The 57,671-nt window shown below is 50.4% G+C and carries 53 protein-coding genes, 1 pseudogene and 1 riboswitch (1 of these 55 running past the window's edge); of the genes and pseudogenes, 16 read left to right on the top strand and 38 right to left on the bottom strand.

Annotation, left to right across the window (positions count from 1 at the left end; translation table 11 throughout):
• On the top strand, positions 1-1,175 hold the 3' portion of the coding sequence (locus tag H7A02_00270) for a hypothetical protein (GenBank protein ID MCP5170688.1). It extends 4 nt beyond the left edge of the window; 1,175 of the gene's 1,179 nt are visible here — the last part of the coding sequence; its start codon lies beyond the left edge, outside the window; the stop codon is at positions 1,173-1,175.
• On the top strand, positions 1,168-2,079 hold the full coding sequence (locus tag H7A02_00265) for a hypothetical protein (protein ID MCP5170687.1): 912 nt from the start codon (positions 1,168-1,170) through the stop codon (positions 2,077-2,079). The genes H7A02_00270 and H7A02_00265 overlap by 8 nt, the downstream gene beginning before the upstream one ends.
• Positions 2,080-2,102: 23 nt before the next feature.
• On the opposite strand, the gene H7A02_00260 is transcribed toward H7A02_00265, so the two are convergent.
• Genes H7A02_00260 through H7A02_00245 form a run of 4 tightly spaced genes read right to left on the bottom strand, consistent with a single transcriptional unit; the run spans position 2,103 to position 5,657 of the window.
• The gene (locus H7A02_00260) at positions 2,103-3,116 is read right to left on the bottom strand and encodes a BtrH N-terminal domain-containing protein (protein ID MCP5170686.1); all 1,014 of its coding nucleotides are present in this window, start codon (positions 3,114-3,116) and stop codon (positions 2,103-2,105) included.
• Complete coding sequence (locus H7A02_00255; GenBank protein MCP5170685.1) at positions 3,109-3,525, bottom strand: hypothetical protein; 417 nt, start codon at positions 3,523-3,525, stop codon at positions 3,109-3,111. Before H7A02_00255 ends, H7A02_00260 begins: the two co-directional genes overlap by 8 nt.
• An 11-nt stretch (positions 3,526-3,536) precedes the next feature.
• Positions 3,537-4,694: a beta-ketoacyl-ACP synthase III gene (locus H7A02_00250; GenBank protein ID MCP5170684.1), complete on the bottom strand. Its 1,158-nt coding sequence runs from the start codon at positions 4,692-4,694 to the stop codon at positions 3,537-3,539.
• Between the two features lie 42 nt (positions 4,695-4,736).
• Positions 4,737-5,657 (bottom strand): dialkylresorcinol condensing enzyme, encoded by a 921-nt coding sequence (locus H7A02_00245; protein ID MCP5170683.1) that lies wholly within the window; start codon positions 5,655-5,657, stop codon positions 4,737-4,739.
• Positions 5,658-5,748: 91 nt separating this feature from the next.
• On the opposite strand from H7A02_00245, the gene H7A02_00240 reads away from it, so the two are divergent.
• Positions 5,749-6,501 carry a hypothetical protein gene (locus H7A02_00240; GenBank protein ID MCP5170682.1) on the top strand — a complete coding sequence of 251 codons (753 nt, stop codon included), beginning with the start codon at positions 5,749-5,751 and terminating at the stop codon, positions 6,499-6,501.
• Between the two features lie 11 nt (positions 6,502-6,512).
• On the opposite strand, the gene lhgO is transcribed toward H7A02_00240, so the two are convergent.
• Positions 6,513-7,706: an L-2-hydroxyglutarate oxidase gene (gene lhgO, locus H7A02_00235; protein ID MCP5170681.1), complete on the bottom strand. Its 1,194-nt coding sequence runs from the start codon at positions 7,704-7,706 to the stop codon at positions 6,513-6,515.
• A gap of 128 nt (positions 7,707-7,834) precedes the next feature.
• Here lhgO and ettA point away from each other — a divergent pair, with 128 nt between their 5' ends.
• From ettA to H7A02_00210, 5 genes are all read left to right on the top strand, one after another.
• Positions 7,835-9,499, top strand: coding sequence for an energy-dependent translational throttle protein EttA (ettA, locus tag H7A02_00230; protein ID MCP5170680.1), 1,665 nt, complete (start codon positions 7,835-7,837; stop codon positions 9,497-9,499).
• 36 nt (positions 9,500-9,535) lie between these two features.
• Positions 9,536-10,495, top strand: coding sequence for a sensor domain-containing diguanylate cyclase (locus tag H7A02_00225; protein MCP5170679.1), 960 nt, complete (start codon positions 9,536-9,538; stop codon positions 10,493-10,495).
• Between the two features lies 1 nt (position 10,496).
• Complete coding sequence (locus H7A02_00220) at positions 10,497-11,063, top strand: lipocalin family protein (protein MCP5170678.1); 567 nt, start codon at positions 10,497-10,499, stop codon at positions 11,061-11,063.
• A gap of 93 nt (positions 11,064-11,156) precedes the next feature.
• Positions 11,157-11,732: a LemA family protein gene (locus tag H7A02_00215; GenBank protein ID MCP5170677.1), complete on the top strand. Its 576-nt coding sequence runs from the start codon at positions 11,157-11,159 to the stop codon at positions 11,730-11,732.
• 15 nt (positions 11,733-11,747) lie between these two features.
• On the top strand, positions 11,748-12,713 hold the full coding sequence (locus tag H7A02_00210; protein MCP5170676.1) for a hypothetical protein: 966 nt from the start codon (positions 11,748-11,750) through the stop codon (positions 12,711-12,713).
• Here the strand turns inward: H7A02_00210 and H7A02_00205 are convergent.
• The 5 genes from H7A02_00205 to H7A02_00185 form a co-directional block, all read right to left on the bottom strand.
• A complete protein-coding gene (locus H7A02_00205) occupies positions 12,687-13,814 on the bottom strand; it encodes a hypothetical protein (GenBank protein ID MCP5170675.1) in 1,128 nt (375 codons plus the stop codon). The two genes, H7A02_00210 and H7A02_00205, sit on opposite strands and share 27 nt — an antisense overlap.
• Positions 13,815-13,851: 37 nt before the next feature.
• Complete coding sequence (locus H7A02_00200) at positions 13,852-15,054, bottom strand: hypothetical protein (protein MCP5170674.1); 1,203 nt, start codon at positions 15,052-15,054, stop codon at positions 13,852-13,854.
• Positions 15,055-15,058: 4 nt separating this feature from the next.
• Positions 15,059-16,456, bottom strand: a complete 1,398-nt coding sequence (locus H7A02_00195; GenBank protein ID MCP5170673.1) for a hypothetical protein — start codon at positions 16,454-16,456, stop codon at positions 15,059-15,061.
• A 91-nt stretch (positions 16,457-16,547) separates the two neighbouring features.
• The gene (locus H7A02_00190; protein ID MCP5170672.1) at positions 16,548-16,817 is read right to left on the bottom strand and encodes a DUF4404 family protein; all 270 of its coding nucleotides are present in this window, start codon (positions 16,815-16,817) and stop codon (positions 16,548-16,550) included.
• A gap of 62 nt (positions 16,818-16,879) precedes the next feature.
• Positions 16,880-17,155, bottom strand: coding sequence for a TMEM165/GDT1 family protein (locus tag H7A02_00185; protein ID MCP5170671.1), 276 nt, complete (start codon positions 17,153-17,155; stop codon positions 16,880-16,882).
• A gap of 178 nt (positions 17,156-17,333) precedes the next feature.
• Between H7A02_00185 and H7A02_00180 the strand changes: the two genes are divergently transcribed.
• Positions 17,334-18,644, top strand: coding sequence for an ammonium transporter (locus H7A02_00180; protein ID MCP5170670.1), 1,311 nt, complete (start codon positions 17,334-17,336; stop codon positions 18,642-18,644).
• Positions 18,645-18,830: 186 nt separating this feature from the next.
• On the opposite strand, the gene bluB is transcribed toward H7A02_00180, so the two are convergent.
• The 17 genes from bluB to H7A02_00095 all read right to left on the bottom strand — a co-directional run bounded on the left by bluB (position 18,831) and on the right by H7A02_00095 (position 37,659).
• Positions 18,831-19,484, bottom strand: coding sequence for a 5,6-dimethylbenzimidazole synthase (bluB, locus tag H7A02_00175; GenBank protein MCP5170669.1), 654 nt, complete (start codon positions 19,482-19,484; stop codon positions 18,831-18,833).
• Positions 19,477-20,385: a cobalamin-binding protein gene (locus H7A02_00170; protein ID MCP5170668.1), complete on the bottom strand. Its 909-nt coding sequence runs from the start codon at positions 20,383-20,385 to the stop codon at positions 19,477-19,479. Before H7A02_00170 ends, bluB begins: the two co-directional genes overlap by 8 nt.
• Positions 20,386-20,431: 46 nt before the next feature.
• Positions 20,432-21,538: an aminotransferase class I/II-fold pyridoxal phosphate-dependent enzyme gene (locus tag H7A02_00165; GenBank protein MCP5170667.1), complete on the bottom strand. Its 1,107-nt coding sequence runs from the start codon at positions 21,536-21,538 to the stop codon at positions 20,432-20,434.
• A 28-nt stretch (positions 21,539-21,566) separates the two neighbouring features.
• Positions 21,567-22,502 (bottom strand): cobalamin biosynthesis protein CobD, encoded by a 936-nt coding sequence (gene cobD / locus H7A02_00160; protein MCP5170666.1) that lies wholly within the window; start codon positions 22,500-22,502, stop codon positions 21,567-21,569.
• 2 nt (positions 22,503-22,504) lie between these two features.
• Positions 22,505-23,281 carry an adenosylcobinamide-GDP ribazoletransferase gene (locus H7A02_00155; protein ID MCP5170665.1) on the bottom strand — a complete coding sequence of 259 codons (777 nt, stop codon included), beginning with the start codon at positions 23,279-23,281 and terminating at the stop codon, positions 22,505-22,507.
• A 35-nt stretch (positions 23,282-23,316) separates the two neighbouring features.
• The gene (locus tag H7A02_00150; protein MCP5170664.1) at positions 23,317-23,943 is read right to left on the bottom strand and encodes a histidine phosphatase family protein; all 627 of its coding nucleotides are present in this window, start codon (positions 23,941-23,943) and stop codon (positions 23,317-23,319) included.
• 4 nt (positions 23,944-23,947) lie between these two features.
• The gene (cobT, locus tag H7A02_00145; protein MCP5170663.1) at positions 23,948-24,988 is read right to left on the bottom strand and encodes a nicotinate-nucleotide--dimethylbenzimidazole phosphoribosyltransferase; all 1,041 of its coding nucleotides are present in this window, start codon (positions 24,986-24,988) and stop codon (positions 23,948-23,950) included.
• Between the two features lie 2 nt (positions 24,989-24,990).
• Complete coding sequence (gene cobU, locus H7A02_00140; protein MCP5170662.1) at positions 24,991-25,533, bottom strand: bifunctional adenosylcobinamide kinase/adenosylcobinamide-phosphate guanylyltransferase; 543 nt, start codon at positions 25,531-25,533, stop codon at positions 24,991-24,993.
• Position 25,534: 1 nt separating this feature from the next.
• Positions 25,535-26,317 carry a heme ABC transporter ATP-binding protein gene (locus H7A02_00135; protein MCP5170661.1) on the bottom strand — a complete coding sequence of 261 codons (783 nt, stop codon included), beginning with the start codon at positions 26,315-26,317 and terminating at the stop codon, positions 25,535-25,537.
• Positions 26,318-26,319: 2 nt separating this feature from the next.
• Entirely contained in the window at positions 26,320-27,330 is a 1,011-nt protein-coding gene (locus tag H7A02_00130) for an iron ABC transporter permease (protein ID MCP5170660.1), read from the bottom strand.
• Complete coding sequence (locus H7A02_00125) at positions 27,330-28,076, bottom strand: adenosylcobinamide amidohydrolase (protein ID MCP5170659.1); 747 nt, start codon at positions 28,074-28,076, stop codon at positions 27,330-27,332. Before H7A02_00125 ends, H7A02_00130 begins: the two co-directional genes overlap by 1 nt.
• Positions 28,077-28,079: 3 nt before the next feature.
• Complete coding sequence (locus H7A02_00120; protein ID MCP5170658.1) at positions 28,080-29,402, bottom strand: cobyrinate a,c-diamide synthase; 1,323 nt, start codon at positions 29,400-29,402, stop codon at positions 28,080-28,082.
• A gap of 71 nt (positions 29,403-29,473) precedes the next feature.
• Positions 29,474-30,982 (bottom strand): cobyric acid synthase, encoded by a 1,509-nt coding sequence (locus H7A02_00115; protein ID MCP5170657.1) that lies wholly within the window; start codon positions 30,980-30,982, stop codon positions 29,474-29,476.
• 198 nt (positions 30,983-31,180) lie between these two features.
• Positions 31,181-31,831, bottom strand: a complete 651-nt coding sequence (gene cobO, locus H7A02_00110; protein ID MCP5170656.1) for a cob(I)yrinic acid a,c-diamide adenosyltransferase — start codon at positions 31,829-31,831, stop codon at positions 31,181-31,183.
• Between the two features lie 55 nt (positions 31,832-31,886).
• Positions 31,887-33,734 (bottom strand): TonB-dependent receptor, encoded by a 1,848-nt coding sequence (locus H7A02_00105; protein ID MCP5170655.1) that lies wholly within the window; start codon positions 33,732-33,734, stop codon positions 31,887-31,889.
• Positions 33,735-33,856: 122 nt separating this feature from the next.
• Positions 33,857-34,064: riboswitch (cobalamin riboswitch) on the bottom strand.
• Between the two features lie 86 nt (positions 34,065-34,150).
• Positions 34,151-35,515, bottom strand: a complete 1,365-nt coding sequence (gene radA, locus H7A02_00100) for a DNA repair protein RadA (GenBank protein MCP5170654.1) — start codon at positions 35,513-35,515, stop codon at positions 34,151-34,153.
• A gap of 41 nt (positions 35,516-35,556) precedes the next feature.
• Entirely contained in the window at positions 35,557-37,659 is a 2,103-nt protein-coding gene (locus H7A02_00095; protein ID MCP5170653.1) for a TonB-dependent receptor, read from the bottom strand.
• Positions 37,660-37,807: 148 nt separating this feature from the next.
• Between H7A02_00095 and H7A02_00090 the strand changes: the two genes are divergently transcribed.
• The 3 genes from H7A02_00090 to aceK all read left to right on the top strand — a co-directional run bounded on the left by H7A02_00090 (position 37,808) and on the right by aceK (position 41,303).
• Positions 37,808-38,908: a hypothetical protein gene (locus H7A02_00090; GenBank protein MCP5170652.1), complete on the top strand. Its 1,101-nt coding sequence runs from the start codon at positions 37,808-37,810 to the stop codon at positions 38,906-38,908.
• Positions 38,820-39,494, top strand: coding sequence for a hypothetical protein (locus tag H7A02_00085; GenBank protein ID MCP5170651.1), 675 nt, complete (start codon positions 38,820-38,822; stop codon positions 39,492-39,494). The genes H7A02_00090 and H7A02_00085 overlap by 89 nt, the downstream gene beginning before the upstream one ends.
• A gap of 69 nt (positions 39,495-39,563) precedes the next feature.
• A complete protein-coding gene (gene aceK / locus H7A02_00080) occupies positions 39,564-41,303 on the top strand; it encodes a bifunctional isocitrate dehydrogenase kinase/phosphatase (protein ID MCP5170650.1) in 1,740 nt (579 codons plus the stop codon).
• 85 nt (positions 41,304-41,388) lie between these two features.
• Here aceK and H7A02_00075 read toward each other — a convergent pair whose 3' ends face one another.
• The 9 genes and pseudogenes from H7A02_00075 to H7A02_00035 form a co-directional block, all read right to left on the bottom strand.
• Positions 41,389-41,637, bottom strand: a complete 249-nt coding sequence (locus H7A02_00075) for a GlsB/YeaQ/YmgE family stress response membrane protein (protein MCP5170649.1) — start codon at positions 41,635-41,637, stop codon at positions 41,389-41,391.
• Between the two features lie 100 nt (positions 41,638-41,737).
• Positions 41,738-42,571, bottom strand: coding sequence for a mechanosensitive ion channel (locus tag H7A02_00070; GenBank protein ID MCP5170648.1), 834 nt, complete (start codon positions 42,569-42,571; stop codon positions 41,738-41,740).
• 83 nt (positions 42,572-42,654) lie between these two features.
• A pseudogene (locus tag H7A02_00065) lies at positions 42,655-42,840 on the bottom strand (YqaE/Pmp3 family membrane protein).
• A 315-nt stretch (positions 42,841-43,155) separates the two neighbouring features.
• A complete protein-coding gene (gene parC / locus H7A02_00060) occupies positions 43,156-45,405 on the bottom strand; it encodes a DNA topoisomerase IV subunit A (GenBank protein ID MCP5170647.1) in 2,250 nt (749 codons plus the stop codon).
• A gap of 163 nt (positions 45,406-45,568) precedes the next feature.
• Positions 45,569-47,452 (bottom strand): DNA topoisomerase IV subunit B, encoded by a 1,884-nt coding sequence (gene parE, locus H7A02_00055; GenBank protein ID MCP5170646.1) that lies wholly within the window; start codon positions 47,450-47,452, stop codon positions 45,569-45,571.
• A 30-nt stretch (positions 47,453-47,482) separates the two neighbouring features.
• Complete coding sequence (locus H7A02_00050) at positions 47,483-48,055, bottom strand: esterase YqiA (protein MCP5170645.1); 573 nt, start codon at positions 48,053-48,055, stop codon at positions 47,483-47,485.
• Positions 48,056-48,164: 109 nt separating this feature from the next.
• Positions 48,165-48,959: a phosphodiesterase gene (locus H7A02_00045; GenBank protein MCP5170644.1), complete on the bottom strand. Its 795-nt coding sequence runs from the start codon at positions 48,957-48,959 to the stop codon at positions 48,165-48,167.
• 59 nt (positions 48,960-49,018) lie between these two features.
• A complete protein-coding gene (locus H7A02_00040; protein ID MCP5170643.1) occupies positions 49,019-49,438 on the bottom strand; it encodes a DUF1249 domain-containing protein in 420 nt (139 codons plus the stop codon).
• A gap of 101 nt (positions 49,439-49,539) precedes the next feature.
• On the bottom strand, positions 49,540-50,148 hold the full coding sequence (locus tag H7A02_00035) for an NUDIX domain-containing protein (protein ID MCP5170642.1): 609 nt from the start codon (positions 50,146-50,148) through the stop codon (positions 49,540-49,542).
• 112 nt (positions 50,149-50,260) lie between these two features.
• On the opposite strand from H7A02_00035, the gene H7A02_00030 reads away from it, so the two are divergent.
• Entirely contained in the window at positions 50,261-51,685 is a 1,425-nt protein-coding gene (locus tag H7A02_00030; GenBank protein MCP5170641.1) for a TolC family outer membrane protein, read from the top strand.
• Here H7A02_00030 and waaA read toward each other — a convergent pair.
• Positions 51,666-52,937, bottom strand: coding sequence for a lipid IV(A) 3-deoxy-D-manno-octulosonic acid transferase (waaA, locus tag H7A02_00025; protein ID MCP5170640.1), 1,272 nt, complete (start codon positions 52,935-52,937; stop codon positions 51,666-51,668). The two genes, H7A02_00030 and waaA, sit on opposite strands and share 20 nt — an antisense overlap.
• A gap of 152 nt (positions 52,938-53,089) precedes the next feature.
• Between waaA and H7A02_00020 the strand changes: the two genes are divergently transcribed.
• The gene (locus H7A02_00020) at positions 53,090-54,334 is read left to right on the top strand and encodes an FAD-dependent oxidoreductase (protein MCP5170639.1); all 1,245 of its coding nucleotides are present in this window, start codon (positions 53,090-53,092) and stop codon (positions 54,332-54,334) included.
• Positions 54,324-55,109, top strand: a complete 786-nt coding sequence (locus H7A02_00015) for an aldo/keto reductase (protein MCP5170638.1) — start codon at positions 54,324-54,326, stop codon at positions 55,107-55,109. Before H7A02_00020 ends, H7A02_00015 begins: the two co-directional genes overlap by 11 nt.
• 7 nt (positions 55,110-55,116) lie before the next feature.
• Here the strand turns inward: H7A02_00015 and hldE are convergent, their stop codons facing one another.
• Positions 55,117-56,541, bottom strand: a complete 1,425-nt coding sequence (gene hldE, locus H7A02_00010) for a bifunctional D-glycero-beta-D-manno-heptose-7-phosphate kinase/D-glycero-beta-D-manno-heptose 1-phosphate adenylyltransferase HldE (GenBank protein ID MCP5170637.1) — start codon at positions 56,539-56,541, stop codon at positions 55,117-55,119.
• A 96-nt stretch (positions 56,542-56,637) separates the two neighbouring features.
• On the opposite strand from hldE, the gene H7A02_00005 reads away from it, so the two are divergent.
• The coding region (locus H7A02_00005; GenBank protein ID MCP5170636.1) for a hypothetical protein at positions 56,638-57,671 on the top strand (1,034 nt) is incomplete at its 3' end.

Raw genomic sequence — 57,671 nt, 5'->3', positions numbered from 1 at the left:
CGAATTTAGTCGTTTTGGAAGGCTCTGGTGTTATTAGTGCGCTTGGCTGTGGGGTTAAACCCAACCTTCAAGGCCTGAGAAAAGGCTTGGGCTTATACCATAGAGTTGATCTATCCGGTTTCAATGAAGTTGTCAGTGTCCCCTATTTGCCTGTAGGCATAGGACAAAATTCCGGCGCTGAAGAACGGACACATCAACTCATTGACAGTGTCTTGGAAGAGGTCTTTAGCAACACCAACATTAGCGCTGAACACAAACTCAGCATGCCCATATTTATTGGCTCGTCATCATATGGCATCGGCCTGGGCGAGGAGCTATACCGCAACGCCCTCATCAGCGACATATCAGCCATACCACTACCTCTCGATGGTTTCACTCAGGTAAGCAAACATCTACGCCGCCGACATCAAATGCTGGGAGCAGACTATGCATTTAATACTGCCTGTACAGCCAGCGCCAACGCACTTCTGAGCGCTATCAAAAGCATTCAACAAGGCCATCACCCCTATGCACTGGTACTCGGTATTGAAGCTTACAACGCAACCACTTTGTCCGGCTTTTATGGGCTGCAGCTGTTGAGTGGTGAGCAAATGAGGCCTTTTGATAAACAACGGAACGGGCTGGTTCTGGGAGAAGGATGTGCTGCGCTGTTACTGAAAGCCAGCGTTAAAAGTAATCAAAAACTTATCTTCTGTGGTGGAGCAAGCGGCTGTGACACCTTCAGTGTTTCCAGCTCTAACCCCAATGGATCTTCTATTGCTGAAGTGATGCACAAGGCACTGGCCGACAGCAACGTAAGCACCAAAGACATTCTTGCGATTAAAGCGCACGGCACAGCTACTCTGCTCAACGATGAAGGAGAAGCTGCCGCGATGCGACAGGTATTTGATTCTGTACCCGATTTTTTTTCATTAAAATCCTATATCGGACATACTCTGGGCGGATGCGGTGCTATAGAGACGGCATTGATGGCCGCCTGCCTGGAGAGCCAGTTACTTCCTATTAGTGCAGGCTTCCGGGAAGCTGACAAACATCTGGCCATCACACCAACAACAACTCCAGGCATCGCTACGTCAGGACATTACATGCTTAACTTTTTCGGATTCGGCGGCAACAATTGCAGCCTGATTATAAAGTTACCTCCACATTCAAAACAGAGCTGCCTCCATGCTTGATGTTGTTGCAACCAGCGCCTTCCATATACCACTGAAAGACGATGAAGACCTCTACGATCTGAGTGGTGATCTTCAAAAATATTGCCGTGATCGTCCACGCCGTATCGACCGTTTCACACAACTCTGCCTGACAGGCTCGGGACGCTGCATACAACAATTACAGAATACCAACTACAATATTGATACTGATACCGGCCTCTATATTGGTTCTCGTTTTGCAGCATTGTCAAACACCATAAATGTACATAAGCAAATGATGCAAGGCGGCCAGATACCTAAACCAGCACATTTCATCAACACTTTGAGCAATTCCGCTGGTTACTATGTTGCACGTAATCTGGGGTTAACGGGAAAAAATCTGTTTGTTTCGCGGGCAGGTTTTTCTACAGAAGCCGTTTTACAGACCGCAATACTCGATATCCAAAGCCAACAAACAGCACAGGCTTTAATCGGTATTGTCGACGAAGGCGTAGTGCCTTTGTCACATCATCGACAACGTCTGGGGTTAGCGCCAGACACCCCCATCTCAGAAGGGAGTTACTGGCTTCTAGCAAAGAAGAGTTCTTCGGGGAATCAGCGGGCAGAAGGTGTGTTAGCAACTATTACTGACACACTAACTTTCTGCGATTCAAACAACCTGCAAAACTGGTTAAAAGAACCTACAGACAACAACTCGCAAGCACAATATTACAGTAAAACCCTCACTCAAAGTGAGTTAAACCAGCGTTTTTCAATCATGAGTGACTCGATGCAGTTCTGGGAAAACCTCGCGGCAGATGGAACATCATCAACAGCATCCGTATTATTAAACTTTATTACTTCAAAGACATGGCCAACACTCATAACCATCAACGGCGACGAAGATGGTAGGTATCACGTCTCTCGAACAGTCGTTTATACATAGCTGAGGGCTATCCCTTTCAGATATTAGACCGTTTCCTTTAAAAAGCGATAGGCCTGCTCTTCCATATCGGCAATACAAACCAACTGCTCGGAAAGCTTTTGAAAATCCAACGCCATTCGCCCTTTCAGCATCTTTGCAACCATCAGCGCAAAACGACGCCACTCATCCCCCGCATCGGTAAACATCGAAGAAGCCTTGGCCAGACCATGTGCTTCCAGTACGCCCTCGCACTCCTGTAAAAATGACGCATACAAGAAACGGAAACCAGCGCCTCCGGTTCCGATTTCTTCCTGCATACGTACCATGTGGCCGATAAATAATTTGCCAAACGCTTCGTTCTGTTTGCTATCGCCTAACTGCCGCAACCTTCTGGCAACATAGCGTATGCCTCTCACACCAACAAACGGGAGTGGTGTATTTAGCATCATCCGGGCATTCCCTCTTATTGACTTTCTGACAACCCCCACCATATCAATAGCATCAGGAATTGCCTCCGGATAATACAACATGCCTTTTGGGGCTAGCATGCCTTTTACAAATCGCGCTCGTTGCAACGAAGACGCCTCGACGACCACCGGATCCAAAAAAGTAGGGTCGCTGACAAGGTAGCTTGTTTCACCCGAAATACTCTTTTCATAGCCGTAAACAACCATATTGTGCGCGTTGAAGTGGAATCGCATATCTTCCGGAAAATAGGGTAACCAGAACACAGATGCCTGCAAACCCACAGGCCTCCCTGCGTTCAGGTAGTGATCCAGCGCCTGCATACCCGCCGTTGCCCCTTTGAAGCGCTCAACCCGCATGGAGATACCAAGCCTGGACGCCACACCCTTGATCACCCGGCCTGGTGGCATTCGATAAGCCAACATTGGCATACCACCGACCTTCACCAAAGGAATACAGGCAAAGGTCAGCGCGCCAGACAGACCAAATACCATCGGCTCAGATAAGTCCAATCCGCTGTGACGCAATAACGCCGTAACGGCACCACTCTCGCAATGAGCGGTTTGCCGGTGCTCAAACCTGATTTCAGTCATTCTGTTCTGAGGGCAAAGGCAATTGTTTCAGCGTTTCAATGCTAACATCGAGTGCATCCGCGTAGCGAGCCAGTTTATGCTCAGGCAAACGACTAAACCGGGCAGGTTTAAAGTGGCGCCGGATCTGCCATTTAAAAAAGCCGGTACTTTGAGACAGGACCGAAATATCCATACGGCGTTGATACATATGGCACTCAAGGGGAGCCGTCAGCCCTTCTTTTGCCCTTTGCATCGCCTCTTGCTCACACGATAAAAACTGCTCAAGAGCCTGCTTGAGCACAACCTCTTCAACATCCCATCCGCTGGAAAGCTCGGTAACATATTCTCCTTCGGCGCCCAGCACATAGAGTGGCTTCTTTTGCCCACCAAGTGTTTTTGAGTTATTTTGGGGAACATCTTTTTGTTTCATCTGTTCAGCTTTTACCCACCGCTATCGCAAACTGTAAACAACATAAAGGAAGTTGAAAATCGTCCGCTCTCTGGCACATAACATAAAATCCTGTCACCCTTTCGCAGTTTTCCAGAATGCATTAACTCCTCCAACATAATGTAAATCGAAGCAGAGCCAGTGTTCCCCTTTGTTGTAAGATTACTCATCCAGCGCTCAGGAGGAATATGAAAGCCAACGCCATTCAATCCCTCTGCCAATTTCTCTCGAAAGAAATCGGAAGAATAGTGTGGCAAGAAATAATCAATTTCTTCCGCCTTTAACTGCTTATTCTTTATCAACTCTGCAAGCGGCTTTTCAACGGTGTAATGAACAATATTTTCATTTAACTGCTTCACATCCTGCTTGATAGCGAAAATCGAGGTAGACAGCCATTGATGCGGTGGTGTGGTTTTCCAACTGGTTAAGCTGCCATCTTCACTCTTCTCCGCCCCGCTATACATGCACGCTGCCTGTTCATCGGCGTAGGAGCGTATCATTATCCACTCAATGCGAAGCGATAATGCATGATGGGCCGGGCGTGACTGAAGAAGAACGGCACCAGCACCATCGGACAGCATCCAGCGAAGGAAATCTTTCTCGAATGCAATTTCCGGATGATTGCTCAAAGCATCAACTTTCGCATCAACCTCTTTGTCGAAAAAAGATGCTCGCAATAACGGCGAGACAAACTCTGATCCGGTCGCTACTGCACACTCGTGTTCACCACTAGCAACTCCAAGCCAAGCGTATTTCATGGCACTTACACCAGCAAGACAAACGCCAGCCGTTGCAATAACCTCGCACCCAGGCTGCCCCAGCTCTCCATGTACCATAACGGCATGATTAGGCAGTATCTGATCAGGAAAACTGGTACCACATGCTAAACAATCTATATTTTCAACACGAAAAAAATCCGACCGCAGATTACGAATGGCCTCCGCTGTCAGGCTGGCATTGGTATGGGTTGTTAAGCCCGAGACAGGATCAATAGCGTAGTGTCGACTGCGAATGCCATTACGCCGCAAAACCAACCTGCGCGCTCGTGAAGGCTGATTACCCACCTTACCGAGGACGGTTTCAATATCTGAGTTAGCGACAGGCGCATTTGGCATGGCCGCTGCGACGCCTGTAATATAGACAGGTTTCATTCAATATCAATTTATAAGATTTATTTTGGCTTCCCAAAAAGGCTAGTAGCCGGACGGCTTTCCATAATAGGCTTTCTGCCTTGCCGTGCGTTCTCGCATTAGCGGAGAAAACAGCTTCCTTACCACAATCCCTAGTGGCACTACAGTAACAATCAACGCCAGCAAAAACAATGTATATATCACCACCAAAACCTTGCGTTGAAGTGACCCGGCAGCCCCCAACACCCGAAACAAACGGCCCCACACCAGGAACGATCTACGACCAGCTTGCTCACTGAATATCAAGGTTTCATCTACATGAACAGCATTTATGCCCTGTAGCAGGCTTTCATCAACCACCGAGCTCTTTCGCAAACTATCCAGAATACGAGAACCAAAACGACTGCTCGCTTTAATATCTCGTTCCGAAACACCAGCCTGCGGTATCAAGCCCCACAACCTGGGACCTTTGTTACCGGATAGCACCCACGCTGGCGTAGCTATAAAACTGCCAATACTGCCCGCCTCATCGACCAATGCAACATTACCAACCAATCGGCCATCCATCTCCGCAATCATTTTTTTCATCTCTTCCTGAGCCATCAACCACATATTCCGACATGCAATTAACGTAACGACCGGCTTACCTTTAAACAGCTTTTTTGCAGTGGCACTTTTCATAAACCCGGTAATAGGCAACGATGGTGAAAGAAACCAGACCTGGTACGCCACAATTATCAGGTCAAACTCTTCATCTCCGGTCAGCAAGCTGGCCTGCATTGGGGGAGGATCCAGATAAACTGATTCAGGAAAGGTGTCAATAAATCGAAAGAAAGGCCACGGGAAAGGGTAGTCTTCCTGAGGTTTGGCATTTTCAAAAACCAGTTCTATATCTTCTGCGTCAGCAAGTGGTCGGGTGAAATGTTCAAGGACATTGTCAAGCTGACCACTTTGCGAGTAATGAACAACCAAAATCCTTTTCATACCTCGCCGCAACTCCGCTGAGTTTAATAACCAGAACTTATTGTATTTGAAACAATGTACTGGCGCACTAGAATAATGATAGTGTGCCCTGATGAGAGCGCACTTTTGCATTAACAATCTTCACCCGGCATTAGCGGGGCACTTCCCTGACAATCCTATTGTGCCTGCCGCTTTAATTCTTGAAGAAATCACAGAAGCGTTTTTCAAGCTGTTCGGTATTCAGGCAACAACCCTCCAACAGGTTCGATTTTTATTGCCACTAAAGCCCGAAAAAAAAGTCACTATAGCTTTTCACCCTTGCAAAAATCACGAATACCGGTTCTCGTGCATTTCTGGTGATAACATCATCACCAAAGGAATTATAAACAGCTCTCCCGTCATCCCTGAAAAAGCTCACTTGGAGCAGTGGCCTGATCATTGTCTGACAAGTACGGAAGGAATTTACCAGCGGCTGCCTCATGCCGGTGAGATGTGCTTGCTCAGTGCAGTAACACACCCGAAACCAGATACATTCATTGCAATAGCACGATCGGCGCATTCACCGCTCAACAACAATGATGCCCTTCTGGGGTGGTCATCCTTTGAGTATGCTGCCCAAGCCTTCGCCTGCAAAGGGGTAATTCATCATCTGCATGAAGCACCGTACAACCACAGCTTTCAAGGAACCATGATAACCCGTTTGAAGGCAATGAGATGCTATAAAACTCGATCAAACTATATCAATGCCCCCCTTGTGACCACTATCAAGCTAGCAGAGGCTTTAAATCATGTCGCCCGCTGTGAGTTCAGAGTATTTTATGGGGACAATATCATTTCATCAGGACAATTTGACGCTGTCTTTTAGGAACTCACCCCTTACAGAGCTCTGCTGACAACCAGTTCACAAATATAATTCCCAATGGGAATCGCAGAAGTCGCCGCAGGCGAAGGCGCATTGCAAACATGCAGAGATCGAGGGCTGGACTCAAAAAGGAAATCCTGCACCAGAGAGCCATCACGCAAAACGGCCTGAGCACGAATCCCTGCTGGCCACGGCAGCAAGTCATCAACTGTTAGCTCAGGACAATACTTTTGCACTCGCCTGAGGTAACCCGCTTTCCACCAGGAGTCTTTCAGCTCGCCAAGGCCAGAGTGCCAATTTTTTGCGGCAACCTTCCAAAATCCGCCAAACCCTAGCATTTCAATACTGTCAGCCAGATCAACGTTAAATTTGCCGTAGCCCTCTCTCTTCCAACCCAGCAATGCATTAGGGCCTACGGTAATAGCGCCACCAATCATTGGCGTCAAATGCACCCCAAGAAAAGGCATTTTCGGATCAGGGATTGGGTAAATAAGGTGCTTTACACAATCCGTTTTTTCTTTGGGTAGCTGATAATACTCACCGCGAAAAGGAATAATTTGAAAGTTTTTGCCTACCCCCATCATGCGAGCAATACGATCTGCAGCAAGCCCGGCGCAAGCTATCAGAAACTTCCCCGAATATTCATGTTGAGCCGTCGACACTGTGACCTGGTCAACCTGCTCATCTATATTTACAACTCGGCTGTCGAGTACCAGCTCACCGCCAAACGCCTGAAATTGCTCGGCTATTTTTACGGCCACTTGCCGATAATCGACAATTCCGGTGTCCGCAATATAAAGCGCTCCAACTCCAGTAATCGCAGGCTCTTTCTCTCGCAGCTCTTCTGAGCTCAACAAATCTACCATCAAGCGGTTTTCTTCACAGCGGCTTTTCAGTGCCAGCATGCGCTGGTATTCGAGTTCATCCGTGGCCACCAGAAGCTTACCCGGCTGCCTGAAATCAATGTTATTGGCGCGGCAGAAATCAATCGTGGCCTTCAACCCCCTTTTACAGAACTCCGCTTTCAGGCTATCAGGTGCGTAGTAAACCCCCGCGTGAATCACACCGCTGTTATGCCCGGTTTGGTGGCAGGCAATCTTTGCTTCTTTTTCCAGTAACAAAATTCGTTTTTTCGGGTATCGCTGCTGCAACTGCAAAGCCGTAGAAACACCAACAATACCGCCGCCTATCACTATAAAATCGTACATATTCGTCCAGTAATTATCATTGCCGACAGTATACCTTTTCGTTTTCCCTACTTACGACAGTATCTTATTTGCCAAGCCAACCCTTTCGGCTACAATTCGCCCTCTTCGTTATCAATGCAGACATTTCCATGGCTCAATACGTATATACCATGAACCGGGTTGGCAAAATTGTTCCCCCGAAACGCCAAATACTCAAAGATATTTCGCTGTCATTTTTCCCTGGCGCCAAAATCGGCGTGCTTGGCCTGAACGGCGCAGGGAAGTCCACCCTGCTGAAAATTATGGCGGGTATCGATACCGATATTCAGGGCGAAGCCCGCCCTATGCCCGATTTAAAAGTAGGGTACCTGTCACAAGAACCCCAGCTTGATTCGGACAAAGATGTACGCGGTAACGTCGAAGACGGTGTGCGCGAAGCCGTTGACGCACTGGCCGAGCTGGATCAGGTATTTACAGCCTATGCTGAACCGGATGCCGATTTTGACAAGCTGGCCAAACGCCAAGGCGAACTGGAAGCTATCATTGAAACATGGGACGCCCACAACCTTAACAATACGCTAGAGATAGCGGCGGACGCACTTCGCCTGCCGCCCTGGGATGCCGATGTCAGCAAACTGTCTGGCGGTGAACGGCGCAGAGTCGCACTTTGCCGTCTACTGCTTTCCAAGCCAGATATGTTGCTGCTCGACGAGCCGACCAACCACCTGGACGCCGAATCTGTTTTCTGGCTGGAAAAATTCCTTGAAGAATATCCTGGCACGGTGGTTGCTGTTACACACGATCGTTACTTCCTTGATAACGTCGCAGGCTGGATTCTGGAACTCGATCGCGGCCACGGTATTCCTTATGAAGGCAACTACACCACTTGGCTTGAAACCAAAGAGCAGCGATTAGCGCACGAAGAAAAAACTGAAGCAGCACGCCAAAAAACCATTCAGCATGAACTGGAATGGGTGCGACAAAATCCGAAGGGACGCCGGTCAAAAAACAAGGCACGTCTGGCACGTTTTGAAGAACTGAGCTCTCAGGAAGTACAAAGCCGCAATGAGACGAACGAAATCTATATCCCGCCCGGCCCGCGCCTCGGCGATAAAGTCATCGAGTTCAACGGCGTCAGCAAAGGTTTTGGCGACGAGTTATTAATCGACAAGCTGTCTTTTAGCATTCCCAAAGGAGCCATTGTCGGCATCGTTGGCGGCAACGGTGCCGGCAAGTCCACCCTGTTCAGAATGATTGCCGGAACCGAGCAGCCTGACTCCGGCTCCATTACCATTGGCGAAACTGTTCAGCTGGCATTTGTCGAGCAGAGCCGTGAAAACCTCAAAGACAGTGATACCGTTTGGGAAGCGCTTTCTGACGGCCAGGACATTCTCCGCATCGGCAACTATGAAGTGCCTTCAAGGGCGTATTGCGGTCGCTTTAACTTTAAAGGCAGCGACCAGCAAAAACGTGTTGGCGACCTCTCCGGTGGAGAGCGTGGCCGACTACACCTGGCTAACACGCTAAAGCAAGGCGCCAATGTGTTATTGCTCGATGAGCCATCTAATGATCTCGATGTAGAAACACTGCGCGCACTTGAAGAAGCCACTTTGGCCTTCCCGGGCTGCGTACTGGTTATCTCACATGATCGCTGGTTCCTTGACAGAATTGCGACACATATCCTAGCCTATGAAGGTGATAGCGAAGTTGTCTTCTTTGAAGGCAGCTACACGGAGTACCACGAAGATTTTGTTGCCCGTAAGGGAAAAGATTCACAACCCAGGAGAATGAAATACAAACGCCTGAAAAGCTAACAACCATCACTCCGGGCAATACGAAAAGGGTTGACTGTGAAAGCACCTACAACACCGGATAATGAAACACAACGCCTTGAGGCATTGAGAAGGTTAAATATTCTCGACACGCCGCCTGAAGAACGCTTTGACCGACTCACCCGTCTTGCCCGGCGGATGTTCGATGTTCCCATCGCATTGGTGAGCCTGGTTGACGAAGATCGTCAGTGGTTTAAATCCAGAGCCGGGCTTGACGCTACCGAGACTTCCCGGGAGATATCTTTTTGTGGCCACTCCATTCTGAGTGGCGATATTTTTATGGTTCCCGATACACTATCCGATGATCGATTCTCAGATAACCCGCTTGTCTCCGGCCCACCCGATATCCGGTTCTACGCTGGCTGCCCGCTGCGCTGTTATCCCGACGGTCAAAGGCTTGGCACTCTTTGCCTTATTGATACCAAACCCAGAAGCCTGGATCAGGAAGATTTGGCAGCATTAAAAGACCTTGCAGAGCTGGCGGAAAGGGAGTTGGTAGCCTTTCAATTGGCAACACTGGATGATCTTACTAAAGTTTCCAACCGCCGCGGTTTTATTTCTCTTGCACAAAAAAGCCTAAATATCTGCGCGCGTCATCAATTTCCTTCCGCTTTAATATTCTTTGATCTCGATAACTTCAAACCGATTAATGATCAGTTTGGTCACGCAGAGGGCGACACTGCACTAAAAGTATTCTCCGAATTAATGACTCAATTTTTTCGCGATTCTGACGTCTACGGCCGTCTCGGTGGTGATGAATTCGCACTGCTGCAAACAAACACCAGTTACTTGGCTGCAGAGCAGTCTGTCGCCCGTTTTCAAAAATTGCTGGATGACTATAACCTGAAAGCCAATAAGCCCTACGACATAGCATTTAGTCACGGCATCACTTTAACCGACCAATCACAATCAAATTTCGTAGAAGAACTACTGACAAAAGCCGACGCAGCAATGTACGAAAAAAAGAGAAACAAATAGCATGCTAGCTTTCTCTAATTCCAGGCTGCGTGTGCTCACCTCAGGCCTGATGGTTATTTGTTACCTCGTATTGGCTGGTTGCACTGGAATACCAGAAGGTTTAAAACCGGTAAGCGAATTTGAACCCAATCGTTATCTCGGAAAATGGTACGAAATCGCTCGCCTGGACCATTCTTTTGAGCGTGGCCTAAGCCACGTTTCTGCTGAATATTCTTTGCGAGAAGATGGCGGCCTCCGAGTGATAAACCGGGGTTACGATGTCAACTCAAGTGAGTGGAGCACCGCTGAAGGCAAAGCCTATTTTGTCAGGGACAAAAACCAAGGGTATTTGAAAGTCTCATTTTTTGGCCCTTTTTACGGTAGCTATGTTGTTTTCGAGCTGGATACAGACAACTACCAATACGCCTTTGTCACCAGTAATACCAAAAACTTCCTCTGGCTACTGGCTAGAACACCAGAAGTTTCATCTGAACTCAAAACCAGATTCATTAGCCACGTAAACAATCTTGGTTTTGATACAGACGCCATAATTTTTGTCGACCAAAACCACAACCGTAACAGCCGCTGACAAACACCGCGCATTGATCGATCAACCGACTTGTTCAACACCTGTAAACCCCCTAAGCTGGCAACCTGGCAAAACAATTTGCAGGAGAGAGACATGGCCGTTTCCACATTTATCATAATCGGCATACTGGTGTTGATCGCCGGTTATGGGTTGGCAATTTACAACAACCTGGTAGCGCTCAAACACCGGGTCGCACAGAGCTGGGCCAATATTGATGTATTACTCAAACAGCGCCACGATGAACTCCCCAAGCTGGTGGAAACCTGCAAGCAGTACATGAAATTTGAGCAGGAGACACTCGAGCGTGTTATTCAGGCCCGAAGCCAGGTAGCTTCTGCAGCGGAGCAAGAAGACATCGGCGCGCTGGGCTCTGCCGAGACAGCATTGCGCTCCGGACTGGGGCGGTTGTTCGCACTGGCAGAGAACTACCCGGACCTGAAGGCCAACGACTCCTTCCAGCACCTGCAGGCCAGAATTTCTTCGCTGGAAACCGGCATTGCGGATCGCCGTGAACTCTATAACGATGTGGTGAACCAGAACAACATCCGCATCGAACAGGTGCCCGATGTATTCATTGCCAATTTCTTTAAATTCAGGGCTCACCCGCTACTTGAATTCAGCGAAACCGAAACCGCCGATGTAGATATCAAGCAACTGTTTAACCACTAAAAGGGTATAACCGGTATGAACCTTGCCGCACTGTTTTGCAGCGAGTGTATCGCCGCCATGGACAGCGGCGAATTTTCCATCTACGTCGGGTTGTCGATCATCGCCACGCTGTTCTTTCTCCGCCGCACCCATCGGCAATTCCATCGATCCCGACTGATAGCCGATATGCCAACTTCGCGCATTCGTTCAGCCAGCCAGGGTTTCACCGAACTGGTGGGTATTGCCCGCAAAGACGAACACCCCAACCTGTCGCCACTGAGTGGAGAACTATGCCTATGGTGGCGCTACACCATTGAAGAGTACAAAAGCAGCGGCAAAAACAGTCATTGGGTCACTATTGAAAAAAAGCAAAGCAGCTCAGGTTTTCTGCTGGAAGACATGACCGGCACCTGTTACGTGGAACCTGACGGGGCCGAAATCAGCTGTTATCACACCCGCACCTGGTACGGCAATACCCGCCGACCCATCGGCGCCACGCATCATGCGAAAACACAGAAACACCCATTAATGGCACAAATTGGCAGCTTTGGGCGTCGCTACCGCTACACCGAACACCTGATCAAGGAAGGCGACCCACTCTATGCGCTGGGGCATTTCAGCAGTCACAGCAATCCATTACAACACCTGAGCCTAGAGCAAATGACCGGCGACATTCTGCGCAGCTGGAAACAGGATTTTTCAGCATTGGTTAAACGGTTCGATATCAATAAAGACGGACAACTGAACACTGACGAATGGCAGCTAGCCCGGCATGCTGCACGATGGCAAGCCAAGGAAGAAAAACAGCTGTCTACCCGGCAACCCACCACTCACAGCATCAGCGAACCCGCTCATAGAGGACTGCCATTTATTATCAGCTCTCACGAGCAATCCCGCCTTGGCACTCGATTTCGTAATGGCGCTATTTTAGCCGCCATCAGTTTTCTGCTGGCAGGCACTGCTGCAACATGGCTGCTAAGTAGCCGATTTCTCAGCAGTTAGAGCGCTTTCCGCTGAACGCCTTGAAACCATGTCACCCAACAAGCAAGTTAAATCGCCTTTTAGCCCCCGATCCATGGCCACCTGAAGTAAATCACAATCATAACGGCTATTGGCCTCAATCAAGCATGCCCCTTGTTCGGTCAGGGCAGCATCCCACCCGATAGTTTTCAATTCATGGAAGGCCGATGATCCAGCCTTAACGGCGGCCACCAATTCTCCCCAGTGTGGGAACTGATAACCTGGCAGCTCAATTCCCGAATCAGGGTGCTGGAAACGTTCACAAATTACCCCAGGGTATTGCATATCTGGCCCAAACGCACGCGACACTCGACCTGTCTCAAGATCAATTTCTGCCAGCAAATTACCGGATTTCCCTGCCAGAAAATTATCGGCGATATTATTACCAACAGGTATTTTCAAGCACCCGAACACAATATCTATCTGCCCCCTCACCTGAATCGTGACCAGTCTGACAGTACCCAGACATGCTCCGGGCATAATGCCTTGCAATTCAGCGTGTGGCCTTAATGCACGTTGAAGCAGGAAAACCTCGCCAGAATCGAAGATCTCAACAAACCCGCTCTGCCCGGACAACAACTCGCCATTATCTGCAAGTAGCAACCCTGCCTCCAGCTTGAATCGGATAATGCCAAACCCGTGAGAACCATCAACAGGTTTCAGGAGATAAGCACCACTTCCCTGCTGCCGGACAACATCCAGCAGGTCAGACTCATTTCGAATACGTGCCACTTGCTCGGCTAAAGTCTCATCAGGTAGCTCGCCGACAACACCATAAATTTCTGGCGTGGACAACATCTTGTCTTTGCAACGCTGGTAAAACCTGAATTTGTTCAAAGCCAACTGGCGCGCCTCAACAGGATTAAGCTGATTCTGAAGGGCTTCAAGAGGATCTTTTTTCAAATAGCCTACATGATGGGAAAAAGGCTTTCTGTGAAAACTGAACAACAGGTAATCCTTAGGCCCAAAACCATTGATCAATCGACACAAAACCATGCGAACCAGCACCCACACAGCTCTAACTCGAGAACCCTCTGCAACACTCACCGCCGATTGCCAATACTCAACTACTTTCCCGAACATTTACACTCCCTGCGTACAACCTAGTTGATTCAAATAGCTAGAACGGTATGACTGCCCGCTCCTGCTCAATCTTGTAAACCTGTTGCTGGCAACTGATAATTTTTGGCACTGCCCGACTACAATGTCGGGACCACAGCCCATAGGTATTGGCACCCACATCAGCGATTTCAATCCAATAGCCCTCATCAATAACAGGCAGTAGCACATTCTCTGCCAACACATCACCAGCAAAACACAACGGTCCGACAAGATCGATCGCAAAGCATTCACCTCGATCTTTTGGCAAACCGTGGCGGTCATACACATTAAACTGCAACTTGCGAGGCTGGCTATAAATATGCCGCATTAAAAAATCCGCACCCAGATGAAGGTAAGCCTGCGGCCGAAACTTGCCAACACCATCGACAGACTCGACCACAGAATACGCACTACCAATAGGTGTATGTACCCACTGACCAAATTCCGTGATGATCCGATACTTTTCAAGATAGGGGATAGCGCTGACAGCTGCCCCATAAATACGCATCTCCTCTTGGTCGACAGATGCGGAAAGGCCTCCACCGATATCCAGAAAGTCAATCCTGCGTTCAATGCTTGCCGCTGCCAGCACCCGATTAATCTCTTCGGCCAGAGCTACGATTTTTTCAACTGCAGGAACATTATCAAGAGCGCCCGTTACCCCCGAACCGCTGTGCATATGCAGCCCTGTTATCGGAAACTCGACACAAGCCCGGATAATTTCCTCTCTTTGCTGTATCGGCACACCAAATTTTGACGAGACATGACTCACGTTGTAGTGTTCATGTGCCGTTGTTTCAACCAGCGCATTGATACGCAATCCGATCGATAATTCAGACAACGCTGCAAGTCGAGGTAGCTCAGTAAGGTTGTTGGCGTTTACGACCATACCAGGCCAACGCCGTGCACACGCCTCAAGCTCCCAGACACGCTTAACGGGTGAGTCAAACACCAGCTGATTGGCTTTTGCACCAGACTCTTCAGCCAACACTAGCTCTTCGAAACTGGCTGCCTCCAACATGAGGCCCGATTGCACAATATGCGAAAGCACGCTTTTCATCGGGTTTGTTTTGATAGCGATCGCATGACGTGCCTTTGATGAAAAAGCTGATAAAAGCTGCGCCAGACGGTTATCCAGCCTATCAAAATCCATCAGCAGAAAAGCCGAATCAAATTGATCCAGTAACCCTGCCTTCTGAATAGCTGACAGCGGTGTACTCATTCTTTTATCTCCCACGCTCAAAGGCGTCAACCTCACACGCCAGAGCGTCAACCATTTCGTACTCCGCACGCCAGTCCTGTGCCGCAGTGTTGGCCAATTGCCGAACCGCCCAGGAACCTAATGCGAACCGAATAAAAGACCGATCACCATACCGCACTGGCTGACCAATAAAGACCCTACTAAAACTATAATGATTGGCAAACTCACGCTGAACAAAGCTGGCAAACAGCGCCTGCAACTCTTCATGACTGAAATACTCACCGCCGCTGATAACACGAAATGAAATGATTGAGGCGTTGGTTGCTTCCTGATCCGGCATCAATTCAAAAAATTCAGCCTCTCCTAGCGCGTTCAGAACAGCTTGATTCCAGCTTTGGATAACCTGATTCGCTTTCTCTTTATCCAGCCGGTCATACGCCTCCATTTCTGCCAGCGCACAATCCCAGCGCAATCGAAGACCAGAATTATTGCCATAACAAAACTGTTGACGCACATGTTCCAAGTGACCCGGGATATCATTGCGAGCAAAAATTTTGGACAGCATGGCAAATGCCGAAACATCGACACCACGCAAACGATCCGTCCATGTGCAAGGCACCAGCAATGCCCCGCAAAAAGGAGGCGCGTTATAGAATTTGGAGCCGGTAATCAGCACCATGGCACCTTTGGCAAGTAATTCCTGAATCAGCAGAGGGTCTGCACGGAACTGGCATAAATCTACTGTCCAAAGCACATTCCGTTCGGGGTCAATAATGTTGAGGTCATCCTCTATTCCCGATTTACTGCCATAGACCAAATTCACAATTGCACTATGACCCGGGTAAGACGACAACACCTGGTGGACCTCTTCATGCCGAGACCGGATTCTGCCATCTGTTGATCTGGCCCCTAAACGGACAACACGTGGATTTAAATCCGAAGACAGCTGCTCGCCTTTTTCGAAAAAATCATCAAAAGGACCATTTTCCGAATGATAACGACCCTCCGCAGCAAGATTAGAACCAGATCCCAATTCTTCAGGACATGACACGATATTGAGCAGGGGTTGCCGACTAAGAACTTTTTGAAACAACAGCGGCAGATAAAGAAGATCCGAGCCAGATGGGCCAAAAAACACATCAAACGCAACGTTATCCCCAATCAGTTGCTGCAACCGATCACACTGCTCCTGTGCCCACTGGTCGAGCTCGGACTGACCGGAACACTGAATGCGCTGTAAAGCACTCACGGCAATGGGTTGGGTAAACGGTGTCAGACTACCGCAGGTACAAGAACCTCGATAATGAACATCATGAAAGTCAAGCGGGTTCAGATAGTACTTATTACGCCCCGTTTTCGGATTGAGAAACAATCTTTCATCGCAACCGGAACTCACTACGTCCTGTAAACCATTACAATCCATCGTAAAAAATCAGCCTCCAGCCAGATCATTACCTCTAAAAAAAGCACATCATACAGGCTCTCATCATAAGTGCTAGAGCATAGAGTACTATTTAAATACCCATTTTACCCAACGCCTCTATAATTTGCCGCAGCACACCGGCAAGCCTGGGGTGACGGTTTTCAAACTCATTGACCTGTTCTTCGAGCTGGTCCATCAAACTGTCAGGTTGCTGCGAAGCTAGCTCCCCCTCATTCGCAATTTCTACCATCTCTGTCATCAGGCTACCCAGCACATCCCGCTCTTCAGTTGACAGCTTGCTCGCCCGCTCCAGCTCTTCATGTAAATCCTGCAACCGGTTACGCAATTCATTATCGCTCATACATCTGCTCCAAATTTAATTCAACGATGACTTCCAGCATAAGACGCACGTAAAAAACCTCTTCATACCCGATTAAACAGCGTCCATATTCCAATCAGTATAAATCCGCAACCCGCGACAAGATGAAGTATTTTTTCGCTGACCACTTGCGAGAGCGCCGACCCGACTAAAACACCAATACCCGATGCAACAACTAACGCTAACGACGCGGCTGCAAAAATAAGCCACTTACTCACTTGCTGATCCGACGCAAATAACATCGTTGCCAGCTGGGTTTTATCCCCCAGCTCGGCCAGAAATACAACACCAAAAACCGTTAAAAACACTTTCCAATCCATCATTTCAAACTCTCACAAACAAAATACACCCCTCTGCAACTTTACCGCACTCTCGAAAGAGTTGTGTGTTTAGTGCTTCAAGGCTCGAAAAAACATTCAATATTGCACATAATTAGTGCCTACAAAATCATCTTCGATAAAACAATAACCAATATGGTGCAAAAAGAGAGGATTTACCATGTCTCCACGACGATCTAATCGTGTCAATGTCGCAGCAGCGCTGCTGGCTTTGGCATTACCAGCAGTCAGCCATGCAGATTCACTGGATGGCGCAAATACCGCCTGGATTCTAACATCCACGGCGCTGGTTTTGTTTATGACCATTCCGGGCTTATCCCTTTTTTATGGTGGGCTGGTGCGTTCCAAGAATGCATTGTCAGTACTCATGCAATGCTTCACCATCACTTGCATCGCTTCCATTATCTGGTTTATTTGCGGATACAGCCTGGCATTCACTGACGGTGGAGACAATAACGGCTGGATCGGTGGCATGAGTAACTTTCTGTTACAAAATGTTCAGGAAGATACCCTTGCTGGCGATATTCCCGAATCGGTCTTTGCCATGTTTCAAATGACCTTCGCCATCATCACCCCGGCTTTGATTGTCGGTGCCTTTGCCGAGCGCATGAGATTCGCCACCATGGTGATATTCAGCGCTGCATGGCTATTGCTGGTCTATGTGCCAGTCACTCACTGGGTATGGGGTGGCGGCTGGCTGGGTGAAATGGGGCTGCTGGATTTTGCCGGCGGTACTGTTGTTCACATCACCGCAGGTGTCGCAGCACTGGTTGCCGCCATGGTTATGGGAAACAGAAAGGGCTTTCCAACCACTGCTATGCCTCCACACAATATGACGATGACCGTCACTGGCGCGGGTATGTTGTGGGTCGGCTGGTTTGGTTTTAACGCGGGTTCCGCGCTTGCAGCCAATGGCGATGCGGGTATGGCGATGCTGGTTACGCACATTTCTGCAGCGGCCGGATCACTGGCGTGGATGACTATCGAATGGATCAAATACGGCAAACCTTCGGTACTGGGTATCGTTACCGGTATGGTTGCCGGACTGGGCACCATCACCCCTGCTTCTGGTTACGTTGGCCCGGGTGGCGCACTGATTATCGGTTTGTCCGCAGGTACAATCTGCTTTTTCGCTACTCAAGCTATCAAGCAAAAATTCAAAATAGATGATTCTCTCGATGTATTTCCGGTGCACGGCGTCGGCGGTATTCTCGGCACCCTTCTAGCTGGCATTTTCGCCTCAGACCAACTGGGTGCCTTCAGCGGGCAAGGCTACAATGAGGGTATGGCCATGGCCTCTCAGTTCACGGTGCAGATGATTGGTGTTGCCAGCACCTTCGCCTACACCGCAGTGGTCAGTTATGTATTACTGAAGCTGCTCGACGTCACCATGGGATTACGAATCTCTGAAGAAAACGAAACCCTGGGGCTGGATATCTCCGAGCACAATGAGCGGGGATATGACCTCTAGGACGGCCAAAGACTGGTAAGTTTTGTATTAGGCCAAACAGCAAAGCCGCAGATAGTTTCTGCGGCTTTTTCTTTATTAACGAAAAAGCCGCGCCGACTCAAACCCGATTGCGAGAAGATATCGCGCTAAAAGGTTGTAACACTTTTTTCGGACTGTAATGCCGGTGCAACCATCGGCCTGTTCACACTAACTACCCGGCCAACCGTCCTCAAATACCATCTCATCCAGGCTGAGCTGTTTTTCCCAGCCACAGGTAGCCAACTCTGGCTTATCGGCAAACTTTTCTACATAACCCACACACAGATAAGCGATGGGTTTGACATGATCTGGCAGATTGAAGATATCAGCCAGCGCCTGGGGTTGCACAATGGATACCCAGCCCACACCCACGTTTTCAGCACGGGCAGCGAGCCAGAGGTTCTGTACAGCACATACTGTGCTGTACATATCCATTTCTGGTTGATGGGTTTTTCCCAGCACTACGTTACCACCGCGGGTGCGATCGCAGGTCACCAGAATATTCAACGGCGTTTCCAGGATACCTTCCAGTTTGAGACTGGAATACTGTTCACGCCGATCCCCCTCAAACATTTGCCGAGCTTCTTCGTTGGCAAGCGTAAAAGCCTCAAATACCCGCTGGCGAATGTGAGGTTGTTTCACAAGAATAAAATTCCAGGGCTGGGAAAGCCCGACAGAAGGCGCATGGTGAGCTGCATTGAGGATTCTTGCCAGCACATCATCTGGAATCACTTTATTCAGGAAATGGCGCCGTACATCGCGGCGGCTATACAGCACTTCATAGAAGGCTTCTCTTTCCTGGTCAGAAAATATTTTATTCACTCAGCTTCTCTCTAACACCGTGGCGCTCAGTCTTGTTGTATCTGACTTGTTGTAAATACTCACACATCATCTCTGCACCATCCAGAATCCGCGTGGTATGCCGCTGCAAAATGTCTGGCGGAATAAAGAAGAGCTGCTTTTTCTGCACCGCTTCTATCACTGTCCATTGCTGCCATTCATCCAGCCATTCGGGGCGTGCATCGCCATGACCGCTGGCGACAATAGCTTCGGGGTTGCGGCGAATCACCGTCTCCACACTGATTTTCGGTGCCATCGGAATTGCATCAGCGAAGATATTTTCACCACCGCACAGTTGAATCACACGAGAAATCAGATGTTGCCCATTAATGGTCAACAGTGGTTGATTCCACACCTGATAAAACACCCGCACCACTTCCTGCTGCTGGTACTGGTGTTGCAGAGCCTGATAGCGCTGCCTGAAATCTGCCGCGGCGGCTTTTGCCTGCTCCTCTGCCCCCAACAGCAAACCCAGATCTTCCAGCAATAGAGCCACATCTTCCAGGCTTTGAGGCTCGTCCATGTAGACCTTGAAACCGAGCGCACGCAAACGGTTAACCATCTCCATACCATTGCCGCCAAAAGCCAGAATCAGATCCGGCTTCAACTCGCTGATCAGCTCATAATTAACCTTCTTATAGGTGCCCACACGAGGCAATGCCAAGGCTGCCTCGGGGTAGTCACTGTAATTAACCGTGGCAATTAGCCGGTCACCGGCACCGGCAGAAAAAACCTGCTCGGTTAAATGGGGTGCCAGGCTGATCACCCGCTGGGCAGGCTTGTTCAGCACCAGGGTATAACCACTGTCATCAATCAGGCGGTTGTCACCAGCAATGGCTGCGCTTGCAAGCACCCCACTGATCAACAGCACACGCCTGACCATTGCCACAACACCTGCCATTAAACGGCAACGAAAACTGACCATAACCTTATTTCTCCACATTGCCAGACACATCCATGCCCGACGAAAACAACTGCAGCGCCTGTAACAACCGTTGTTGATCAGACTCCGCAGGCAAACCAATCCGGATACCTGCCTGACCTCCAGACGACACTTCGCCGAACAACGAGGGCGAAAGCTCTCTCACCAAAATACCCTGCCGGGCCAACACTGAGGTAATACGAGCACATTCGTCGTAAGCCCCGAAGCCACTGGCGAACAGTGCAGCACCGGCCCAATCCAGTTGCGGCAAATACGTTTTCAACATACACAAGTGATCAGCCGAAGCCGCTCGCAATCTGAAACGCTGTGCAGTTTGCCACTCTTGATCAGCCAGCACCTGCGCTCCTACCCAACGTGCCGGATGACTCACCGCCCAGGGGGACAAGCGATTATTCAGCCAAGCGAGCACCGAACGTTCCGCCACTACAAACCCCAACCGCATACCCGCCAGGCCAAAAAACTTTCCCACAGAACGCAATACTACTAATCCTGAAGGCCAGGAACCCGTAACCGCAGCGCACAAACTCTGCGCTGGTGTTGCATCCATAAAGGCTTCATCAACAACCAGTAAACCGCCTTTTCTGGAAAGGCGCGCCGCAACTGATAACAAACCCGAAGTAACCATGGTTTCAGTACTGGGGTTATTGGGGTTGATCACAACTGCACTGCTGACGTCGGTATACTCCACCAGATCCATCAACTCTTTGCTATTCCGATAGGCAACCGGCAAATAGCCCGCACCCCGCCAGTGATAATGGTGCTCTTGATATCCCCAGTAAGGCAGCGCCACTTTTTGTTTTTGCGGTAGCTGGTCAGCGAATAACAACGGCAAAGCTTCGATGGCAAACTGGGAGCCGGGAACTGGCAACAGGTTTTCAGGCAAACAGTCATAGTAGGCCGAAGCTTGCTGCACCAGCCCGTCATCTTCCTGAGGCAAATCCCGCCACACTCTCTCCGGCACGCCGGGCACTGGCCAGCTCACCGGGCTGATACCCGTAGACAGGTCCAGCCACCGCTCAAGAGGGATATCGTAAGTACGACTGGCGGCAATCAATCGTCCGCCGTGTGCAGGTCGACCTTCACTTTCCTCCACCGACGCGCGCGCACTATCTGGCCCAATATCAAGCAACGGCACTGACAACCACCAAAGCAAAACCCAGAAATAACCAAAACAAGACGCCGCGCTGCAATAAATCAACGGCGCGACCAATATCTTCGCGGCATACGGGCCGACCGAAACCCAACCGCGGGCGCCATTGCTGCTTGCCCTTGTGCCATGTGGAGCCACCCACCTCAATGCCAAGCGCTCCAGCACCGGCCGCCATTACCCGGCCGGCGTTGGGACTGTCGGTCTGAGCGCCCTGCTCACTGATCGCTTTTCGGCCACAGCTGAAGTCTCCCATCAAACAATAGGTGAGCGCGCAGATCCGGGCAGGTATCCAATTAGCCAGATCATCCATGCGCGCAGCCACAAACCCAAAATATTCATACTGTGCATTGCGATAACCCCACATGGCATCCAGAGTATTGATCAACCGGTAGGCAAGCGCACCCGGCGCTCCGGCCACAACAAACCAGAATATCGGTGCAATCACTGCATCGCTGCCATTTTCCAGCACCGATTCCACCGCCGCCGCACTCACCTTTTCGGCAGACAACTCAGCAGTATCCCGACTGACAATACGTGCAACCGCAACCCGGGCTGCCGACAAATCACCTTGCGCCAGTGGTGCCTCTACTTGCATGGCATGTTGCTGCAAACTGCGCAAACCGATACAGCAATACAACACCACTATAGCCAGCACACTGCTAACAACACCTGGCAACACCGCGAGCAGTACAACCAGCAACAGCACAGGCACGGCCACCAAGGTTGACCAGCCCAATAATCCTTGCGCACGCTCGTCACGCAAACTTTGAGTTTTACCTCTCAGTACGGCCTCGACCCATGCAGCCAACCGACCAAATCCGGCTAGCGGGTGCCAGCGCCTTGGTTCTCCCAGGCAGTGATCGAGCAGCAAAGCCAGGGCGACCACCAGAACAGTTCCCCCAACCAAACTCAAAGGGCAACTCCCGGCAACACTTCGGTAAACAACGACGCCGCAAAACACGCAACCAGCAATAGGGCCAGCTCCATCAACTCAATCAGTGCACCGATGCAATCACCATTAAAACCACTAAGTCGACGGAGTACCGCACGCCGCCATAGAGCAAACACCAGCAATATAGCCATCAGCCAGAACAATAAGAGTTTTACCGGTAAAAACAGCGCCAGCAGTACCAGAGTTGCCGCTACCGAACAGGCAGCCCGGGGGCCAGAAAATGTGACCTTGACCGACGCGCCCATACCGGACTGGCTGGCTGCTGGCACGAAAGCAAAAGCCGCGAGGGCTATCAAACGGCCAAGTACAGGAACGGCCCAAACAATACTGTTCACGCCTACATTCAGCAAATGCGACAGCGCGGCAAACTTTAATAACAGCACGACCATCAACCCTGTTGCGCCTATCGCACCCACGGCCGGATCTTTCATGATTTTCAGGGTACGCTCGCGATCCCCCATGCCACCGACCCAGCCATCGAGCATATCGGCTAGCCCGTCCAGATGTAGCGCTCCAGTCACCAGCACCCACAGGGAGAGCATCAGCGCCGCCAATAGCAGATGACTGATGCCAGCAAAAACGGATACCTCGTACAGCAGTGACAACAAGCAACCAATGATCAGGCCCACCGCTGGATACCAGGCCACAGCCATGCCGGTGTCGGGCACAACCGATTTCACCGCAGAAACCGGCAGGCGGGTCAGCAACATGAGCGCAGAAAGCAACCCGTTGATTTCCCGACTAACCGCGGCTTTCTTTTGCTCCATATCTATCGAATGCCTTCTGGGTTGTGGCTGATCAATACCGGCGTCAATTGCTCGTTATCATGATAAATTCGCACCCGCGTCAGTGAGGCGTACGGCACATCGAAATGACTGACTTTTGTCGATGGAAAACCAAACAGCAAACCCAAAAAAAACTTGATGGTGCCCGCATGCTGCACCACCAGCACATGACTGCCTTTATGAGTATTCAGCAGAGCGTCCAACGCCAACTGTAACCGCGACTGCAGTTGGGCAACTGTTTCACCGCCGGGTACAGGATGCGCTTCGGGGTCTGAAAAAAATCTCCGCAGCTGCTCGGGTTGCTGCTGCCATAATTCTTTTAGCAACTGGCCTTCCCACTCACCAAAATCCAACTCCCGCCAGTTCTCATCAACAGTAACCGGCACAGCCAGCTCCCCCGCCAATTGCTCGGCAAACTGGCGGCAACGCTGCAACGGTGAACTGACAACCTGGTGCCAACCGGGATTATTCCGGGTCGCGTTCTCCATCTGCTGCCAGCCCTCGGATGAAAGCTCAACGTCGGTGGTGCCACGCAGAATCTCGCCACCTTCACAGGCTCCGTGACGCAACAAATCGAGGGTGGTGACTGGCTGATTGACGAATGTAGACACCCGATTATTCTCCTTCACTGACACCGGCTTCGGCGAAAGTCGCCATCTCGTTATGAAGTACCAACGCCATTTGCACAACCGGCACTGCCAGCGCCGCCCCCGAACCTTCCCCCAGACGCAACCCCGCATTGAGTATTGGACTGGCCTCCAGTGCCTGCAATGCCAACCGGTGCCCCAACTCGGCAGACTGATGGGAAAACAGTAACCAGTCGCGCACTCCGGGGTTAATACGGCAAGCCGCCAGTGCTGCTGCGGTGGCAATAAAGCCGTCAATCAGCGAGGGAATGCCCCGCTGTGCACAACACACATAGGCCGCTGCCATAGCCGCGATTTCCAGGCCACCCAGACAGCGCAGGACCTCAGTGGCATCAGACAAAACAGCGCTATGGTGCCTTAATGCCCGCGCAACAATTTCACATTTATGAAACAACGCCTGATCGTCAATACCGGTGCCGCGCCCGACAATCTGCTCAGGTGCTATGCCGGTGTAAGCGCAAATTAACGCGGCAGCGGCGGTGGTATTACCAATACCCATATCTCCAGCAATAAACAGATCTGCGGATGCCGGACAGTAATCCCGTCCGGCCTGCACCGCCGCTGTATAGAGCGCTTCAGACATGGCCGGAGCTTGCAGAAAATTCTCAGAGCCCGATGACAATGCCAGATTAACCACCGTATCGAAGTCGTCTGCCGGTACAATGGTACCCAGGTTGACGGTTTTAAAGGTTGCCTTTAATTGCCTTGCCAACACGGTGATGGCCGCACCACCGCGACCAAAATTGTTCACCATCTGCGCGGTCACCTGCTGAGGGAAAGCCGACACCCCTTCGGCAACCACGCCGTGGTCAGCCGCAAACACGCAAATCGCGGGCTGTGCAATGACAGGCCTGTCCGTTTGCTGCCAGCCGCAGAAATCGATAGCAATCTGCTCCAGTTGCCCCAGCGAACCGGGCGGCTTGGTTAGCTGCGCCTGTCGCTCCGCGGCACGCTGGCGGCTTTTCTGGCAAGGCACCTTTACCGGTTCAGCGAGCCAACTTAATTCCATAGTCATAGCAACCCACTCTTTAATTCGTTCTTCAAATCCAGAGGCAATCCCGCTGCAACCAGTGTCACTCGTTGACACAAGACTGCCAATTGCTGATGTAGAAAACCGCTTTCATCAACAAAGGTCCGGCTCAGTTCGCCCATCGGCACCACGCCCATACCCACCTCGTTGCTGACCATAATCACTTGGCCTTCGGTGCTATTTAGCGCATCAAAAAAATCTTGCCGTCGCTGCTGCCAGTTTTTCTCGTACAGGCAATTACTCAGCCACAGTGTGAGGCAATCCACCAGCAGGCAGTGCCCGACATTCGCATACTCACGGACCACTGTAGCCAGATCAACGGGCTCTTCCACCAACAGCCATTCACTGTTGCGGCGCGACCGATGATGGGCAATTCGCTCTGCCATTTCCTTGTCACCCGCCTGCGCCGTGGCCACATAAACCAGTTGTAGGCGACTCTCCCGGCAACGCTGCTCCGCCAGACGGCTCTTGCCAGATCGCGCACCACCCAGAATTAATTCCAATCGCTTATCCACGAATAACACCTCAGGAAAAAATCAACGGCTTGCCGGTTACCGGATGAGGAAGCACCTCAACCGGCACACCAAATACCTGTTCAATCAGTGCCGAATGCAGAACTTGCTGAGGCTCTCCGGTAGCAGCGGTTCGACCGCAACACAGCACCATCAGTTGATCGCTGACACTGGCCGCAAGATTGAAGTCATGCACCACCATCACCACAGTTACGCCCTCGCAGGCCATACCGCGTACGATCTCTCGTAACAATTGCTGGTGGGCAAGATCAAAAGACGCCGAAGGCTCGTCGAGCAACAGCACGCGCCCACCGGTTTTGCCGTCAATCTGTGGTGGCTCCCATATCTGGGCCAGAACACGAGCCAGCTGCACTCGCTGTTTTTCTCCCCCGGATAACTGTGGATAAGCCCTGCCAGAAAGGTACTGGGCATCCACTTTCTCCAGTGCCGCACGCACAATCTGCCGATCGCGCACGACGCCCGTATCATGTGGAATACGCCCCAGCATCACCACTTCATCTACCTGGAACGGGAAATCCAGTGTGGAGTGTTGTGGCAATACCGCCATGGTGCGCGCTCGATCCAGCCGCTGCCATGCGTTGAGCGGCCGTCCATTCAGCTCAACATGGCCCTGATAATCACGATACTCGCTAGCCAACACGCGCAACAGACTGGTTTTACCCGCGCCGTTCGGCCCCATCAGTGACGTCACGGTACCAACCTCACAGCGTAAACTGACATCTTCCAGTAATGATGCGCCACCCAATTGCAGTGATATATGACTGGCACTTAACATCTTCAGCCTCGCTTATGCTGCACCAGCAGCATCACAAAGAACGGGGCGCCCAACAGTGCAGTGACCACCCCTACAGGCAACTCAGCCGGAGCAACCACAATACGGGCCAGTGCGTCAGCCACAACCATCAGCATGGCGCCAGATAATGCCGAAGCAGGTATTAGATAGCGGTGATCCGGGCCGATCAGTAATCTGACCAGGTGCGGCACCATCAAGCCCACAAAAGCGACGGTGCCTGCCACGGCAACCGCAACACCGACCCCCAGCGCCGCAAAAAAGATTAACCGTCGCTTGAGCCACTCAACCCCCACCCCCAGATGCCGCGCTTCGGATTCGCCCAGCAGCATGGCGTTCAACGCTCTCGACTCCCTGGGTAGAAAAACACTTAGTACTATTACCGTCACTAAACAAATCGATACCTGCAACCAACCGGCATTATCGAGGTTGCCCATTTGCCAAAGACTGATTCGGCGCAACATGTCGTTGTCAGCAAAAAAACTGAACAATTGATTTATGGCCCCCGCCAGCGCGCTGATAGCGATACCTGCCAGCAGCATGGTGGCCACCGACGTGCCCCGCTCACTGGTCGCCAGACGAAAAACAATCACCGCGGCCAGCAAGGCTCCCAGAAAAGATCCCACCGCCACCAATGGTAAACCCGCAAATTGCCCGGATGCCGCCCACAGCGTACCCAGTACAATCACTGCACTGGCACCGGCGGAGGCTCCGGCAGAAACACCAATCAATGTCGGGTCTGCCAGCGGGTTGCGAAACAGACCCTGCAACACAGCGCCACAACTGGCCAACAACATACCCACCAGCAGTGCCAATACCACCCTTGGCAATCGAATCGCTTCCAGTATCAGCTTTTGCTGGCCGCCCTCTTCGCCTGTACTGACCAGAATCTGAAAAACGTCTGATAAAGGAATCACCACAGGGCCAACTGCCAGCCCCAGTAAAACCACCGCGGGCAGAATCAGGGCAAGAATAAAAAACAATCTGGGCGCCGTCATTATCCGCATTGTTGTCGCCCGCTAAAATCAAGCTCATATTGTAACGATTCCGCCGTTGCGGACATCACCAATTTGGCAAGCACCTCACCCAACAGGGTGTGTTTGCCTGCATACTGAATTGCGCGCTTCTCAATGCCGGAATCTGCACGGGAGGCAACGCCAGAAACAACAGCGATTGCATCCGTTCCCGTACCTGTGGCGATCTTGTTCGAGACAGGGCTTCGAATATCCAGCTCTTGCAGCAGTGCCGCTTTCGCTTCACTGGCTAACATCAACACTTCTGCCATAACCGCACCCGACAGCTGCGCGCTACTGAGTACCACTGTATTGATCGTACCCGTTTTTGTAACCAGAGCATCCAGTTGCCGGTATTCCGCCAGGTCTCCGGCCCGGCGAGCGTTGGCAAGGCCGCTGGTGACCATCACCGCAATCTGCTCATCTTCGACCATGCTGCAATGAATACGCGCTGACGCCATGGATGCTGCCGTCATCATACCCACCGAGTTTTCGCTCCAGCCTTGCTGCACACAAAACTGCGTCAACGAGATGGCAGGGTCTTGATATCCGGATAAACCAGCGCCCGATACCCGCAAATTAACCAGCCCTGTCACCTGAGAGCTACCCCCGTTCAAGACCGTATTCCCCAAGACCTGTCTCGGTTCGGCAAAATTCAGGCGCAGGTATTGCTCAGTATGCTGAACCTCTACACCGCGAATCAAATTGACTGGTAACGGAATAAATGCCACGAATTACTGTCCTGACTTTGGTTGTGCGTCATTTTGTAAAAACAAATCTGCTGCCGCCTGAGGGTTCGAGGGGAAATACCAGTGAACATAAGACGCCACCAGCCCATCATTTTTCAGCACCCCTTCACCTTCTGTCCCGCGGGGGTGACGTGTCGCATACAGTTCAAAAGACGGCGCTTTATCAAAACTTGAATAATGAAAAGTGTGCCCGCGCAGCTCACCTGAGCCAAGATCCGCTGCTTGCGCACCCAGGCCAGCCAACCGTTTCTGGATACTGGCGCTGGCTGGGATAACACCCGCCATGTCACCACTATTACCCATTTTGTCTGTCAGCGTTTCCAGTAAATAAAGCATACCGCCACACTCAGCCACCATTGGCTTCCCGCTTTGGCAGTGCTCGTTAATGGCCAACTTCATTTCCTGGTTTGCCGATAGCTGGCTCAGATAAAGCTCCGGATACCCTCCCGGCAAATAAACACTGTCGGCTACGGGCAGAGCGTTGTCTTCCAAGGGTGAAAAAAACGTAATCTCAGCTCCCATTGCGGTTAATAAATCCAGGTTCGCACGATACACAAAGCTGAATGCCGGGTCTTTCGCTACCGCAATTCGCTGCCCCTGCAATAAGGGCGATACCACCTGTTCACGAAACAAAGTGAAAGATACAGGCTTAGGTAACCGGGCCATAGGCGTCAGGCCAATCAACTCGGCAGCCGCATCCAGTTTTTTATCCAGATCGTCAATGTCTGCCGCCTGGTAAAGCCCCAAATGACGCTCGGGCAACGTAATGTCTTCAGCTCTGGGCAGGCTGCCCAACCAATGACTCTGGCTGGCAATACTCTGCTGTAACATCTCACCATGCCCTTCACTGGCAACCCGGTTGGCAATCACTCCGGCAAACTCCATTTCAGGGCGATAAGAAGCCAGACCACTGGCGATGGCACCAAATGTTTGCGCCATTGCGGAGGCATCAATTACTGCGGCAACCGGCACACCAAAACACACAGCCAGGTCGGCACTGCTGGGCTCTCCATCGTAAAGTCCCATCACGCCTTCAATCAAAATCAGATCCGCTTCCAGAGCGGCTTCAAACAACAACTGTTTGCTCTGACTTTCACCCACCATCCAGAGATCGAGCTGATAAACCGGATTCCCGGACGCTTGCTCGTGAATCATCGGATCGATGAAATCCGGCCCGGTTTTAAACACCCGAACATGCCGCCCCTGATTGCGGTGATAGCGTGCCAGAGCCGCCACAACAGTAGTCTTGCCCTGCCCAGAGGCAGGCGCACTAACCAACAATGCGGGGCAGCTAACAGACTTTGTCACTCTGACACCCCGGCAGCTCCAAGAACACCCACCGCATTGTTGTCACACCAATATTGTTGCAATATCTTTCCTCAATCTGAATTGAGCTCACTGTTCTGCCAGCAAGGTAGCAGGAAATCCAGCGATAGATTCTGCTCAACCTCATCGGCCAGACGGTTTAATGCCTGGTCACGACCAGCACTCTGATCAATACCAACGGCATTGTGCAACCCCGCCCACTGCAGCAATGCCGCCAGCGCATCGGGCACATCAAACAAGCCATGCAAATAACTGCCACATACCTGCCCATCCGCAGATCTTGCGCCATCTGTCCGGCCGTCATCCAGTTGCAGCAGGTATCGCTCCAATCCCGCTCCGGTGGTGACACCGCAATGTATTTCGTATCCTTGAACCCTCTGCCCGGAATACAGCTTTCCATTGGTTTTCATTAGCTGCTTTTGCGGTTTTAGCTCAGTATTAATCTGCAAGAGATCGAGACCCAATGATGTGCCAGGCAGATCTTCAATGCCTTCAGGATCAGCAACAGATGTGCCCAGCATCTGATAACCACCACAAATTCCCATCAATTTGCCGCCATACCGCAGGTGCCGCTCTATAACGCTTCGCCACCCGTTATCTTCAAGCCATTGCAGATCTTTACGAACATTTTTGCTGCCTGGAAGAATAATCAGATCCGCCTCTGGAACCGGTTGATCTTCACCTAATACTCCGGGGCCAATGAATTTCAAATCGACCTGAGGGTGTAATCGCAACACATCAAAATCCGTATGATTGCTGATACGTGAAAATACCGGCACCACTACTTTCAGAGTCGGCTTGTTGTCAGCCAGAACCTGCTCGCTGTTAACGGCATCCTCCGCATCGAGGTGTAACCCGTGTAAATAAGGCAGCACACCCAGTACCGGCTTGCCGGTGAATGTCTCAAGCCAGTCGATACCCGGCTGCAATAACCCAAGATCACCTCGAAACTTGTTGATCACAAAACCAACCACGCGCTTTTGTTCGGATTCTGAAAGCAGTTGCAACGTACCTACCAGGTGCGCAAAGACACCGCCCCGGTCAATATCGGCAACCAGAATTACCGGGCAATCCACGGCTTCGGCAAATCCCATATTGGCAATATCGTTATCGCGAAGGTTAATCTCTGCCGGACTTCCGGCACCTTCAACCACAATCACATCGTACTGCTCGGACAACCGTTGGTGAGAGTCGAGCACCGCCTGCATCGCCGTTTGCTTGTAGTTGTGATAATCGCGGGCATTGAGATTGGAAACAGCTTTACCGTGAACAATTACTTGGGCGCCCGTGTCGCTGGAGGGCTTTAACAACACCGGGTTCATATCTGTATGCGGCTCGAGGTAACAGGCCTCAGCCTGCAACGCCTGCGCACGACCAATTTCACCCCCCGCCGCCGTTACCGCGCTGTTGAGCGCCATATTCTGCGGTTTGAACGGCGCCACTTTGACACCTTTGCGCGCCAGTACCCGACACAGCCCCGCCACCAGCATACTTTTTCCGGCATCGGAGGTTGTACCCTGAACCATGAGGGTTTGGGTTGAAGGCTTACCTGAGAGCGGCATGTAACGGAACCACCTTGCTGTATCCGGAAATAATGTCCCCGAAAACAGCGCCCCCAAAAACAACACCCCCGGATAACATGGCCGAAGCAGGCACAGGAACAAAGTGGCCTCGCACTATCAACGCGCTGCCAACTGAGTAGTGAGACTTATTGGATTGCTGCGTCACTTCGTTTCTCGCAGAGACTCACGATACGATTTTTAATAATCAACACCCTGGCGCGCTTTAATCCCCGCCTTAAACGCATGTTTGACTTCCTTGATTTCGGAAACCGTATCGGCCAACGCCTGCAAAGCCGAGCCGCCACCTCGGCCAGTAACGACAACACTTTGCTCAACCGGGCTGTTTTTCAGCGCCTCCAACACCCGGTTTTCGTCCAGGTATTTGTAGGCAATCATGTAGGTTAGTTCATCCAGTACAACCAGGTTATAGCTTTCGTCCTGCAGCATCTTTTCCGCAACAGCCCAGGTTCGCTCTGCGGCTTCAATATCCGAGGTGCGATCCTGAGTATTCCAGGTAAAGCCTGTGCCCATCTGGTACAAGTCCACATTGGAATCCGGCTGCTTCGCCAGTTCTTTCAAATACAGCTCTTCACCGGACAACTGAGCGCCTTTGATAAACTGGACTACCCCCACCTTGTGGTGATAGCCCAATGCCCGCATCACCATGCCGAAAGCAGAGCTGCTTTTGCCCTTGCCATTACCTGTCAGTAAAATCAGCACACCGCGCTCAATGGATGCCTCGTCAACACGGGCGTCAACCTTGGCTTTTTGCTTTTCCATTGCCCTTTTGTGTTTGGCGTTCTTAGCCGTACTTTCACTGGCCGTACTTTCATTGGAAAGATCCGTCATAACGAGCTCCTGCGATTATTGGCTTCGAGATATTAACAAGGCGTGCCATACGCTGTCACAGCCGATAAGTTGCCGACAGTACCGCGTTAACACCATCTTCATCGTAGGTCACAATAGTCTGGTAATCCTTATCCAGGAGGTTGCTTACCTTGAGTCCCAAATCCAGGTTCTTCGACACCTTGTAACCCATATGTAAGTCAACAACGCCATAACCCGGCAATTCAGTGGTATCAAACGTCTCACTCTGGGCATTAAGAGCCAGACCGATATTGAAATCACCGAATGCTTTGTCAGCACTTAACTTCAAAGAGCGGCGAGCACGACGACGCAAAGGTTCATCATCAGCAGCGCTCTGGTTATCGGGGTCAAGCCAGGTGTAACTGCTGCTCAACTGATATCCGGCAATCTCGGTGGAGGCTACGATATCGAAACCTTTTACCCGTGCTTCGCCAAGATTGACCGGAAGAAAACAGAATGGCGCAGAAGGGCCACAACCAACGAAAGCTGTCTCAATCAGATTTTCAAACGTCGTTCTGAAGAAGGTTACCTCTAAATCCAGATTGTCCCAGTTACCTTTGAAGGTCAGTTCATTTGAGCGTGAACTCTCTGCCTGAATATCAGGGTTTCCGAAACCGGGAAAATAAAGTTGGTTAAAAGATGGTGCCTTGAACCCGGTGCTGTAGCTGTACAAGACCTTATAGTTTTCACCGAAGTTGTAACCCAGGGAGACATTACGGGTATTGGCTGTTTCAAAGACTTCATTATCGTCTTTACGCCAACCGGCAATCAGTTCCAGGCCTTCAAAATTCAACTGGTATTGACCGAAGAACGCCCGGTTTTCACGACTGGATACCGGGAATTCGCCATCAACTAAACCAATGATCGTGTTGGATTCTACAGAGCGTGTATCCTGATCAACTCGCTCATTATAGTTTTCACCACCAAGGGTAATGACCTGATACTCTCCCAGCGTATAGTCGACCTGCAACCCCATAGTGTCCCGGCGGGTTTTTAACGCGCCAAAACCTGTTCCGGAAATATCACTGCGGCTGTCGCTGAGATCCGTCGACCGGGCCAGCGTTGAGGTGAACTTCAGGTTGTCAGTAACGTTGACTGTGGTTTTATTGCTCAGGGTTTCCACACGGAATTTGGTAAAGCGTGGGTTACCACCGAAGAGATCGTCAAACTCGGATTCGCCGGTGTTCACCAGATAAGCGAGCTCTGTCTCAACCGCATCGGAAATTTTCCAGCTTACGAGTGCAGACGCATTGTTGCTGCGATAGGCATCATTCTCGCCGTTGTTCTGCCGGTCGTAACCTTCTGTTTCCTGGTGGCTGCCACTGACACGATAACGGAAAGTATCGGACCCGCCAGCCAGGGTTAGCTGATATTCCTGGAATGCGTCAGTTCCTGCAGACACCTTTATTTCTGGATGAAAGCCCTGCTCTGCACGCTTGGTAAAAATCTGCACAACACCACCAATGGCGTCGGCACCGTAAAGACTGGAGCGAGCACCCCGGACAACTTCAATACGCTCAATCTGACTGGGATCAAGGTGCTCCAGCGAAGCCGTTCCACTGGTAGCACTGTTGATTCGAACGCCATCGACCAGAACCAGGGTCTGGTCGCTATTAGTGCCTCGCAAAAACAGACTGGTCGTGGAACCTTGACCGCCATTACGACGAATACCCAAGCTTGGCACCTGTTTGAATACATCAAACAAGTCTCTGGGCTGAGTAACCTCGATATTTTCAGACGTAATCAGCGTTACCGGAGCCAAGGTTTCAGTCAGTAACTTGGGGGTTCGCGTCGCAGTGGTAATAATTTCCTGTGCGTGCTGCTCTTCGGCAACCACGTTGCCCGCTGCAATTACAGCGGCCACGACAGTAAATAGTTTTTTCATTGTAAATTCCTCAAACGGTTACATAACAAACACGCATGAGGGAGGAGTTCAGGTGGGTTGTCGTCTGTTTACCGGAAAGGTAACGAGAAACCGCCTTGATGAAGCCCTCCGCTTCATTGTATTGCGTACGAACTACACGAGGCCGGTTCCGGGCTTTCAGAAAACTTTTTTCGGAAAAAAAGACTTCTGATTACCGTTGCGGGGGCAGCGTTGGAATGGCGAAAGATATAACCCTATAACACTATCTTCGCGCACCAAACTTCCCGTTTAACCTGTTCCATCAAAGTCTGGGTAGACTTTCTAACAGGCACCTGATGCAGGGCGAGCGATTCTACAGAGGAGAATTTTTTTCGTCAAACGAATTCGACAATAGCAAACAAGAGAGATACGGCATTGGCGGGAAAAGTTGATGCTGACTATATGGCTGATAGCGCCTCACTTAGCTTTTTCACCGAGACAATTTCCATTCCAGCAATGGCTTTTTTGGGTACATTCCCGGCGGGTACAATGGCTCGCTTGAAACCATGCTTGGCCGCCTCGCGCAGACGTTCCTGCCCGCTGGGGACCGGACGAATCTCGCCTGAAAGCCCGACTTCACCAAATACCACCAAGTCCTGCGGCAATACCTTGTCTCGAAAACTGGAAACCACTGCCAGCAAAAGGGCTAAATCGGCACTGGTTTCCAACACTTTGACACCACCTACGACATTCACAAACACATCCTGATCACTCACCATCAAACCACCGTGGCGATGTAAGACCGCCAGCAACATGGACAGCCGGTTATTATCAAGGCCCACAGTGACCCGACGCGGATTGCTGAGGTGACTATCATCTACCAGCGCCTGCAGCTCCACTAACAATGGTCGGGTACCTTCCCAAACCACCATGACCAAACTGCCCGAAGCGGGTTCGCTGCCCCTTTGCAAAAAGATAGCCGAAGGGTTCGAAACTTCTTTCATCCCCTGCTCAGTCATAGCAAAAACACCCAGCTCATTCACCGCGCCAAACCGGTTTTTCAGGCTTCGCAAGGTGCGGTATCGGCTGTCATGAGCGCCTTCCAACATTAGAGAGCAATCGATCATATGCTCAAGCACCTTCGGCCCAGCAAGACTGCCATCTTTGGTGACATGCCCAACTAGTAACAAGACCGTTCCTGTCTGCTTGGCATATTGAACCAATAATGCGGCACATTCACGAACCTGAGAAACACTGCCAGGAGCAGACTGAACCCCCTCGCAGAACATCACCTGAATAGAATCCACCACCAGAATTTTTGGGCGATGTTTTTCGGCAGTAGCGCAGATGGTTTCCACTGCCGTTTCAGCCATCATCTTCAAGCCATCAGTCTTTACGCCTAGTCGATGGGCCCGCATAGCAACCTGCTGCAAAGATTCTTCACCCGTCACATATAACGCACTTTGCTGACCGGAAAGACCACAAAGTAGCTGCAACAGTAACGTACTTTTTCCGGCGCCAGGGCTGCCTCCGATCAGCACACAGGAACCTGGCACCATGCCACCACCAAGCACCAAATCCAGCTCTTTAATACTACTGCTAATACGCGGCTGCTCGTCAAAATCGATATCGGCAAGTGCTTTTACTTCACCATCAACCGCCCCCGCATAACCGCGCTTACTGCCGCCACCTGAGGGCGGGGTGGAAAAGCGGACTTCTGTGAGAGTGTTCCAGGCTTTGCATTCCGTACACTGGCCTTGCCATTTGGTGTAATCGGCACCACAGTCGTTGCAAACAAAAGCCGCCGTTTTTTTCTTGGACACGGTAAACCCCGGATCAGGATGGTAAGAAGCTAGTCTAGCCTTTAGTGAAACTGCAAGGAAGCTCGCACGAAAGCGCGCGTTTCAAATACATTACGTTTATTGAATTCAATGTAATCAGCACCAAGGTTCTGCCCAATCAATTCCAACTTCAAGTCGGCCTTGGGCAGGCGGAGGGTTTTCGCCAAACGCACATCTACTCGGTCATATGAGGGGGTATCGCAATCAAGTGCAGCGTCACAACCCCAGAAAATCCAGGTCATTTCGCCGAGATAGTAATAGCCTGCGCTAATTTGCCAATCATCACCAAAACTATGTGAAATCAGCAAGCTGCCAGTGACTTTAGGTGTGGCATCGCTACTAGCAAAGCAACGGAAGGCCATCGGCTGGCAATGCTGATCGGCTTCGGCATAAGCGTACGAGCCCCAGACACGGGTATTGTTGGATACCTGCCACTTAAACCCGAGCTCTGCCCCGGTAATTTCGGTTGCGCCTCCATTGAAATTGAGAATTGCCCCCGTGTTGAACAAAGATATCGCTTCTGAATAAAGGGGGTTAGCAATAAACTCTATTTCATTGTCGAACTCCTCCCTGAAAAGCTTGACATCAACATCCAACCTCCCGCGAAACAGAGAGCCAATGTAACCCAACTCGTAACTAAGTAACTCTTCCGGCTCTAATACTTCTAACGATAACTGTACTTGATCCAAAACACTGCCATCATTAAACCGCACAGATGAATCGTGAAACGCTTCAGCGATAAAAGGTTGGCGACTGCTTTCTGCCACAGATAATCGCAGTACATGATTGTCAGCGACAGAGTAATTCAAACCCAAGCGTGGTGAAATTTCGGCACCATTCAAACCATTATCTTCATACATTACACCTGCATTAAACAACACGCTCTCGAAAACCTTTAGTTCGAAGTTACCCTGAACTCTATAGGTTTCCACACTTTCTTTCTCTCGAAGCCCTATCATAGGGAGGCCATTTACATCATCTAACCGATAACCAACCCCCCATACCGCGCGAATGTTCACCCCCAACAACAATTGCTGCTGAAATTCTGCATCCACACGACTAGATACGTAATCAAATACTCGTACTGTTATCATTTGATCAACTTGTCCATCAACAAGAAGAGGAACTTGAGAAGGAGAAACGCCTATTAGACCAGACAACAATCCCGCATCAACCCTATCCTCCTCTGACGACTCACTGGCCCCTAGCTGTATATACCATTCATTGCCAGGAGATGATGAACGAGTAAACCGAATATTGGCGTACTGTTCCTTTGCTTCCTTCTCACCTACCGGATCTATGGGGATCCCAATTGCACCTCTACCCCAGGGCCCCTCAGCGTAACCCAGCTGAAAATCAAGCAATGCTGATGAATCCACCTGATAACGACCCTGAAAACGCCCGGACCGAGATCTGGATTCGTCATTGACACCTGCAAAGCCGTCCGTATTGAAATAACTAAAGGACCCCCTGTAATCAAACTTATCGCTAGAGTGAGCGTATTGCGCATTAAACAACTCCGTGTCCCGGCTACCATTGGCAGAACTAAAGCGCCAGCCCGGGTTAGCAAAAGGTTCTCTAGTGACAATATTAATTGCACCGATAAACGCATTGGAACCATAGGCAACACCCGCTGGGCCCCGCACTACTTCAATACGCTCAATGTCATCAACAGTTATACCAAGACGATCCCAATCGACTATTCCAAACAGTGTTCCCAAAGCAACACGTCCGTCAATCAGAACCTGCATACGGCGAGAGAGGCCATCCGACTGACCATGGTAAGTCACGGCGGTATGGTGGTCGCGCCAGCTAAGCCCCACCTGAAAACCGGGCACCAGCCGAAACAGATCAGGAATTTCTATAAAACCGGAAGCCTCAATCATTGGCCTATCAAGAACGGTAATAGCCACGGGTGTATCGGTAACCGGCTGCGGCAGACGTGTAGCCGAAATAACCATGGAAATCTCGACAAAATAATCCTCTTCTGTCAGATGGTGTGCCGATGACAGGGCAGGCACGAGAACAGCTAAAAACAGAATGAGCAGAAAGCGGCAAAAACGCCATTCTCTAAAACTGGGATCGCATTGATTAATAAGAAAGGTTTGCCACACAACACTGTCCATGTCTATTGTTTTTTCTGCATTCTAACCTGACTCTGCACACCAGCAAAGGTCAGGCTGTTGTTATCTGGCAAGCGCTCACAGGCACCAATTTCTCCAGACCACCAGTAATTAGCTAAACTCGGGAAAAGCTTTCTGTTAAAGTGGTCCAATGTCTCTTATTCCCGAAAAAGCACTGGTTATATCACCTTCACTGGCAGCCACTATCGGGCTTGAAGAAGCCGTACTATTGCATATTCTGGGGGAAATAACAGAGCACTGCCTCACATCAGAAAAGCCACCTGAAGACAGCTGGTTTAGTGCAACAACACCGCAACTGCTACACTTCTTGCCCTTCTGGAATACCGGCGACTTGCAAAGAGTGATTTTCAGCCTCAGAGACAAGGGCGTATTACAGGTCAACTCACCCCCCATTGCTGAATACGGCAAATTGGTCTTTTCTTTCGATTCGAGCTGCCAGACAAACCGGCAAGGCATTGCGGCGCGAGCCACCAACAAAAGCAGTGCTGCGTTAATTCCCAGCCACTGGCAACCTTGCAGTGACACGCTACGCCAGCTGGCCCAATACAATATTCCGCAATCCTTCATTGAGCAGCAGATTCCGGAATTTACCACCTACTGGTCCGAGCGCAGTGAACCTCAGTACAGCTGGGGCAGTAAGTTTATCAAGCGTGTTCTGCATGCCTGGCGTGACCAACAGCAACAGATTGCCCGACAGGGTAAAGAAACCCTGATGCATAACACCTGGCAACCGTCCAGAGACGCGCTGGAAATACTGACCCGGCAATCCGGCATTAACCCGAATTTCTGCATTGACGCCGTCCCGGAGTTCGTTCTTTACTGGCAAGAGCGTGGTGAACCGTCAAGTACCTGGAATTCTCGTTTCATTAGCCACGTGAAGCGGCAATGGGCACGATACACATGCGCCATGGAACACGACTCCGAGCCCAAACCTTTGCCTTCGAACTGGCAACCCAGTGAGTCTTTATTCGAAGTGCTGACGCTGGCCAACATTCCTCGCCCTTTCGCCGAGCAACAAATTGCCGAGTTTGTTCTCTATTGGCAGGAAAGTGGTAAGGTCTATAATTCTTGGAACACCAAATTTTTGCAACAGGTAAAACGCCAGTGGGCGCAACACTGCAACTGGCAACAGGATGATGAACATGAAAGACAGCAACTCACTGGTCAAGCAATCAGTACGCGACGTAGAAGCCTTGAAGAAGACCTCACAGACAGAAGCTGGGCCCAGTAAGCAACAGCGTAATACCACCTCTGGCAATGTCGAATTACAAAATGCTATCAATCAGGTGTTCGCCCTGTTTCGCATCAACTTTCACAATCAGTATCACGCGGCTTTTGGCGATACGCAGCTAGTCAACCAGGCGAAAAAACTGTGGCTCGAATCGTTGGCCAGGTTCACCCCTCAGCAGGTTTTAATGGGTGCCCGACAGATCATTGAACAATCGGAATATTTGCCCACCCTGCACCGGATGATCAACTGCTGCGAAGAACAAATAGCAGGCGAAGGAACGCCACCTCTCAGAGCGGCCTATCTTGAGGCCTGCTCTGCCAGCAGTCCAAAAGCAGCTTTCAACTGGTCGCACCCCATTGTATATCACGCAGGCAAACAGACTGGCTGGTACCTGTTACACAATGAGCCTGAAACCGTCAGCTTCCCCAGATTCAGGGATTGCTACCGGTTATTATGTCGCCAGCTCGCGGAGGGGATGACGTTCCCGCTACCGGAAACACTGCTGGAAGAAACGTCGGGCACACCATTGGATAAAGACGTACAGCGCGAACATGTAAAGCAATTGCGAAGCGAGCTGAAACTGTAACGCTCTCGGTTTTTTGCTAAAGACCAGTAACGGCCTGCATGCCGCGACCCGACGTATTGAGGATTCATCATGAGCAACCCCCAGGTGCCTGTCAGTAGCACCGCCAGACGTATAGCAAAAATTATTATTAACGGCTTCCGCAGCTATTTTGCCGATTACCAGAACGTCACCCTCAGCGCCAAAGCACGCTTTGAGAAAGCCGACTGGCATGGTGGCCAGCAAGCCAACGTTGCGCGAATGGAACTCTACAAAACCAAGGTCAAACAGGTATCTGAGTTGCTGCCTACCATCACCAACAAAGACATCACCGATCTGGAATTGTGGCGACAGGCCAAACTGGCGTACACACAGCTGGTTTTCAACTTTCCCAATTTTGAAATTGCCGAAACATTTTTCAATTCTGTTTTCGGCGATGTTAACGATCATGACAAGATTGATGATGACCTGATTTACGTGCTCTCATCACAGCTAAAAAGTATTCCTGAAGCTGAATACAGCATTTTCATCCGCTATGAAAATGCCTCTTCACCTGAAAAACTGTTTGAACAGCTGCTGGACGATGTGGAATTTTCGCTACCTTATGAGAACAAGCCGCGTGATATCACCAATATAACAGCAGAGTTTGAAAGTGAGGTTCTTCAGCAAACCACTTCCGACTTCAGCTCGCTCAAGTTTGATCTGCTGGAATCTGTTTTCTATCGTAGCAAAGCAGCCTATATCGTTGGCAGAATTATAGACGGCGATCGTTTATTCCCGTTTATATTTCCGGTACTCAACAACGAGCAGGGTAGCCTGTTTATCGACACCGCGATTTTCAACCGGGAAGAAATGAGCGTGATTTTCAGTTTCGCACGCACCCATTTCATGGTGGACGCTCCACTGCCCTACGAGTATGTACATTTTCTGAAAGAGTTACTGCCCCATAAGGCAGATTATGAAATCTACACCTCGCTGGGCTTTCCGATTCATGCCAAGACCGAACTGTTTCGTGACCTTGTCAATCACCTGCGCAACTCAAGCGATCAATTCGTCATTGCACCTGGTATCAAGGGCATGGTGATGTCGGTGTTTACACTGCCGTCCTACGATATCGTCTTCAAGATTATCAAAGACAAATTTGACCCGCCCAAGGAAGTGACCCACGAGATCGTCATGGAAAAATACAAGATGGTTTCTCGTCATGACCGCATTGGTCGAATGGCTGATACACTCAGCTTTATCAATATGACACTGCCACTGGATCGATTCTCCAACGAACTCTTGGCAGAACTCAAAGAAGTAGCCCCTTCGCAGATAGAAATTCGAGGCAACGGCCTGCTGTTCAAGCTACTCTATACCGAGCGACGCATGACGCCGCTGAACCTGTACCTCGAAACTGCCGATGAAGAGCAGACTCGCAGTGTTATCGAAGAGTACGGCAATGCTATCAAGCAGCTCGCTGCAGCCAACATTTTTCCCGGGGATATGTTGCTAAAAAACTTTGGTGTTACCCGTCACGGCCGCGTGGTGTTTTATGACTACGACGAAATTTGCCCGCTCACGGACTGCAATTTTCGCAAGATACCGGAGCCACAAACCGAGGAACAGGAAATGGCCTCACAGCCCTGGTATAGCGTTGGCCCAAATGACATTTTTCCGGAAGAATTCCGGTTATTCTTTGCCGGCAACCCCTCCGCCCGCAAAGCCTTTGAGGATATGCACGGTGATATCTACAAGGTCGCGTTCTGGCAGGAACTACAGAATAAAATCAAAAGCGGGAAAATCGTCGATGTTTTCCCCTATCGCAGAAAGCGTCGTTTCCGACGCTAATCTGGAGAGAACCCTACAGCCTACAAAAAGAAGAATAGCCGCCGGGAAAACACCCGTTACCATTCGCAAAAATAACGGCAATCCGTTATTTTTGTACTTGTCGATACACAAAAAGCAGCAATAATGCGCCCAGCGTCGCAGTAATAATACTGGGAATATTAAAACCGTCTGCAGATCCAAAGCCCAGTAATGCAGCAAACCAGCCGCCGACAAATGCACCGGCAATACCCAACAGGATCGTTACGATCATTCCACCACCATCCTTGCCAGGCATAAGCCATTTAGCAAGAACGCCTGCAATCAAACCTAAAATGATCCACGTAAAAAAACCCATGCTATTCTCCTGCTTACCTCAAAAACTATTTGAACAAACCTGTTTCAAACTCATACTGACAGACTCAATACGGCGCAGCGTTAGCCGCGCCGTATCAGGATTAGTTTCCACTGCCAGCCTGGTGCAAGTGAACATCCCGTTGTGGGTACGGAATCGAAATACCTTCCTGATCAAACCGTTTCTTGACCGCTTCCGTCAAACCAAAATAGACGCCCCAGTAGTCACCGGAATTAACCCAGGGACGAACCACAAAATTAACGCTGCTATCCGCAAGTTCCACTACCGCAATAGTTGGTGCAGGATCCTTAAGCACGCGAGCATCGGCAGCTACCACTTCTTCGAGAACGCGCTTGGCCTTATCAATATCATCGTCATAACCGATACCCATCACCAGATCCACTCGGCGAGTATCGTTGGCCGAATAGTTCGTGATAGTGCCAGAACTTACCGCACCATTAGGAATAATCACTTTCTTGTTATCGCCAGTATGAAGTTCTGTAGTGAAAATCAAAATTTTCTTCACGACGCCGGAGGTGCCAGCCGCCTCAATGAAGTCACCCACTTTAAATGGTTTGAACAACAAGATGAGCACCCCTGCGGCAAAGTTTGCCAGCGAGCCCTGCAGGGCCAAACCAACAGCCAAACCAGCGGCACCAATAATGGCAACGAAAGAAGCCGTTTGGATACCCAACTGTCCAAGCGCAGCCACAACCACGAATACAAATAAAATGTAGTACACCAGAGCGCTGACAAAATGCTGGATTGCTTCGTCTACAGCCTGTTTTTTCAACATTTTCTCTGTGAAATTGCGCATCCACCGCGCAACCATGCGACCCACAATAAAGATGACCAGGGCCATCAAGATCTTCCAGCCGTAAATCAGTACATATTCCTGAACGGCGCCCAGTGTCTCTTCGTTAAACCACTGTTCCATACTCATTCTCCATAAAATATTTAATGATATTTACTGTTTCAAAATCAAAAAACCGAAATTACATCCCAAAACTGACGATCAAATTATTTCGCTACTATTATTTCGCTACTATATTGAAGAGAAATACGCAGGGCATGAATAACGCCTGGTACCATGAGTAACAGACACAGAATAACGTTGATGACCAGACCCTTTCACGCACCCGTTTTGAGAAAAAACGCGCGCGGCGACAGAAGCAGCGAAGCAATAATTACCAGTATTTTTGTTATCCATCCTATGGATACCTCTTTGTTATTTTTAGACTCAAATCTGGAAAACCACAAAGTGTGACACAGATCACATTTTCCAAGACCGGCCAATATAGGCAAAAACCGCCATTAGGTAAAGGCCTATCGCCCGATATCAGGGTATAGATAAAACCGGCTAAAAACTCAGTTAGCGACACCCGGCCTGTCGGCATTGGCTGAATTGACAACGCTATGCTTGAAAATGGCTGTCAGTGTGAACGGTGACTCACTTGACCCAAACACGCACCAAAAGGCAAGGTATGGCTACAGACTGAGCACCCTTTACGGTTAACCCTCCTAACTTGCAACCACCTCAACGCAATCCACCTTCTGGAACCCGCGAGGCAATTTGTTGCCACGCCGACCTCGTTCTCCACGGTAATGCTCAAGATCACTTAACTTGAGGTTTAGGTAGCGCTTGCCGGAATGGACCAGCAATTGCTCTCCTTCGGCAACCACCGCCACTGCTACCACATATTCATCACGGGACTGCAAGCGCGAAGAAGGGATATTAATAATTTTGTTCCCTTTACCTCTTGCCAACTGCGGCAAATCAGACAACGGGAAAACCAGCATACGGCCCTCATTACTAACAGCTGCAATCAAACGATGTTCAACACCGGCAACAGGTGTGGGAGCTAACACTTTAGCGCCCTTGGGTAATGACAAAGCCGCTTTACCAGCACGGTTTTTGGTATGGAAGTCACCCAATTTCCCGATAAAACCATAACCCGCATCGCTCGCCATAAGCACAGCTTGATCTTCGTCTCCAAGCAAAAGGGCACAAAAAACAGCACCGGCTGGTGCATTCAGTCGACCAGTAACGGGCTCGCCCTGCCCTCGCGCCGAAGGTAAAGTGTGGGCAGGTAAGGCATAACTACGTCCGGTTGAATCCAGCAAAATAACATTCTGATTACTACGCCCTTTTGCTGCCGCTAAAAATTTGTCTCCGGACTTATAACTTAACGACTCGGGATCGATGTCATGCCCTCTGGCCGCACGAATCCAGCCTTTTTCTGACAACACAACAGTGACAGGCTCGGTTGTCATCAAATCTTTTTCACTAAAGGCTTTAGCTTCGGCACGCTCACGCAACTGACTCATGCGCGCATCACCAAACTCTTCAGCCGCTGCCATCAGTTCATTGCGAACCAGTGTTTTCAGCCGTCTTGCAGACCCCAGCAATGTTTCCAGCTCGGCTTTTTCCTTTGCCAGCTCTTCCTGCTCGGCGCGAATTTTCACTTCCTCCAGACGAGCCAACTGACGCAGCTTGGTGTCCAGAATATATTCCGCCTGCATATCACTCAGGCTGAATCGCTGAATCAAAACCGGCTTTGGCTCATCCTCAGTACGAATAATACTGATCACTTCATCAATATTAAGAAATGCTATCAGCAAACCTTCAAGTAAGTGCAGCCGCTTCTCCACTTTTTCCAACCGGTATTGCAACCGACGCCGGGTTGTTTCGGTACGAAAGTGCAACCACTCACCAAGGATGGTATTCAGAGGCTTAACCGAAGGCCTGCCATCTGTACCGATCATATTCAAATTGATACGGTAGTTTTTCTCCAGATCCGTGGAAGCAAACAAATGGCTCATCAACCCTTCCAGGTCAACCCTGTTGGACCGCGGCACAATCACCAGTCTGACCGGATTTTCATGATCGGACTCATCTCGCAGGTCGGCCACCATCGGCAATTTTTTTGCCTGCATCTGACTGGCAATCTGTTCCAGCACCTTCGCGCCAGAACACTGGTGAGGAAGAGCGGTGACGACAATATCACCATCTTCTTTCTGCCAGACGGCTCGCATTTTCAGACTGCCGCGACCGGTTTCATAGGTTTTGATAATTTCTTCTCGAGGCGTAACAATCTCGGCCTCAGTCGGGTAATCCGGCGCCAGAATGTGTTCACAGAGATCAGCGACCGTCGCTTTAGGTTCATCCAGCAAACGAAGGCAGGCGCTGACAACTTCGTTGAGATTGTGAGGTGGGATATCTGTTGCCATACCCACCGCAATCCCTGTCGTGCCGTTGAGCAGCACATTGGGAACACGGGCTGGCAACACCTCAGGCTCATCCAGCGTTCCGTCAAAATTGGGCACCCAATCAACCGTACCCTGCCCCAGTTCGGATAACAGTGCTTCTGCATACTTGGCAAGGCGCGATTCCGTGTAACGCATGGCAGCAAATGATTTGGGATCATCCTGTGAACCCCAGTTACCCTGCCCATCCACCAATGGATACCGGTACGAAAAAGGCTGGGCCATTAGAACCATGGCTTCATACGAAGCACTGTCACCGTGCGGGTGGAACTTGCCAATCACGTCCCCCACGGTGCGAGCCGATTTCTTGTACTTGGCACTGGATTTCAAGCCCAGCTCACTCATCGCATACACAATGCGCCGTTGTACCGGCTTCAGACCATCACCAATATGTGGCAGCGCACGGTCAAGTATCACGTACATGGAGTAATCGAGATAAGCCTTCTCGGCATATTCCCGCAGCGGCAGATATTCTGCAGACTCATCAAGCAATGTCGTATTCATGGTTTCACTTATCGCCCATTAAAATTGGAGGAGCGCTGTAAAGTATTTTTGGTGAGGATTCGGGTAAGCATTCTCTGTAAAAAACCGAACTTATCGTTCATCAACACGAATTGTCGACAGAAAAAACATTATCGAACCCTGCGAGCCAGCTGCTCAACATTTCCTATATTTCGGCAAGATTGCCCTTCTTTTCCAGCCAGGATTTGCGATCAGAGGCGCGCTTTTTGGCCAGCAGCATATCCAGAACCTGATTGGTTTTATCTCCGGCCTCTATTCGCAACTGCACCAGTCGCCGGGTATCCGGATCCATCGTGGTTTCACGAAGCTGCAGCGGATTCATTTCGCCAAGTCCTTTAAAGCGCTGAACATTGACTTTGCCACGCTTGCCTTCAGCCTCAATTCGGTCAAGCACTCCCTGTTTTTCAGCCTCATCCAGTGCGTAATACACCTCTTTGCCCACATCAATACGGTACAGAGGGGGCATCGCAACATACACGTGACCAGCTGTCACCAACGGACGAAAATGTCTGACAAATAATGCGCACAGCAACGTGGCAATGTGCAAGCCGTCCGAGTCAGCATCGGCGAGGATACAAATCTTGTGGTAGCGCAAACCTTCCAGATTATCACTTGCCGGATCAATGCCCAGTGCCACCGAAATATCATGTACTTCCTGGGAGGCGAGAATCTCCTGACTGTCCACTTCCCAGGTATTTAAAATCTTGCCACGTAGCGGCATGATCGCCTGATTTTCACGGTTGCGGGCCTGTTTCGCAGAGCCTCCTGCCGAATCCCCCTCTACCAGAAACAACTCACTTTGTTCGGGGCTGGCCGCCGAACAATCAGCCAGTTTACCCGGCAATGCCGGCCCGGAAGTGACTCTTTTACGAGCGACCTTTTTACTGGCTCGCAGCCGTTTCTGCGCATTGCTGATGAAAGCTTCGGCAAGGCGTTCTGCGTCCTCTGTGTGTTGATTGAGCCATAAACTAAACGCATCTTTAACCACTCCGGAAACAAAGGCCGCCGCTTCTCGGGACGATAATCGCTCTTTGGTTTGCCCGGAAAACTGCGGGTCTTCCAGTTTAAACGACAGCACAAAACAGCACTTATCCCAAACGTCATCCGGGGTCAACTTGACACCACGTGGCAACAGATTGCGGAACTCGCAAAATTCCCGCATGGCTTCCAGAAGCCCGGTCCGCATGCCGTTGACGTGAGTTCCACCCTGTGCGGTAGGAATCAGGTTAACGTAGCTTTCCTGTGTCAGCTCTCCCCCTTCAGGCAACCACTGTACCGCCCAATCTACCGCTTCTCCTTCCGATGAGAAGGAACCAATAAACGGTTCCGCTGGAACCGTTTCCCAGCCTGATGTAGCGCCACGCAGGTAATCGTGCAAACCATCTTCGTAACACCACTCTTCGGCGTCACCGCTGGCTTCGTCTTTAAACGACACCTGTAAACCGGCACAAAGTACGGCCTTGGCTCGCAACACGTGCTTCAGCCGCGGAATCGAAAATTTGATGGAATCAAAATATTGGGGGTCGGGTTGAAAACGCACCGTTGTTCCGGTGTTGCGTTTGCCACAACTGTCAATTACCGCAAGATCGGAGGCTTTCACACCGCCGCTAAACCCCATCCTGTAGACATTGCTATTTCGACGAATCGTCACTTCCAGCCGGGAAGACAACGCATTAACTACCGACACACCAACCCCATGAAGCCCGCCGGAAAACTGATAGTTTTTATTAGAAAACTTACCGCCGGCATGGAGAGTACAGAGAATTACCTCGACACCCGGTAGCCCCTGCTCGGGATGAATATCTACGGGCATGCCGCGACCATCATCACTGACCGTTACTGAACCATCCTTGTGTAGCACCAAATCCAAACGGCTGGCATGTCCCGCTAACGCCTCATCAACGCTGTTATCGATAATTTCCTGGGCCAGATGATTGGGTCGTGTCGTATCCGTGTACATTCCCGGTCGCTTTTTAACCGGGTCCAGCCCTGTCAGGACTTCAATATCTTCTGCTGTGTAGTTACTCATTCGTTTGATCAAATCATTCCAAAAGCTGAATCAGGATTGCAGGAATTCAATAATTTCCGGCAAATGTCGTGGGTAATGCTGAAAACCGTGGTCACCGCCCTGCTCTATTTTTAAGTGACAGTCATGATATTTTTGTTCTGCCTCGCGATAATCCAGCACTTCATCCCCTGTTTGCAAGAGCACCAGAAAGTCTTGAGGATTATCAAGGGTATCAACCTCAAACGACCGAAACTCATCAAGATGATGCGGCTCCAATATAAACTGCTCTCCGGTATGGCTGTTAGTATTAGGCCCCAAAATTCTCTCAATCAATCTGTAAGGCCTTACCGCAGGATTAATCAAAGCGGCTTTTAGTTGGTACTTTTGCGCCAGCCAGGTTGCCAGAAAACCACCCATGGAGCTGCCCACCAACCCAATCGGCCGCCCAGCTCGCGTTTGCAGTATTTTTTCGATTTGTCCAATCGCCTCACAAGGGAAAGGGCTCAAGGCGGGGCAAACAAGCTCTATGCCCAGATCCTGTTGCCTCAACCATTGTTCGGTTTGCTGGACTTTCAGTGAGTCCGGAGAACTGTTGTACCCATGCAGGTGTAATAAAAACGGCATGACTTCCGCCCATATCAGAATGCGCCTGATTATAACCAGTGGTAAAAGAAATAGTAGCTTGAAATAATGGATCGAATTTGTACTAACACCGCATTAAGGTTAACAGGCCCTAGTAACCCATACAGGTCTGATCAACCGTCTGCCCCTCAGCCACAATATAACGAACACCCGTCTTTAACTGTCCGTCATCAAGGAAGTCAATCCAGCGATAACCCGGGCCCTTATTACTGAGAGAAAACTCAGCACTATTCTCCGCAAATTGAACACAGGTAGACGGAGAGGTATAAACCGGAATCCCGTGCCAATAACATTGGCTTTCCTGGTGTACATGGCCGGTAAAAATGGCTTTGACTTTTTTGCAGCCTTTCAGCAAATCCGCCAATTGTTCACTGTTTGATACCCGTTGCTTGTCAAGCCAGTCGCAACCCACTGGCGAAGGCGGGTGATGAATAAAAATGGCAATTGATTTGTCATCATCCGAGTTGATAGCCGAATGCAACAGCGCGAACTGACTATCATCGAGCCAACCAGCCACCTGCCCGCTGACCGCACTGTTCAAAAACAACAATCGCCAGTTGGCGAAATCCAGGCTCTCTCTGAATGGCTGACTTGCGATCTGCTCGCACATCACATCAAACCGGTCGTGATTGCCAGGCAACCAGGCAAAGGGCACTCTGGACTTAGACATCACCTCGGCAAAGAGCCTGTATGCACCCCAAGCCCCTTCTGCAGCAATGTCTCCGGTAACGGCCAGCAATTCATACTCACAGGCTTCCAATGCCTGCATGACAGCCTCAAAGCTCTGCAACGTATTGACCCCGGCAAGGGAGAAAGCCTCAGTCTCACCTATATGCGGATCGGTGACCTGCACAACACGTACTGCATTATTAGACAAAGATGACATTATCCTTTTTATTCCTCGCAACAGCACCCATCTCTGTAAAGACGCCGCTACTCATTCAGCTAATCAACTGCGGGTTCATATTGGACCTCCGCGCAATAACCAAACTTAATGCACTGCGACAACCACTCTGCTAAAAACCGGTTCCATTGTGCTTTTTCGTCTCGCTGATGCATGCGTCCGTTAGGATAATCGCAGCGAGGCCTGGGGCTTCTGGCGCCTTCAAAATCAACCACTTCGGCAACCCTCGCATCATGGTAAAGGCGAATGCGCATTTGCGGCAGCCTGAGCCACGCGGCAACTGCGGTTTCCTGTCGACACTGCTGCAGCATAACCAGCGAGGTATAAGGCGTCCTTTCCAGCACGGAAAGCATCACCACCCGATCGCCTCCATGCTGCAACCCGATCAACCTTTCCGAATCCTCGGCGAGGTTGGGAAACAACTTCAGAAGCCGTGCGTAGTTGGCCTCACAATCAGCCATATAACGCTTTAAGTCGACTTTGTATCTCAATTAACACCTCTGTTTCCCGTGCACAGTTCACACTTTAATGGGAAAAATGAGATAAACCACTCATTTTTTGTCTATCCGATCAGCTTTTCCTGGTTTAACTGCAACCATTGCAGCGCTACAACCGTAGCAAAATTATTGCACTTGCCCTGCTCCAGCGCCCGATAAACATCCGCCTCTGGCAGCACATGAAACAAAATATCTTCATGCTCATCTGGCATACCAAAAACCCCGGCAGCCCCCGAAAGATCAGCAATAGCACAAAAAAGCCGGACTTTTTCGTCCGTACCACCAGGACTCACCCAGCAATCACAGATTTCATGCAATTCCCTGGCTACCAGCCCTGACTCTTCCAGCAACTCACGCTCAACAGCCTGTTCAGCAGGCTCGGAACCATCGCGCATTCCGGCAACAAGCTCAAACAACCAGTGATCACCATCCGCAATAGCACCGACCCTGAACTGCTCTACCAGCCCGATAAGCCGATTCTCGGGATCGTAGGGTATCACGCCAACGGCTTCTCCCCTGCGCATCAGTTCACGTTCAACAACCTGGCTCCAGCCACCGTCAAACAAACGGTGACGAAGCTGTATTTCCTGCATCCGGAAGAAACCTTTATAAACCGTACGCTCCTGCAGAATCTCAACGTCTTTGCTGGAGAACTGATGATCCGGGAATGCCATTCACTATTTCCTTTCTGATTATTTTTCCACTCTATCCAGTACGCTTATGACTGTCTACAAAATCTGGTAGACTCCCCCGAGACCCATTCCGGATTGATCGCAAGGATTCACCATGTCTGCTGCCAAACCAACCCGCTTCGCACTCTATACAGCGCTGTTGTCCGCGATGTGCATCGCTTTTCATACCTCAGCTGAAACACTCTCAGAAATTTATGAACAGTCGCTGCAAAATGATCCTCAACTACGCGCTGATCGCGCAGCTTACCTGGCGGGGCAGGAATCAAAAAATATCGGCCGGGCATCGCTACTGCCGGTTATTTCTGCTGTAGGCGAATATTCTGAAACAGACTCTGAGGATTCGTCCCGGACCGTGTTCACACAGACAACCGGCTCCGGTAGAGAGGGAGACACCGAAGTTGATTCGGAACATTACAGTCTTAGCCTGACACAGCCACTATTCGACTTATCAGCCTGGTTCGGTTTTCAGCAGGGCAAACAGCTCAGTCTTCAAGCACAGGCGCAATTTGGCGCTGATCAGCAGGCCATGATCCTGAGGGTAACTGAAGCCTATTTTAACGTCTTGCGGGCTCAGGAAAATCTCAGCACCGCACAAGCCGAGGAGACCGCCATTCAGCGCCAGCTTGAGCAAACCAGAGAACGCTTTGAAGTTGGCTTGCTACCCATTACTGATGTTCACGAAGCCCAGGCAACATTTGATGACGCGACAGTCAACACGCTGGAGGCTCGCGGCGCACTGGATATCGCCTTTGAAGCACTCAGTGTATTGACAGGTCAAAGCCATACCCAGCTTGCCGGACTGGTTGACAATTTCCCCGTTGCAAAGCCCGACCCGGTTAACAGCGAAGATTGGGTACAGTTTTCGCTGCAAAACAATTTTTCATTACAGTCTGCGCGTTTTGCCAGAGAAGCTGCCCAGCAAAACGCGAAGTCAAAAAAGTCTGAGCATCTTCCTACGCTGACAGGAAGCCTCTCTTACTACAACAACCATTCGGACTCCGAGTTTAACGGCCTGGATGGCAACGGCAATCCATTGAACAGCCCATCGTTTAGCGACCAGGATGGCCACACCGCCGCGCTGCGGCTGGAGATTCCATTATTTACCGGTGGGCTGACCAGCGCCCAACGTCGCCAGGCCTACCAACAGTTTATCCAGGCTCAGGAAAACTTTATTGCCAGCCAAAGAAATACCGTTCAGCAAGCGCGTTCCCAGCACTTGCAGGTGGTAACCGATAGTGCCAGAGTAAAAGCCAGAAAACAGTCCATTACCTCTGCTCAGAGCGCTCTGGAAGCAACCCAGGCAGGGTATGATGTTGGCACGCGGAATATCGTCGACGTTTTGCTGGCTCAACGCAACCTGTTTCAGGCCAAACGCAACTACGCCAATGCGCGTTACGATTACATCAGCAGTCTGTTAAACCTGAAGGCCGTCGCCGGCCAGCTAAGTCCGGATGATATCTATCAACTCAATGCCTGGCTTGATCCACAACTGCAAGTACTCAGAGCTGGCGCTCAATAAGCGCCAGTAACTTCGTTAACGCGCCCCGGTTATTTTCTGCCACTTGCCTTGCGGCTACGCCCATCGCGAGGGCAGATGATCTGTCCTCCAGCAAACTAATCACTTGCCGGGAAATTTCATCAGCAGAATTGCATATTTTCATCCCCCCGGCATCCAGAAGCAGTCGCGAAGCCTCCGTAAAATTGAACAGTTCCGGGCCGCTGAGCACCGGCACCCCCCAGGCGGCAGGTTCGATCAAATTGTGTCCTCCAACCGGCACCAGGCTGCCACCGACAAAGGCGATATCACAAGCCCCCAAAAACAACAGCAGCTCTCCCATGCTGTCGCCAAGCAACACCTGATGTTGAGCCTCCGGCGGCTTGCCGCCACTGCGTCGAACAAAAGAGATTTTTCGTTGCTGACAAAGTTCTGCGACTTCATCAAAGCGCTCTGGATGGCGAGGTACAAGAACCAGCAACAGCTCAGCACAGGTTGCAAGTATCGTACTCAGTGCATCGAGAATCACCTCATCCTCTCCCCGATGCGTACTGGCTACCAACCATACTGGCCGTTCAGATGACCCGCTCCACTGCGATTTCAGCGCTGCCGCTTGCTGACGAATTTCGTCATCGATGGCTAAATCAAACTTGATATTCCCGGTCACTGTAACTTGCCCCTCCGGTAATCCAAGCGCCAAAAACCGCTCGGCATCATTTGAATGCTGCGCGGCAATGCACGTTATCTTTTTTAGCATCTGCTCCGTCAGCTGCGAAAACTTCCGATAACCCGCAGCTGATTTTTCGGACAAGCGAGCATTCGCCACTACCACAGGCACTCTTCGCTTATCACAACAATGAATAAGGTTTGGCCACAGCTCTGTTTCCATAATGATCAGCAAATCGGGATGCACCCGCTTCAGAAAGCGCCCCAGAGAGCCAGGCAAATCATAGGGTCCGTAGACATGGTAAACACTGTCTCCAAATGCAGATAACACTCTCGCGGAGCCGGTCGGCGTGGTGGTCGTTACTGCTATTTGCGCAGAGGGATGGAGATGTTGCAACGATTTTATCAGGGGTAAGGCTGCCAGAGTTTCACCTACCGATACCGAGTGAACCCAAATCACCCGCTTTCCGGGATCAATTGTTGGCACAAAACCAAAGCGTTCACCCCAGCGACGGCGATACTCCGGTGCTTTTGTACTGCGCCATAACAGCCGCAACAAAATAAACGGCGTTAACAAGTAAAACAACAATGTGTAGAGCAATCGCGTCATTTTTAATTTTATCTTTGTCTCGGGCCACCACCTTTAATCGGCAACAACCGTATTTCAATCGCAGCCAGCATAACGGGAAATAAGCAGACCGCAAGCGTACATGTCAGGCTATACTATCGCGACGATTTAGTAGACGAGCTTTAATTTCAGGCATGCCGGATCATCCAGAACAAACAATCAATGTAGATATTGCCATCATCGGCGGGGGAATTGCAGGATTATGGCTGTTAAACCGGCTCGTCAGCGCTGGCTATAACGCCATTCTTTTTGAACAATCTGCGCTGGGTAGTGACCAAACTGTTGCCAGCCAGGGCATGATTCACGGCGGCATAAAATACACCCTGGGCGGAACACTGAGCGGGGCATCAGAAGCCATCGCGGATATGCCGGACCACTGGCGCGCCTGCTTAAGAGGTGAAGGCGATGTCGACTTAACAGGTGTTGGCATACTCAGCGACCATTTTTTTATGTGGTCCAGCAATAGTGCCGTTTCGAAAATGTCGACTTTTTTTGCCAGCAAAGCTACTCGAGGCCGTGTGCAAAAAGTGAAGCCTGCACAGCGGCCTGAAATCTTCCAACATTCGGGTTTCAAGGGTAGTTTGTACAAGTTAGTGGATATGGTTCTGAATGTGCCTGAAGTGGTCAAAAAACTGGCTGATAATCACCCCAACAGGATTTTCAAAATTGACTGGAGCCGCGCCCAGTGGAGCAACGATAACGGTGTCGCCGCCATTGATTTTGAGTACCACGGCAAGTGCTTGCGGCTCAACGCCACGCAATTTATCCTCTCAGCAGGCAGAGGTAACGAACAGTTACTCAACGCACTTGGGGCACAAGCGCCTAAAACCCAAACCCGGCCGCTCCAGCAAGTGATGATAAAACATCACTATCCCCACCGTTTTTTTGGCCATTGTCTTGGCGCTGAGACCACCCCCAGGCTCACCATATCCAGTCATCCCTGCGAAGACGGCTCTCAAGTATGGTACCTGGGCGGTTCACTGGCAGAAAAGGGCGTTCATCAGTCACCCGAAGACGTCATCGCATGCGCAAAACAGGAGCTTGGCGAGCTATTGCCTTGGGTGGATTTGTCTGCTGCTAAATGGGCCGCGCTGCCAGTTGATCGAGCGGAACCCAGGCAGCGCAACTTTGCCCGTCCGGACAAAGCTTTTGCCGCACCAATTGATAGCCGTAGCAATGTACTCGCGACTTGGCCGACCAAGCTGACGCTTTCACCAAATCTGGCCGACGAAGTGATTGCGCTGTTGCAAACTCGTGGAGTTAAACCCGCCCATGCCGAAATCCCAAAGATTGATTTTCTAAGCAGGCCGACGCTCGCACCAACGCCCTGGCAGACAGCTTTTGAATCATCAACTGAGGAAGTCAACCATGCTTCCTAAGCGCCGTTTTGGCAGTACCGGCATCGACGTGAGTATTCTCGGCCTGGGCACGGTAAAACTCGGCCGAGACCTCGGCGTGAAATACCCGACCACGTTCAATATCCCTGATGACCGTGACGCCTTGAATCTCATATCGCTTGCCAAAGATGTGGGCATAAACCTGATTGATACTGCGCCAGCCTATGGCAACAGCGAGGAGCGATTGGGGCAACTGTTAAAAGGGCAACTTGATGACTGGGTTATTTGCTCGAAGGTGGGGGAAGAATTTGATAACGGCCAGTCCCGTTTTGACTTTTCAGCGGCACATACCCGCCTTTCGATTGAACGAAGCTTAAAGCGCCTGCGAACTGAAACTATTGATATAGTGATGGTTCATTCCGACGGCAATGATTCACACATTATTGAGCAGTGTGAAGTCTTTGACACACTGGCAACATTAAAAGCCGAAGGCAAAATCCGCGCCTTTGGCATGTCCAGCAAAACCGTTGAAGGGGGACTGCTCGCAGCAGAATTATCGGACGGCGTGATGGTTACCTGGAATCTTGAATATCACCATGAGGTTCCCGTTATTGATTATTGCCAGCAGCACGACAAAGGCGTTTTTATCAAAAAAGCATTAGCCAGCGGTCACGCCACTCTGGAAGGAAGCAATCCGGTACAAAAAAGTTTTGATATGATTTTTGCGCATCCCGGTGTCAGCAGTGCCATTGTTGGCACAATTAGCCCGAACCATCTGTTAAACAATGTAGAGAATGCCATCGCCGCTGCGCAATAATGCCTGTTTATTTTTCGCGTATCTGCTCCACAATGGCCGTAGTGGAACAGTTATCCAGAAAATCCAGTGCCTTTACTTCACCACCATAACTTTCAACGATCTCCCAACCCACCACTTGCTCACGACTGTAGTCACCACCTTTTACCAGCACATCCGGTTTGATCAGTTCAAGCAATCTTTCCGGCGTATCATCATCAAAAGAAACCACCCAATCGACAGCCTCTAAACCCGCCAATACCGCCATGCGTCGCTCAACAGGGTTAATCGGCCGCCCTTCTCCTTTCAGGCGCTTAACCGAGGCATCCGAATTAATAGCCAGTACCAACCTGTCACCTTGTTTGCGGGCCTGCTCCAGATAACCCACATGCCCGGCATGGAGGATGTCAAAACAACCGTTAGTAAAAACAATTTTCTCACCGTGGGCGCGCGCATCGGCGATATCAACCATTAGCTGCTCCTCATTGACCACACCACGTTCCGAGCCCTGCTCCTGTTGTATCGCCCGCCGTAGCTCAGGCATGCTAACGGTAGCTGTACCCAGCTTACCAACCACAATACCCGCAGCGATATTTGCCATCGATACCGCTTCAGGCAAATCAGACCCCGCAGCCAAAGCCGTTGCTAAAACCGAAATCACCGTATCACCGGCACCCGTGACGTCAAAAACTTCTCGCGCCCTGGCAGGCAGATGCAACGCAGGCATATTGCCGCGTATCAGCGTCATGCCATGCTCACTGCGTGTTACCAGCAGAGCCTCCATATCCAGATCCTGCAGCAGCTGGATACCTCTATCGACCAGCTCCTGCTCCGTAGAGCACGGCCCCACTACTGCCTCGAACTCTCCAAGATTCGGGGTCATCAATGTTGCACCCCGGTACTTCTGAAAATCTGTACCCTTCGGATCAACCAATACCGGAACACCCGCCTGCCGCGCTATTTGAATCAGTTTTTGCGGCTCACAAAGCGTGCCTTTGGCGTAATCGGAAAGAATAACAGCCCCCAGTCCGGGCAGTTGGTTTTGTATTTTTTCAGGCAATTCCGCCGCATCCTCAGGGTTGAAACTTTCTTCAAAGTCCAGTCTCAATAGCTGTTGATGACGACTGATTATTCGCAACTTGGTAATAGTCGGTTTGCTTTTCGACTCTTGAAAATCACAAAATATGCCTGCTGCCTCCAGCCGGGACCTTAACGATTCAGCTGCCTCGTCGCACCCAACCACACCAAGTACAGACGCCCCAGCCCCCAACGCAGCGATATTCAACGCCACATTCCCGGCACCACCGACGCGATCCTCAGTTTGGGAAACATTCACAACGGGAACCGGCGCCTCCGGCGAGATTCTCGTGGTTCCGCCGTGCCAATAGCGATCGAGCATCAGATCGCCTACCACTAGAACCTGTGCGCCATCAAAGCGAGATGTAGACAACTTCATTTTTTATTTCCACTGACCAATGGGTTTCAATCCTAACGCACTATATTAGCATATGGCATCTTCGTATAATGCTGGCTGAAAATACACGGAATTTGCATGAAAAAACTGTCAAACGAGGCCTACCTGACCTTAAGAGAAGACGCCACTGTCATTGAGGCTGACAGCCACGATGACAAAGTGCTATTACTTCGTGATGGCACTTACCTGAAGCTTTTCCGTGTAAAAAGGCTAATTACCTCCGCCCGCTTTAGCCCCTACTCAAAACGTTTTGCACGAAATGCCAACAAACTAAGAGCACTTGGTATCCCAACAATCTCCGTCATTCAAACTTATCGTATTCCATCGATTCAGCGCACAGCCGTTCACTACTCACCATTAACCGGCAACACACTGCGCAACCTGCCCAACGGCATTGATGAAGCTTTAGCGGAAAAGCTCGGCAAATTTATTCGAGAACTCCATGATAAAGGTATTTATTTCCGCTCGTTGCACCTCGGCAATGTTGTGCTGACCCCCAACAACGAATTGGGTTTGATTGATATTGCGGATATGAGTTTTTATAACCACCCATTATCAGCCTCTCTAAGACTAAGAAATTTTCATCATCTGTGCCGGTACAATGAAGACAGAAATGCGATTTCGAAAAATCTCACGCAATTTAACAAAGGGCTGGATGACCCTCAGTTAACAAAAAATATCCGCCCACTTCTGGAAAGAGCTTCATCTGCCGATCCGTTTCTGGATCAAGCAAGCACAAACAAAACCTGCAAAAAAGAAACGGTTATTCAAATTAGGCCAACAACCACAACAGCTGGTCTTATGGACTCTACCAATCAATTCATGCGGTCATTTGACCGCAACCATTACCACTTGGTGGTTATCTATTTAAAAGGAAGTCTTCCCGAAAACCAGCGCAAACGAGTAGTTGCCGACAAAGTTTTGTGTATGAATTTATCGAACAGCGCTATGAATGGCCTGAAATTGTTTGCTACTTACAAGCTCTATAAAATCATTAAACAATATCAACCTAGTATCTTACTTGCACACCGCTATCACTCCATATGGCTGGCTGGCCTCGCTTGCCTTTTCTGTAGAATAAAAATGAATTTTGCTGTACTTCACGGAAACAA

This window comes from Pseudomonadales bacterium (assembly GCA_024234435.1).
Classification (GTDB): domain Bacteria; phylum Pseudomonadota; class Gammaproteobacteria; order Pseudomonadales; family Porticoccaceae; genus JACKOF01.
The sequence above is the reverse complement of the archived record's forward strand: the minus strand, read 5'-3'. Positions and strand labels throughout refer to the sequence as shown.

Coding starts and splice junctions, on each gene's coding strand:
- H7A02_00265 (MCP5170687.1), top strand. CDS start 1,168: ATGCTTGATGTTGTTGCAACCAGCGCCTTCCATATACCACTGAAAGAC.
- H7A02_00260 (MCP5170686.1), bottom strand. CDS start 3,116: ATGACTGAAATCAGGTTTGAGCACCGGCAAACCGCTCATTGCGAGAGT.
- H7A02_00255 (MCP5170685.1), bottom strand. CDS start 3,525: ATGAAACAAAAAGATGTTCCCCAAAATAACTCAAAAACACTTGGTGGG.
- H7A02_00250 (MCP5170684.1), bottom strand. CDS start 4,694: ATGAAACCTGTCTATATTACAGGCGTCGCAGCGGCCATGCCAAATGCG.
- H7A02_00245 (MCP5170683.1), bottom strand. CDS start 5,657: ATGAAAAGGATTTTGGTTGTTCATTACTCGCAAAGTGGTCAGCTTGAC.
- H7A02_00240 (MCP5170682.1), top strand. CDS start 5,749: ATGAGAGCGCACTTTTGCATTAACAATCTTCACCCGGCATTAGCGGGG.
- lhgO (MCP5170681.1), bottom strand. CDS start 7,706: ATGTACGATTTTATAGTGATAGGCGGCGGTATTGTTGGTGTTTCTACG.
- ettA (MCP5170680.1), top strand. CDS start 7,835: ATGGCTCAATACGTATATACCATGAACCGGGTTGGCAAAATTGTTCCC.
- H7A02_00220 (MCP5170678.1), top strand. CDS start 10,497: ATGCTAGCTTTCTCTAATTCCAGGCTGCGTGTGCTCACCTCAGGCCTG.
- H7A02_00215 (MCP5170677.1), top strand. CDS start 11,157: ATGGCCGTTTCCACATTTATCATAATCGGCATACTGGTGTTGATCGCC.
- H7A02_00210 (MCP5170676.1), top strand. CDS start 11,748: ATGAACCTTGCCGCACTGTTTTGCAGCGAGTGTATCGCCGCCATGGAC.
- H7A02_00205 (MCP5170675.1), bottom strand. CDS start 13,814: ATGTTCGGGAAAGTAGTTGAGTATTGGCAATCGGCGGTGAGTGTTGCA.
- H7A02_00200 (MCP5170674.1), bottom strand. CDS start 15,054: ATGAGTACACCGCTGTCAGCTATTCAGAAGGCAGGGTTACTGGATCAA.
- H7A02_00195 (MCP5170673.1), bottom strand. CDS start 16,456: ATGGATTGTAATGGTTTACAGGACGTAGTGAGTTCCGGTTGCGATGAA.
- H7A02_00190 (MCP5170672.1), bottom strand. CDS start 16,817: ATGAGCGATAATGAATTGCGTAACCGGTTGCAGGATTTACATGAAGAG.
- H7A02_00185 (MCP5170671.1), bottom strand. CDS start 17,155: ATGGATTGGAAAGTGTTTTTAACGGTTTTTGGTGTTGTATTTCTGGCC.
- H7A02_00180 (MCP5170670.1), top strand. CDS start 17,334: ATGTCTCCACGACGATCTAATCGTGTCAATGTCGCAGCAGCGCTGCTG.
- H7A02_00170 (MCP5170668.1), bottom strand. CDS start 20,385: ATGGTCAGGCGTGTGCTGTTGATCAGTGGGGTGCTTGCAAGCGCAGCC.
- cobT (MCP5170663.1), bottom strand. CDS start 24,988: ATGGAATTAAGTTGGCTCGCTGAACCGGTAAAGGTGCCTTGCCAGAAA.
- H7A02_00135 (MCP5170661.1), bottom strand. CDS start 26,317: ATGTTAAGTGCCAGTCATATATCACTGCAATTGGGTGGCGCATCATTA.
- H7A02_00130 (MCP5170660.1), bottom strand. CDS start 27,330: ATGACGGCGCCCAGATTGTTTTTTATTCTTGCCCTGATTCTGCCCGCG.
- H7A02_00115 (MCP5170657.1), bottom strand. CDS start 30,982: ATGCCGCTCTCAGGTAAGCCTTCAACCCAAACCCTCATGGTTCAGGGT.
- cobO (MCP5170656.1), bottom strand. CDS start 31,831: ATGACGGATCTTTCCAATGAAAGTACGGCCAGTGAAAGTACGGCTAAG.
- H7A02_00105 (MCP5170655.1), bottom strand. CDS start 33,734: ATGAAAAAACTATTTACTGTCGTGGCCGCTGTAATTGCAGCGGGCAAC.
- H7A02_00095 (MCP5170653.1), bottom strand. CDS start 37,659: ATGGACAGTGTTGTGTGGCAAACCTTTCTTATTAATCAATGCGATCCC.
- H7A02_00090 (MCP5170652.1), top strand. CDS start 37,808: ATGTCTCTTATTCCCGAAAAAGCACTGGTTATATCACCTTCACTGGCA.
- H7A02_00085 (MCP5170651.1), top strand. CDS start 38,820: ATGAAAGACAGCAACTCACTGGTCAAGCAATCAGTACGCGACGTAGAA.
- aceK (MCP5170650.1), top strand. CDS start 39,564: ATGAGCAACCCCCAGGTGCCTGTCAGTAGCACCGCCAGACGTATAGCA.
- H7A02_00075 (MCP5170649.1), bottom strand. CDS start 41,637: ATGGGTTTTTTTACGTGGATCATTTTAGGTTTGATTGCAGGCGTTCTT.
- H7A02_00070 (MCP5170648.1), bottom strand. CDS start 42,571: ATGGAACAGTGGTTTAACGAAGAGACACTGGGCGCCGTTCAGGAATAT.
- parC (MCP5170647.1), bottom strand. CDS start 45,405: ATGAATACGACATTGCTTGATGAGTCTGCAGAATATCTGCCGCTGCGG.
- parE (MCP5170646.1), bottom strand. CDS start 47,452: ATGAGTAACTACACAGCAGAAGATATTGAAGTCCTGACAGGGCTGGAC.
- H7A02_00050 (MCP5170645.1), bottom strand. CDS start 48,055: ATGCCGTTTTTATTACACCTGCATGGGTACAACAGTTCTCCGGACTCA.
- H7A02_00045 (MCP5170644.1), bottom strand. CDS start 48,959: ATGTCATCTTTGTCTAATAATGCAGTACGTGTTGTGCAGGTCACCGAT.
- H7A02_00040 (MCP5170643.1), bottom strand. CDS start 49,438: ATGGCTGATTGTGAGGCCAACTACGCACGGCTTCTGAAGTTGTTTCCC.
- H7A02_00035 (MCP5170642.1), bottom strand. CDS start 50,148: ATGGCATTCCCGGATCATCAGTTCTCCAGCAAAGACGTTGAGATTCTG.
- H7A02_00030 (MCP5170641.1), top strand. CDS start 50,261: ATGTCTGCTGCCAAACCAACCCGCTTCGCACTCTATACAGCGCTGTTG.
- waaA (MCP5170640.1), bottom strand. CDS start 52,937: ATGACGCGATTGCTCTACACATTGTTGTTTTACTTGTTAACGCCGTTT.
- H7A02_00020 (MCP5170639.1), top strand. CDS start 53,090: ATGCCGGATCATCCAGAACAAACAATCAATGTAGATATTGCCATCATC.
- H7A02_00015 (MCP5170638.1), top strand. CDS start 54,324: ATGCTTCCTAAGCGCCGTTTTGGCAGTACCGGCATCGACGTGAGTATT.
- hldE (MCP5170637.1), bottom strand. CDS start 56,541: ATGAAGTTGTCTACATCTCGCTTTGATGGCGCACAGGTTCTAGTGGTA.